This window comes from Brevibacterium sp. H602 (assembly GCF_051172395.1).
Classification (GTDB): domain Bacteria; phylum Actinomycetota; class Actinomycetes; order Actinomycetales; family Brevibacteriaceae; genus Brevibacterium.
This window is the reverse complement of the sequence record NZ_JBPIZD010000001.1, coordinates 1-57,671: the sequence shown is the minus strand read 5'-3', so window position 1 is coordinate 57,671 and position 57,671 is coordinate 1. Positions and strand designations below refer to the sequence as shown.

The 57,671-nt window shown below is 65.8% G+C and carries 46 protein-coding genes (1 of these 46 running past the window's edge); 28 read left to right on the top strand and 18 right to left on the bottom strand.

The genetic code is table 11. From position 1 onward, the window contains the following. On the top strand, positions 1–743 hold the 3' portion of the coding sequence (locus ACSBQT_RS00230; RefSeq protein ID WP_435000769.1) for an NCS1 family nucleobase:cation symporter-1. It extends 733 nt beyond the left edge of the window; the window shows 743 of its 1,476 coding nt (coding positions 734–1,476); its start codon lies off the left edge, out of view; its stop codon occupies positions 741–743. 13 nt (positions 744–756) lie between these two features. Next, positions 757–1,575, top strand: a complete 819-nt coding sequence (locus ACSBQT_RS00225) for an aspartate/glutamate racemase family protein (protein ID WP_410710359.1) — start codon at positions 757–759, stop codon at positions 1,573–1,575. Here the strand turns inward: ACSBQT_RS00225 and ACSBQT_RS00220 are convergent. After that, positions 1,473–2,240, bottom strand: coding sequence for a GntR family transcriptional regulator (locus ACSBQT_RS00220; protein ID WP_410710358.1), 768 nt, complete (start codon positions 2,238–2,240; stop codon positions 1,473–1,475). The two genes, ACSBQT_RS00225 and ACSBQT_RS00220, sit on opposite strands and share 103 nt — an antisense overlap. A 13-nt stretch (positions 2,241–2,253) precedes the next feature. Further along, the gene (locus ACSBQT_RS00215; protein ID WP_410710357.1) at positions 2,254–3,927 is read right to left on the bottom strand and encodes a DUF885 domain-containing protein; all 1,674 of its coding nucleotides are present in this window, start codon (positions 3,925–3,927) and stop codon (positions 2,254–2,256) included. Between the two features lie 118 nt (positions 3,928–4,045). Between ACSBQT_RS00215 and ACSBQT_RS00210 the strand changes: the two genes are divergently transcribed. The 3 genes from ACSBQT_RS00210 to ACSBQT_RS00200 all read left to right on the top strand — a co-directional run bounded on the left by ACSBQT_RS00210 (position 4,046) and on the right by ACSBQT_RS00200 (position 6,909). Next, entirely contained in the window at positions 4,046–5,242 is a 1,197-nt protein-coding gene (locus tag ACSBQT_RS00210; RefSeq protein WP_410710356.1) for an MFS transporter, read from the top strand. Positions 5,243–5,354: 112 nt separating this feature from the next. After that, a complete protein-coding gene (locus tag ACSBQT_RS00205) occupies positions 5,355–6,152 on the top strand; it encodes a carbon-nitrogen hydrolase family protein (protein WP_410710355.1) in 798 nt (265 codons plus the stop codon). 61 nt (positions 6,153–6,213) lie between these two features. Next, positions 6,214–6,909, top strand: a complete 696-nt coding sequence (locus ACSBQT_RS00200) for a TetR/AcrR family transcriptional regulator (protein ID WP_410710354.1) — start codon at positions 6,214–6,216, stop codon at positions 6,907–6,909. A 37-nt stretch (positions 6,910–6,946) separates the two neighbouring features. Here the strand turns inward: ACSBQT_RS00200 and ACSBQT_RS00195 are convergent, their stop codons facing one another. Together ACSBQT_RS00195 and ACSBQT_RS00190 are read right to left on the bottom strand one after the other, a co-directional pair. Further along, positions 6,947–7,327: a hypothetical protein gene (locus tag ACSBQT_RS00195; protein ID WP_410710353.1), complete on the bottom strand. Its 381-nt coding sequence runs from the start codon at positions 7,325–7,327 to the stop codon at positions 6,947–6,949. Further along, entirely contained in the window at positions 7,324–8,904 is a 1,581-nt protein-coding gene (locus ACSBQT_RS00190; protein ID WP_410710352.1) for an acyl-CoA carboxylase subunit beta, read from the bottom strand. The genes ACSBQT_RS00195 and ACSBQT_RS00190 overlap by 4 nt, the downstream gene beginning before the upstream one ends. Before the next feature lie 67 nt (positions 8,905–8,971). Between ACSBQT_RS00190 and ACSBQT_RS00185 the strand changes: the two genes are divergently transcribed. Both ACSBQT_RS00185 and ACSBQT_RS00180 read left to right on the top strand, forming a co-directional pair. Further along, the gene (locus tag ACSBQT_RS00185) at positions 8,972–9,844 is read left to right on the top strand and encodes a biotin--[acetyl-CoA-carboxylase] ligase (RefSeq protein ID WP_410710351.1); all 873 of its coding nucleotides are present in this window, start codon (positions 8,972–8,974) and stop codon (positions 9,842–9,844) included. Then, positions 9,844–11,574: an adenylate/guanylate cyclase domain-containing protein gene (locus ACSBQT_RS00180; RefSeq protein ID WP_410710350.1), complete on the top strand. Its 1,731-nt coding sequence runs from the start codon at positions 9,844–9,846 to the stop codon at positions 11,572–11,574. Before ACSBQT_RS00185 ends, ACSBQT_RS00180 begins: the two co-directional genes overlap by 1 nt. Positions 11,575–11,711: 137 nt before the next feature. Here the strand turns inward: ACSBQT_RS00180 and ACSBQT_RS00175 are convergent, their stop codons facing one another. The 3 genes from ACSBQT_RS00175 to ACSBQT_RS00165 form a co-directional block, all read right to left on the bottom strand. After that, positions 11,712–14,474 carry a DNA gyrase/topoisomerase IV subunit A gene (locus ACSBQT_RS00175; protein WP_410710349.1) on the bottom strand — a complete coding sequence of 921 codons (2,763 nt, stop codon included), beginning with the start codon at positions 14,472–14,474 and terminating at the stop codon, positions 11,712–11,714. A gap of 147 nt (positions 14,475–14,621) precedes the next feature. Then, positions 14,622–15,176 carry a TetR/AcrR family transcriptional regulator gene (locus ACSBQT_RS00170; protein ID WP_410710348.1) on the bottom strand — a complete coding sequence of 185 codons (555 nt, stop codon included), beginning with the start codon at positions 15,174–15,176 and terminating at the stop codon, positions 14,622–14,624. A gap of 277 nt (positions 15,177–15,453) precedes the next feature. After that, entirely contained in the window at positions 15,454–18,126 is a 2,673-nt protein-coding gene (locus ACSBQT_RS00165) for a bifunctional acetate--CoA ligase family protein/GNAT family N-acetyltransferase (RefSeq protein ID WP_410710347.1), read from the bottom strand. Between the two features lie 80 nt (positions 18,127–18,206). Here ACSBQT_RS00165 and ACSBQT_RS00160 point away from each other — a divergent pair, with 80 nt between their 5' ends. From ACSBQT_RS00160 to manA, 9 genes are all read left to right on the top strand, one after another. Continuing rightward, the gene (locus tag ACSBQT_RS00160) at positions 18,207–18,794 is read left to right on the top strand and encodes a DUF5998 family protein (protein ID WP_101546592.1); all 588 of its coding nucleotides are present in this window, start codon (positions 18,207–18,209) and stop codon (positions 18,792–18,794) included. Then, positions 18,794–19,984, top strand: a complete 1,191-nt coding sequence (locus tag ACSBQT_RS00155) for an alkaline phosphatase family protein (RefSeq protein ID WP_410710346.1) — start codon at positions 18,794–18,796, stop codon at positions 19,982–19,984. Before ACSBQT_RS00160 ends, ACSBQT_RS00155 begins: the two co-directional genes overlap by 1 nt. Positions 19,985–20,037: 53 nt before the next feature. Further along, a complete protein-coding gene (locus tag ACSBQT_RS00150) occupies positions 20,038–21,309 on the top strand; it encodes a methyltransferase (protein WP_410710345.1) in 1,272 nt (423 codons plus the stop codon). 66 nt (positions 21,310–21,375) lie between these two features. Then, complete coding sequence (locus tag ACSBQT_RS00145) at positions 21,376–22,578, top strand: 5-(carboxyamino)imidazole ribonucleotide synthase (RefSeq protein ID WP_435000554.1); 1,203 nt, start codon at positions 21,376–21,378, stop codon at positions 22,576–22,578. Between the two features lie 77 nt (positions 22,579–22,655). Continuing rightward, positions 22,656–23,183 (top strand): 5-(carboxyamino)imidazole ribonucleotide mutase, encoded by a 528-nt coding sequence (gene purE, locus ACSBQT_RS00140; RefSeq protein WP_410710343.1) that lies wholly within the window; start codon positions 22,656–22,658, stop codon positions 23,181–23,183. A 38-nt stretch (positions 23,184–23,221) separates the two neighbouring features. Continuing rightward, the gene (locus tag ACSBQT_RS00135; RefSeq protein ID WP_139470308.1) at positions 23,222–24,370 is read left to right on the top strand and encodes an acyl-CoA dehydrogenase family protein; all 1,149 of its coding nucleotides are present in this window, start codon (positions 23,222–23,224) and stop codon (positions 24,368–24,370) included. A gap of 346 nt (positions 24,371–24,716) precedes the next feature. Continuing rightward, on the top strand, positions 24,717–26,237 hold the full coding sequence (locus ACSBQT_RS00130) for an LCP family protein (RefSeq protein WP_435000553.1): 1,521 nt from the start codon (positions 24,717–24,719) through the stop codon (positions 26,235–26,237). 265 nt (positions 26,238–26,502) lie between these two features. Further along, positions 26,503–29,277 (top strand): NlpC/P60 family protein, encoded by a 2,775-nt coding sequence (locus ACSBQT_RS00125; protein ID WP_410710341.1) that lies wholly within the window; start codon positions 26,503–26,505, stop codon positions 29,275–29,277. A 292-nt stretch (positions 29,278–29,569) separates the two neighbouring features. Further along, entirely contained in the window at positions 29,570–30,889 is a 1,320-nt protein-coding gene (gene manA, locus ACSBQT_RS00120; RefSeq protein WP_410710340.1) for a mannose-6-phosphate isomerase, class I, read from the top strand. A gap of 302 nt (positions 30,890–31,191) precedes the next feature. On the opposite strand, the gene ACSBQT_RS00115 is transcribed toward manA, so the two are convergent. From ACSBQT_RS00115 to ACSBQT_RS00100, 4 genes are read right to left on the bottom strand one after another with little or no spacing between them, the layout of a single operon-like run. Then, positions 31,192–31,854 carry a 3-oxoacid CoA-transferase subunit B gene (locus tag ACSBQT_RS00115; RefSeq protein ID WP_410710339.1) on the bottom strand — a complete coding sequence of 221 codons (663 nt, stop codon included), beginning with the start codon at positions 31,852–31,854 and terminating at the stop codon, positions 31,192–31,194. Between the two features lie 12 nt (positions 31,855–31,866). Next, positions 31,867–32,637, bottom strand: a complete 771-nt coding sequence (locus tag ACSBQT_RS00110; protein WP_410710338.1) for a CoA transferase subunit A — start codon at positions 32,635–32,637, stop codon at positions 31,867–31,869. Further along, positions 32,625–33,317 (bottom strand): hypothetical protein, encoded by a 693-nt coding sequence (locus ACSBQT_RS00105; RefSeq protein ID WP_410710337.1) that lies wholly within the window; start codon positions 33,315–33,317, stop codon positions 32,625–32,627. Before ACSBQT_RS00105 ends, ACSBQT_RS00110 begins: the two co-directional genes overlap by 13 nt. Positions 33,318–33,361: 44 nt before the next feature. Then, complete coding sequence (locus ACSBQT_RS00100; RefSeq protein WP_139470278.1) at positions 33,362–34,489, bottom strand: coenzyme F420-0:L-glutamate ligase; 1,128 nt, start codon at positions 34,487–34,489, stop codon at positions 33,362–33,364. Positions 34,490–34,838: 349 nt separating this feature from the next. On the opposite strand from ACSBQT_RS00100, the gene ACSBQT_RS00095 reads away from it, so the two are divergent. From ACSBQT_RS00095 to ACSBQT_RS00085, 3 genes are read left to right on the top strand one after another with little or no spacing between them, the layout of a single operon-like run. Further along, positions 34,839–35,279, top strand: coding sequence for a WhiB family transcriptional regulator (locus tag ACSBQT_RS00095; RefSeq protein WP_276330045.1), 441 nt, complete (start codon positions 34,839–34,841; stop codon positions 35,277–35,279). Next, on the top strand, positions 35,276–38,374 hold the full coding sequence (locus ACSBQT_RS00090) for a glycosyl transferase (protein ID WP_435000552.1): 3,099 nt from the start codon (positions 35,276–35,278) through the stop codon (positions 38,372–38,374). Before ACSBQT_RS00095 ends, ACSBQT_RS00090 begins: the two co-directional genes overlap by 4 nt. Beyond that, positions 38,371–39,828, top strand: a complete 1,458-nt coding sequence (locus ACSBQT_RS00085) for a DUF5719 family protein (RefSeq protein WP_139470282.1) — start codon at positions 38,371–38,373, stop codon at positions 39,826–39,828. The genes ACSBQT_RS00090 and ACSBQT_RS00085 overlap by 4 nt, the downstream gene beginning before the upstream one ends. A gap of 101 nt (positions 39,829–39,929) precedes the next feature. Here the strand turns inward: ACSBQT_RS00085 and ACSBQT_RS00080 are convergent, their stop codons facing one another. Continuing rightward, positions 39,930–40,292, bottom strand: a complete 363-nt coding sequence (locus ACSBQT_RS00080; RefSeq protein ID WP_410710335.1) for a metallopeptidase family protein — start codon at positions 40,290–40,292, stop codon at positions 39,930–39,932. 88 nt (positions 40,293–40,380) lie between these two features. Between ACSBQT_RS00080 and ACSBQT_RS00075 the strand changes: the two genes are divergently transcribed. The 3 genes from ACSBQT_RS00075 (at position 40,381) to ahcY (ending at position 43,866) form a co-directional block, all read left to right on the top strand. After that, positions 40,381–40,737 carry a DUF3499 domain-containing protein gene (locus ACSBQT_RS00075; protein WP_139470312.1) on the top strand — a complete coding sequence of 119 codons (357 nt, stop codon included), beginning with the start codon at positions 40,381–40,383 and terminating at the stop codon, positions 40,735–40,737. Continuing rightward, positions 40,734–42,218, top strand: a complete 1,485-nt coding sequence (gene manB / locus ACSBQT_RS00070; RefSeq protein WP_410710334.1) for a phosphomannomutase/phosphoglucomutase — start codon at positions 40,734–40,736, stop codon at positions 42,216–42,218. Before ACSBQT_RS00075 ends, manB begins: the two co-directional genes overlap by 4 nt. A gap of 187 nt (positions 42,219–42,405) precedes the next feature. Next, positions 42,406–43,866, top strand: coding sequence for an adenosylhomocysteinase (gene ahcY, locus ACSBQT_RS00065; protein WP_410710333.1), 1,461 nt, complete (start codon positions 42,406–42,408; stop codon positions 43,864–43,866). 125 nt (positions 43,867–43,991) lie between these two features. Here ahcY and ACSBQT_RS00060 read toward each other — a convergent pair whose 3' ends face one another. Continuing rightward, complete coding sequence (locus ACSBQT_RS00060) at positions 43,992–44,816, bottom strand: RDD family protein (protein ID WP_435000551.1); 825 nt, start codon at positions 44,814–44,816, stop codon at positions 43,992–43,994. Positions 44,817–44,929: 113 nt separating this feature from the next. Between ACSBQT_RS00060 and ACSBQT_RS00055 the strand changes: the two genes are divergently transcribed. Then, positions 44,930–45,928: a stage II sporulation protein M gene (locus tag ACSBQT_RS00055; protein ID WP_410710332.1), complete on the top strand. Its 999-nt coding sequence runs from the start codon at positions 44,930–44,932 to the stop codon at positions 45,926–45,928. A 41-nt stretch (positions 45,929–45,969) separates the two neighbouring features. Here the strand turns inward: ACSBQT_RS00055 and ACSBQT_RS00050 are convergent, their stop codons facing one another. Genes ACSBQT_RS00050 through ACSBQT_RS00030 form a run of 5 tightly spaced genes read right to left on the bottom strand, consistent with a single transcriptional unit; the run spans position 45,970 to position 51,369 of the window. Further along, positions 45,970–47,256, bottom strand: coding sequence for a DUF58 domain-containing protein (locus ACSBQT_RS00050; RefSeq protein ID WP_435000550.1), 1,287 nt, complete (start codon positions 47,254–47,256; stop codon positions 45,970–45,972). Then, positions 47,257–48,342 carry an AAA family ATPase gene (locus ACSBQT_RS00045; protein ID WP_410710330.1) on the bottom strand — a complete coding sequence of 362 codons (1,086 nt, stop codon included), beginning with the start codon at positions 48,340–48,342 and terminating at the stop codon, positions 47,257–47,259. Further along, the gene (locus ACSBQT_RS00040) at positions 48,339–49,598 is read right to left on the bottom strand and encodes a DUF4350 domain-containing protein (RefSeq protein ID WP_410710329.1); all 1,260 of its coding nucleotides are present in this window, start codon (positions 49,596–49,598) and stop codon (positions 48,339–48,341) included. Before ACSBQT_RS00040 ends, ACSBQT_RS00045 begins: the two co-directional genes overlap by 4 nt. Next, positions 49,595–50,323: a DUF4129 domain-containing protein gene (locus tag ACSBQT_RS00035; RefSeq protein ID WP_410710328.1), complete on the bottom strand. Its 729-nt coding sequence runs from the start codon at positions 50,321–50,323 to the stop codon at positions 49,595–49,597. Before ACSBQT_RS00035 ends, ACSBQT_RS00040 begins: the two co-directional genes overlap by 4 nt. Next, complete coding sequence (locus tag ACSBQT_RS00030) at positions 50,320–51,369, bottom strand: hypothetical protein (protein WP_410710327.1); 1,050 nt, start codon at positions 51,367–51,369, stop codon at positions 50,320–50,322. Before ACSBQT_RS00030 ends, ACSBQT_RS00035 begins: the two co-directional genes overlap by 4 nt. A 332-nt stretch (positions 51,370–51,701) precedes the next feature. On the opposite strand from ACSBQT_RS00030, the gene mtrA reads away from it, so the two are divergent. The 5 genes from mtrA to hpf all read left to right on the top strand — a co-directional run bounded on the left by mtrA (position 51,702) and on the right by hpf (position 57,639). Continuing rightward, positions 51,702–52,382: an MtrAB system response regulator MtrA gene (gene mtrA, locus ACSBQT_RS00025; protein WP_264801242.1), complete on the top strand. Its 681-nt coding sequence runs from the start codon at positions 51,702–51,704 to the stop codon at positions 52,380–52,382. Continuing rightward, positions 52,379–54,322, top strand: a complete 1,944-nt coding sequence (gene mtrB / locus ACSBQT_RS00020; protein ID WP_410710326.1) for an MtrAB system histidine kinase MtrB — start codon at positions 52,379–52,381, stop codon at positions 54,320–54,322. Before mtrA ends, mtrB begins: the two co-directional genes overlap by 4 nt. Beyond that, positions 54,319–56,049: an LpqB family beta-propeller domain-containing protein gene (locus ACSBQT_RS00015; protein WP_410710325.1), complete on the top strand. Its 1,731-nt coding sequence runs from the start codon at positions 54,319–54,321 to the stop codon at positions 56,047–56,049. The genes mtrB and ACSBQT_RS00015 overlap by 4 nt, the downstream gene beginning before the upstream one ends. A gap of 138 nt (positions 56,050–56,187) precedes the next feature. Continuing rightward, the gene (locus ACSBQT_RS00010) at positions 56,188–56,910 is read left to right on the top strand and encodes a ComF family protein (RefSeq protein ID WP_410710324.1); all 723 of its coding nucleotides are present in this window, start codon (positions 56,188–56,190) and stop codon (positions 56,908–56,910) included. A 66-nt stretch (positions 56,911–56,976) separates the two neighbouring features. Beyond that, positions 56,977–57,639 (top strand): ribosome hibernation-promoting factor, HPF/YfiA family, encoded by a 663-nt coding sequence (gene hpf / locus ACSBQT_RS00005; RefSeq protein ID WP_410710323.1) that lies wholly within the window; start codon positions 56,977–56,979, stop codon positions 57,637–57,639. Positions 57,640–57,671 lie beyond the last annotated feature (32 nt).

Sequence of the window (57,671 nt, the reverse complement as noted above, 5' to 3'; positions counted from 1 at the left end):
TCCTCAACTTCTCCGACTTCACGAGGGCCGCGAAGAAACGCGGTTCGATCGTCGTCGGCAACTTCTGGGGCATCCCGGTGAACATGCTCGTCTTCGGACTCGTCGTCATCTCGCTGGCCGGCGCACAGTACAAGATCGACGGCACCGTCATCACCTCACCGGCCGATATCGTCCAGTCGATCGGCAGTCCTGTCCTGCTCGTGCTGGCTTCCCTGTCGCTGCTCCTGCTCACCGTCGCAGTCAACCTCATGGCGAACTTCGTCGCCCCGACCTATGCGCTGACGAACCTGTTCCCTCGCCACCTGAACTTCCGCAGCGCCGCCATCATCTCCGCCGTCATCGGCTTCGTCATCCTGCCCTGGAATCTGTATGACTCACCGGTGGTCATCGTCTACTTCCTCGGCGGACTCGGCGCCCTGCTCGGACCCCTGTTCGGCGTGATCATGGTCGACTACTGGGTGGTGCGCAGAACGAAGGTCAATGTGCCCCAGCTCTACACCGAAGCCGGCGACGGTGAGTACTTCTACCACCGCGGAGTCAACTGGCGAGCCATCGGAGCCTTCATCCCCGCCTCGGCGATCTCACTGGTCTTCGCACTCGTCCCCGCGTTCTCCGGCATCTCCGAGTTCTCCTGGTTCTCCGGGGCCGCAATCGCCGCGCTCATCTACTTCGTCATCGCCCGCCGCGACTTCACCTTCCGTGAGGTCGACGGTGAGGAGATCGCCGTCCCGACCCACCACTGATCGGAGCCGAATCGTGAGAATCCTCGTCGTCAACGTCAATACGACCGAGTCCATGACCGAGGGCATCGCCCGCGTGGCACGGCAGGCCGCCTCGGCGGGAACCGAGATCATCGGGCTGACCCCCGAATTCGGAGCCGAATCCTGCGAAGGCAACGTCGAAAGCCATCTCGCGGCGCTCGGCGTCATGGACGCCGTCCTGAAATATCCCGGCGAATTCGACGCCGTGATCCAGGCCGGGTACGGAGAGCACGGCCGCGAAGGCCTGCAGGAGCTGTTGGACGTGCCCGTCGTCGACATCACCGAGGCGGGGGCGGCCCTGGCGATGTTCCTCGGCCGCCGCTATTCCGTCGTCACCACGCTCGACCGGACCGTCCCGCTCATCGAGGACCGGCTCCTGTTGGCCGGGCTCGACTCGCACTGCGTGTCCGTGCGGGCTTCGGGAATGGCCGTGCTCGAGCTCGAGGAGAATCCGCAGGCCGCGATCGAGGCGATCACCGATCAGGCCGCCGAGGCGGTCGACCGTGACCGTGCCGAGGTCATCGTTCTCGGCTGCGGTGGGATGGCGGAACTCGGGGCGACGATCACGGAGCGCTGTGCCGTGCCCGTCGTCGACGGGGTCGCTGCCGCCGTGCGCGTGGCCGAATCTCTCGGCGGTCTGGGGCTGAGCACCTCGAAGGTGCGCACGTATGCGCCTGCCCGTGAGAAGAAGCTCAGCGGCTGGCCGCTCGGTCAGTCGACGTCGGCCGGATCCGCTGCGTTGGGCTCTGCATCCTCTGCGGCCGGGACCGCGGCGGACTCGGCGTCGGGTTCGGCGGCAGCAGGTTCGGCGTGAGCCTCCTCGGGCTCGGACTCGGCCAACCGCTTCGAATGCTTGTCGTGCTGCTCCTGGCTCGTTCCCAGATGACGACCGGCCAGCGACCCGGCCAGAGTCTGATCCCGGCGGGCGATGGCGTCGAAGAGCTCGGCATGCTCGGTGGCGACGACGGCCAGGTCATCATGCTGACTCAGCTGCCACCGCATCCGTGAATCCAACAGGGCGCCGATCTCGCCGAGGAGCTCATTGCCTGAGAGTTCGGTGACGATGGCATGGAATTCCGCGGCACACCGATGGGCACCGGCGACGTCCCCGGCATCGGCGAGCTCCCGGCCCTTGAGCATCGTGCCCTCCAGTCGGGCCAGGCCCTCGCGGGTATGGCGCTGAGCGGCGAGCTCGAACGAGAGGACGTCGAAGACCGTGCGCACCTCGTTGAGGTCGGCGATGTCGCTGGGGGAGAACTCCCTGACCGTCGACCAGGTGTTGGGACGGTTCGTCACCAGCCCTTCCGAGGCGAGTTTCTTCAGCGCCTCGCGGATGGGCACGCGGGAGACGCCGAGCTCGGTGGCGAGGTTGCGTTCGACGAGCCGTGAACCCGGTCGGCGGTGGCCCTCGATGATCTCATTGCGCAGCGCCTCGGTGACCCGCATGGTCTCCGACTGGGGACTCTCGGCAGACTTCATCCGGTCCCTCACCTCACTGTGAGCGCTTCATGGCACGGCCCAGAGCATCGAGCCCGACCGAGCCGAGACCCAGCGCCCGGGTGTGGAAGTCCTTGAGATCGAAATCGGCACCTGCCGCAGCCTTCGCTTCATCACGGTACCGCTCCCACAGCCGCTGACCGATCTTGTAGCTCGGTGCCTGCCCGGGCCAGCCGAGGTAGCGGTCGAGCTCGAAGGCCAGGAACGACCGGTCCATGGCCACATTGTCGGTGAGGAACTGCCACGCCTTCTCCCGGTTCCAGATCCCGCCGCCGAGGCTCTCAGGTGCCTCGAGGCCGAGGTGGAAGCCGATGTCGAGGACGACACGGGCGGCACGCAGCCGCTGCGAATCGAGCATGCCGAGGTAGTCGCCGGGATCGTCGAGGAACCCGAGATCGGCCATGAGCTTCTCCGCATACAGCGCCCACCCCTCACCGTGGCCGGAGACCCAGCACATGAGGCGGCGCCAGCGGTTGAGGGTGTCGGAGACGTAGGTGGCCTGACCGACTTGGAGATGGTGGCCGGGCACACCCTCGTGGTAGACGGTGGTCTTCTCCTGCCAGGTGGCGAAGTCCGTGACGCCATCGGGCACCGACCACCACATGCGGCCGGGGCGGGAGAAGTCGTCGGTCGGGCCGGTGTAGTAGATTCCGCCGGTGGCCGAAGGCGCGATCATGCATTCGATCGTGCGCACGGGTTCGGGAATGTCGAAATGGGATCTGCAGAGTTCGCGGATCGCCTCATCGGCCACACCCTGCATCCAGTCCCGCAGCGCCTCGGTGCCGTGCAGGGTCCGCTGCGGGTCGTTGTTGAGAGCGTCCATGACCTCGAACAGGTCGGCGCCGGGCATGATCTTCTCTGCCACTTCGCGTTGCTCGGCATCGATGCGCTCGAGTTCTTCGAGGCCCCAGGCGTAGGTCTCGTCGAAGTCCACCTCGGCACCGAGGAAGTCCCGGGAATACAGCGCGTATGCTTCGCGACCGCACGCCTCGTCGTCGCCGGCGGCGGGCAGCACCTGTTCGCCGAGGAATTCGGCCAGGTCCGAGGCGGACTTGCGGGCCGCCTCGGCGTGGGTGTCGAGATCCGAACGCAGAGCGTCGGGAACATCGGCACCGGCGACGAGACGATCGAAGTTGCTGCCGGGCTCGGCCAGGGCACGGGCCTGGTCGATGACCTTCTCGACCTGGATACGGGCGGCGACGCGACCGTTGTCACGCGCCATCGCCAGGGACTCCTGGTATCCGGCCAGCGAGCCGGGCACGGCAGCCAGGGTGGTCGAGATCGTCTCCCAATCGGACACGGTCTCCGTGGGCATGAGGTCGAAGGCGTCGCGGACCTGCTGCAGCGGCGATTCGATGACATTGAGGCTGGCGTGCTTGATCCCGGCGGCGAAGTAGTCCCGGTCGACGCCGAGGCGATCACGCATCGCATCGATGGTCACGAGGTCGACATCGTCGAGGTCGGAAGAGTCCGCGACATCGTCGAGGCGAGCCAGCGTCCGGACGGTGACGTCATTGAGCGCGGAGAGTCCGGCCGGTGAGAAGTCGTCGAAGCCCTGTGCACCGTCGAGTCCGAGGTAGAGGGCGAGGGAGGGGGAGAGGGCGAGCATGTCATCGACGTAGTCTTCAGCGACCGCATCGACGGCGGAAGGGGTTCTCTTCACAGTCATGATCACCACTCTATCGCGAGCTGAGTCACATCCGCGGTGGACCGGACCACGCAATCGCTGAGAACCCGCTAATGTGACACTGTTCCCTGCAGGCAGCAGAAAGTGAGACCGATCTCCAGTGGCACGAGCGAAGCTGTGGACGAAGGACTTCATCGTCGGAATCGGGCTCAACCTCTCGATGTCGATGGTCTTCTATCTGCTCATGACGTCGATGGCCGGATACGCGGTGGCGCGGTTCTCCGCCGGTGAGGCCGCGGCCGGCTTCGCCTCCTCATCGTTCGTCGTCGGTGCCGTGGTCGCTCGCGTGCTGACGGGCAAGTATCTCGACTTCATCGGGCGGCGCAAACTGCTCATCATCACCATGGCAGTCTCCGTGCTCGCCTCCCTGGCCTATATCTTCGCCGGCGACCTCACTCTGCTCCTGACGCTGCGCATCGTCCACGGAATCGCCTTCGGCGCCGGGAACACGGCGATCATGACGGCCATCCAGAGCATCATTCCGGGCTCCCGCAGGGGAGAGGGCACCGGATATTTCGGCACGGCGACGACCCTGTCTACGGCGCTCGGACCGTACCTCGGCGTCATTCTGCCCCGTGAGTTCGACTTCGTCATGCTCTTCGTCGCCTCGGCGTTCATGTCCGTCCTCGCCCTCATCTGCTGTTTCCTCATCCGGCTGCCCGTGCAGGAGATCAGCGACTATCAGCGGCGCACGAAATGGCATCTCAAACTCGGCACCCTCGTCGATCGGGACGGGCTGCGGATCGGCTCGGTCATGCTTCTGGCCGGTATCGCCTACGCAGCGGCGCTGGTGTTCCTCGCCGGCTATGCGGCCGAACACGGCGTCGCCTCCGCCGCATCCCTGTTCTTCGTAGCCTTCGCCGTGGCCTCCCTGTTCGCCCGTCTGTTCGTCGGACGCCTGCAGGACACCTTCGGTGACAATGCGGTGATCTTCCCCGTCTTCATCGCCGATATCGCCGGCAACGTCCTGCTGGCGCTGTGGCCGACGTTGACGGGGATCGTCCTCGCCGGAGTGCTCATCGGTCTCGGCTTCGGCTCCCTTATGCCGTGCATGCAGGCCATCACCGTCAAGTCCGTGCCGATGAGCCGTGTTCCCGTGGCCACCGCGTCGTTCTTCCTCCTCCTCGACGCAGGGTCCGGCATCGGACCAGTCGTCCTCGGATTCCTCTACCCGTTCACCGGCGGAAACGGAATGTTCCTGGTCTGTGCCGGGCTCGTCGTGGTCGCCATCGGCGTGTACGTGTGGGTGCACGGGCGTCGCCGAGGCGGTCGTCCCGGCCGCGAATACCTCACCTGATCCCTCCCCAATTACTACCTGACGGGGGCCCAGCAATCTGGCGCCAGGTTGCTGGGACCCCGTCAGGTAGTAATTGGGGAGATAGGGTGGAGGGAACGACTGGAGGATGAGAATGAAGTTCGCGCTCGCTCAGATCAACACCACCACCGAGGTGGCCGACAACCTTGAGAAGGTCCGTTCCTATTCCCAACGGGCCGCCGCGGCCGGTGCACGGTTCGTCGTCTTCCCCGAGGCAACGATGTCGGCGTTCGGATCCGGCCTACGCGCCATCGCCGAGGCGCACTCCGAGTCGTGGCGGGCCGCGCTGAGCGAGCTCGCCGCCGAGACCGGAATCACCGTCGTCGTCGGCGAATTCGCGGCCACGGACGATAAGGTCATCAACCTGCTCGCCGTCTATTCCCCTGACGGCCAGCGCAGCGACTATGCGAAGATCCACCTCTACGACGCCTTCGGATTCAAGGAGTCCGACACCGTCGAAGCGGGGGAGGAGCCGGTGCTCTTCACCATCGACGGCGAGGACATCGGTCTGGCCCTGTGCTACGACATCCGGTTCCCGAAGCTCTTTGCAGAACTCAGCCGGCGGGGCACACGCCTCACCCTCGTCGCCGCCTCCTGGGGTGCGGGACCGCGCAAGGTCGAACAATGGGAGATCCTCGCCCGCGCCCGTGCCCTGGACTCGAACATGTTCATCGCCGCTCTCGGCCAAGCCGATCCCGAAGTGACCGGCGTCGCGGTTCCGAAGAAAGGGCCGACCGGGGTCGGCCACAGTCTGGTCTCCGACCCGCTCGGGAAGGTGCTGAACTCACTCGACGGCGCCGAACGACTCGAGATCGTCGAGATCGACCTCGACGCTGCCGACACTGCGGCGGAGACGGTCCCGGTGCTCACGAACGCGAAACTCGGGTACTGAGTTTCGAGACGGTCGCTCAGCGCATTTCCGGTGAAAATGCGGCGACTGCAATACTGTTCTCATGAGTTCCGATTCAGAGGTCCAAGCGTCGCCGCCGGTTGAGGGGCTGCGCGAACGCAAGAAGCGTGAGCGCGGGCAGGCTCTGCGTCGCGCCGCCGTCGACCTCGCCCTGGAGAAGGGCTATCACAATGTCACTGTCGAAGACATCTGTGAGCGCTGCGGAGTCTCCCGGCGAACGTTCTTCAACTACTACTCATCGAAGGAAGAGGCGCTGCTCGGCCGCGTCGACACGGTCTTCGACGAAGAAGACCAACCGGCCATCGAGGAGTTCGAAGCTGGGGGACCCTATGGTCGCCTCGTCGCCGATCTCGAACATCTGCTCGCATTTATCGTCGCCACACGGATGAAGAAGCGGGAGGATACGCACCAGTATCACATCATGCTCAAACGGGAACCGTCGCTGATTCCGCTGCAGATGTCTCGGATGGGCACCAGCGAACGGCTCTTCCGGCAGATCATCCAACGTCGACTCGACGGGTCCGCTTCGGCGCCGATGGATGTCATGGCGGCTCACTCCGGTGACAGTTCCGATGACGACACCGACGTCTCACCGCGGGCCGAAGCTGTCGCCGCCTTGGCGATGATGGCGCTCAAGGCGACGTTCACCCGGATGCGGTTGGTCGACGGCGATCCGGGACCCGTGGTCGACAGGCTCTTCGACGAACTGCGCGCACTCTTCCGCGAAGAAGATGACTAGAGAAGAAGCCGAGTAGGAACTGAGGGTCGGCGAGGCCTCAGCGACCCAGGTGCTGGTCCCAGGTCTGGGGGAGGCGCTTGCGCACATTGCGGCGCGGAGCCCGGAAGCCCGCCCGGTCGCCCTTGCGGGTTTCGGACTCGGCTTCCGCGCTGGCTTGCTGGGCCGCATAGGCGATCGCCACCTGACGGATCGCTACGACCGCGGCGACAGCAGCCGCGCTGGCCATCTCGTCGCTGATCGGTTCGCCGTCATCGGCGCGTACCTGTGAACGTCCCTCCACGGAGGGCACCCGCAGGGCTCCGTCTGAGGCTGAGGCACCGCCCTCCTCGGCGGAGGTATCCTCCCCGGGGACGGCCACCTCGGGGTCGACTTCGCCGGGCAGGTTCGCCTCGGCGTCGGTCTGCAGATCATCGCTCATAGGGGGATGTTACCGTGCTTGCGCGCGGGAGCGTCGACGTGCTTGTTCTTCAGCGCGCGCAGGGAACGCACGATCCGGCTGCGGGTCTCGCTCGGCTTGATGACAGCGTCGATGTAGCCTTCCTCGGCGGCCAGGTACGGGTTGAGCAGCGCATCCTCGTAGTCCTGGATGAGTTGGGCACGTGCCGCTTCGACATCCTCACCGGCCTCTTCGACGGCCTTGAGCTTGCGGCGATAGACGATGTTCGCCGCACCCTGGGCACCCATGACCGCGATCTGCGCGCTCGGCCAGGCGAGATTGATGTCGGCACCGAGCTGTTTCGACCCCATCACGCAGTACGCGCCGCCGTAGGCCTTGCGGGTGATGAGGGTGACGAGCGGAACGGTGGCCTCACCGTAGGCGTAGATGAGCTTGGCGCCGCGGCGGATGATGCCGCCGTACTCCTGATCGGTGCCCGGCAGGAACCCGGGCACGTCGACGAAGGTGAGGATCGGCAGGTTGAAGGCATCGCAGAGGCGCACGAAGCGTGCGGCCTTCTCCGAGGCGTCGATGTCGAGGGTGCCGGCCAGCTGCATGGGCTGGTTGGCGATGACGCCGACACTCACACCTTCGACGCGGCCGAAGCCGGTGACGACGTTCGGTGCGAAGAGCTCCGAGACCTGCAGGAAATCGCCGTCGTCGAGGACCGTGGTGACCACGTCGAGGATGTCGTAGGGCTGCGAGGGCGAATCCGGCATGAGCGTATCCAGCGCTTCGTCCTCGGGAGTCACCGACAGATCGGACTCGAACTCGTCGGCATCGGCCGGGTCGAGGTTGTTCTGCGGCAGGAACGAGAGCAGATCGCGCACATAGTTGAGCGCATCGTCCTCGTCGGAGGCCAGGTAGTGGGCGTTTCCGGATACGGTGTTGTTCGTCCGTCCGCCGCCGAGTTCCTCATGGCCGACGGACTCTCCCGTGACGGTCTTGATGACGTCGGGGCCGGTGATGTACATGTGGCTGATCTGATCGACCATGATCGTGACGTCGGTCAGGGCGGGGGAGTACACGGCGCCGCCGGCCGAGGGGCCCATGATGAGTGAGATCTGCGGGATCACTCCGGACGAGGCGACATTGAGGCGGAAGATCTCGGCGAACAGCGCGATCGATCCGACGCCTTCCTGGATCCGGGCGCCTCCCGAGTCGTTGATGCCGATGATCGGGCAGCCGAGCTTGAGAGCGAGCTTCTGCACCTTGACGATCTTGCGGCCGTTGGCTTCGGCCAGGGATCCGCCGAGGACGGTGAAGTCGTGAGCGAAGACCGCGACGGTCTTGCCTTCGACCGTGCCCAGTCCGCAGACGACTCCGTCACCGTCGGGGCGGTTGTCCTGCATCCCGAACTGGTGATTGTGATGGCGGGCGAATTCGTCGATCTCCTGGAAGGAATCGGCGTCGAGGAGGGCGTCGATGCGTTCACGGGCGGTCTGCTTGCCGCGCTTGTGCTGGTTGTCCACCGAGCGCTGATTGCCCGTGTGGGCTGCTTCTCGGCGCTGGGTGAAAGCGTCGATGCGCTCGGCTGTGGTCCGTGGAGTATCCGTCATGTCTCCACAATAACGATGACGTGAGACTTCGTTGTGCACTCTCACCAAAAGAATCTAGAGTGGACTGGTGAACAGCCAACACAATTCCCTCCTCGTCGACGTCGACTCAGTGCGCCGCACCGTTGCGGACCGTGGTCTCTCGCTCCCGCCGCTGATCTGGGACGATATCTGTACGTCGACGAATGACGAACTTGCGCGAATGGTTCGAGAAGGAGCCGACGCCGGTTCGCCCGTGGCCGAATTCACCATCCGCGGCAGCGACTTCCAGAAGGCCGGGCACGGCCGACTGGGCCGGACCTGGACGGTGCCCGCCCGCCGGTCGCTGACGTGGTCGATTCTGCTCACACCCCCGCCCGGGTTCTCCCAGTGGGGATGGATCCCGCTCATCGCCGGTGAGGCCGTGCATTCCGCCGTCACCGAGGCGGGGGTGCCCGCCGCGATCAAATGGCCCAACGATGTGCTCACCGCCGAGGGCAGGAAGCTGTGCGGGATCCTCGCCCGCGTCGAACCCCTGGCCGGCGGACCGCAGATCGTGTTGGGGATGGGGCTCAACACCCGGTTGGAGCCTGCCGATCTGCCGCGCGAGGACGCGAGCTCACTGGCGATCGAAACCGGAGTCGACGGTTCAGAAATTGATCATGAAGCGTTGCTAGTCTCGATTCTCGGCACACTGATCCCCTGCTACAGAGAGCTGATCGACTATGGAGATGAGGATTTCCGCGACAGCCGCACAGCGCGGAGAGTGCGTGATCATATGGTGACGCTCGGATCGAGGGTTCGGGTGGAGAAGCCCGACGGTTCCGACATCATCGGCACCGCCACGGGCCTGGACACCGGAGCCGACCTCATCATCGACGATCGGGTGTGCTTAAGCGCCGGAGACGTCCACCACCTGCGTCCCGCCGCGTCCCCGACTGCTGCGGAGAGGAGCGAAGACTGATGGCGGTTTCGGACTTCACCGCCGGATTCGACATCGTCGAACCGGAGCGGCTGGGCACGCCCGAGGTCGGAGACGCCGCTGGCACCTCCGCGGAGGCTCGGCCGGCCGAAGCCGGCACTCAGTCGCACAGCGACACGCCCCGGTCCGCCGACGCGTCACAGTCGAATGCTCAGTCCCAGGCCGATGTCGCACCCCGATCGGAGACCGATGCCGCATCCTGGTCGGAGTCGGAGAGCCGGTCCGACCATGATTCTTCGCCGAGCCCGGATCCGAAGGACGACGGTGAGACCTCGTCGAGCGCCGAGGCGGACAACCGGTTCCCGGACACCCTCCCCGAGGAGGCAGCCGAGTCGAGTGCGGGAGATCCGTACGATGACGTCGACGGTGACGACGAGCCTGTCGGCGGCCTGACGGGATCCGCTCCTCAGGCAGGAGAGGTCGGCGCACAGCTGGCCGACGAACTGACGGCTGAGCACGGCGCTTCCTCCGCGGTCCCCGCGGAGCCTGCCGATGCTGATGCGGCCGATGCCGACCCGGACATGGATGTCGACGAGGACTTCTTCAGCGGACTGCGCGAGGACCCGCGCACTACAGCGCTGTCGATCATCGACGAGGACGACGCCGATGGAGCTTTCGACGCGGACGGTCCCGACTTCGACGACACGACCTATGAGACCCGAACCGCGGCCGAGCGACTCGAAGAGATCCTGCTCGAGGGCAAGCGCGTCCTCGACCGACGGGAGGCCGCGAAGCTCGGGGGGATCTCCACGGTCTCGGCCCGGAAGATGTGGCGGGCCCTCGGCATGTCCCAGGCGAAGCCGACGGACAAGGCCTACACCGTCAGCGATGCGCACGCCCTGCGGATCTGGGCCAAGCCCGTCGCCGACGGACTCATCGACCAGACCACCGCGCTGTCCCTGGCCCGGGCGATCGGACAGACGACGGACCGCCTCGTCGTCTGGCAGATGGAGACCCTCGTCGAATTCCTCACCGAGGAGAAGGGACTGACCGACCCCGAAGCACGCCGGGATGCCCTGGCCGTCGTCGAAGAGATGATCGACCCGCTGCAGAAGATGCTCACGTACTCCTGGCGGCGCAACCTCGCCGACGTCATGGGCCGTCTCAACGTCAACGTCTCCGACGGGCTGGCCATGGACAACCGGCAGGGCTGGTACGACTCCTCGATGCCGTTGGCCCGTGCCGTCGGATTCATCGACCTCGTCTCCTTCACCCGCCTTTCACAGAAGATGGAGCCACGGCAGCTGGCGGACATGGTCCAGGAGTTCCAGGGCATGGCCTACAACATCGTCGCCACCGGCGGCGGACGGGTCATCAAGACCGTCGGCGATGAAGTGTTCTTCGCCGCCTCGACACCGCTGGCCGGCGCCGAGATCGCCATGACGCTGATGGAGCGCGTCACCGCTGCCGAGGACCTGCCCCAGGCGCGCGTCGGCTTCGTCTGGGGCCGGGTGCTCTCCCGCCTCGGCGATATCTTCGGCTCCAGCGTCAACCTCGCCGCCCGGCTGACGGCGGTGGCCGATCCCGGAACGATCTTCACCGACGAGGAGACCGCGCGAGTGCTCTCGGCATCGGATGACTACGTCTTCGAACCGCGCGATTCGATTTCGCTGCACGGACTCGGCGAGACCGCCATTGGCGAGATGAAGCGCGGCACCGCAGCCAAGATGCGCCTCGACCTCGACGACGATCCCGAGAACTCAGACCAGTGACCGGCTGCACCGGCACCTGACAGCACAGGCGATCGACAGCGCAGCCCAGCACCGAGGTGCTGGGCTCAGCTGTCGATTCGGCCGACGGGCCGAGTGGTTCGCCGAAGCAGGGTCCTCCCTCAGGGCTGGCCCCGCGCTCAGAACAGGGCGGAGTCGTCGTCCTCGTCGTCATCGTCGTGGGAGACGATCACTGCGCCTTCGGTGTCGAACTTCGACCGCGCGATCTCGTCCTTGGCCTCATCGAGGTCGAGATCGAGCTCATCGAAACTCGTCGCCAGTCCCTGCTGCCCCCGCTGCTCCTTGCCTGCGGATCGCTTTCCGCTGGACTTCGGTTTCTTGTCTCCGGTGCCGGACGCAGAATCCGCGTCAGCCTCGGCGTCGGCTGATGCCTCAGCCGATTCGTCGCCGTCGGCCGCCGGGGAACGGTCGTGGGATTCGGCGCCGCCGAGGCGGGGCAGGGTGCCGATGACATCGATCTTCGACTCCAACGGTGATCCCGTCCCGTCGCGACGGGACAGTTCGGCCGGAAGCGTGCGGGCACCGCCGGCGGTGGCCGCAGCCTGCGGAGAGTCGCCGACCCAGGCCAGCGACAGTTCGGTTTCGCCCTTGAGGAACTTGTGGGCGCGCACCCCGGAGGTCGCGCGGCCCTTTGTCGGGAACTCGGAGAATTCGCTGACCTTGATCGACGAAGACGGGGCACCGTAGAAGTTCTCACCGCTGGCGATCGTGACGACCGCGAAGCTGCCGAGCTCGGCATCCGCGGCACCGTCCTCGTCGGTCTTCGCCGCCTTCGGGGTCATACCGAAGAAGATCACCTTCGCCTCGGCGGCCACCTTGATTCCGGCCACGCCCGAGGCGTTCCAGCCCTGTGCGCGCAGACCGGAGGCGTCGAAGGCGAGCAGCTGAGCATTCGAGGTCACGAACACGGAGAGGGAATCGTCGATGTCCTCGGGCTGGGCGACTCCGACGACGGAGTCCTTGCCCTTGAGGGTGATGGCTTCCCATTCGTTCTTGTTCGGCCGACCGGCCACCGACACGCGTTTGACGACGCCGTCGGCGGTGCCGAGAACGAACTCGCGGTCGAGGTCGACGAGACCGATGATCTTCTCGTTCTTCTCCAGCGCCGCATATTCGGCGATCTTCACACCGCCGGCGACATTGGGCCGCGCCGCGGCCGGCGGCAGGGCAGGCAGATCGACGACGTCGACCATGTGCAGTCGACCGGTGGTGGTGATGGCGCCGACCTTGCCCTGAGTGGTGGTGACGATCTCCGAGACCAGCGCGTCGTGGCTGGAGCGGCGACCCTCTCGTGCCAGCGGAGCGGCATCGGAAGTGCGCGCAATGCGTCCGGAGGTCGACAGCAGCACCCGGCAGGGAGAATCGGCGATCTTGAGGTTCGTCGGAGCCTTCTTGCCCTTGGCCGTCAGCTCCTTCATCGAGCCTTCGATGAGGACGGTGCGTCGCGGAGAGCCGATGACCTCGGCAGTGGACTCGAGTTCCGAGGCGACGAGTTCCCGCAGCTTCGCCTCATCGGCGAGCAGAGATTCGAGGTAGTCGATCGTCTTCTTCAGCTCGTCGCGTTCGGCTTCGAGTTCGAGACGCGAGAACTTCGTGAGTCGACGCAGCTGCAGATCGAGGATGTAGGTCGCCTGCAGCTCGGAGAGCTCGAAGACGTCCATGAGGCGGGTGCGGGCAGTGGCCGCATCGTCCGAGGAGCGGATGAGCTGTATGACCTCATCGATGTCGAGGATCGCAATGAGCAGACCTTCGACGAGGTGGAGCCGATCCTTGGCCTTGCGCAGCTGGAAGACCGTGCGCCTGCGCACCACGTCGATGCGATGGGAGAGGTAGACCATGAGCAGCTCGCGCAGTCCCAGGGTCCGCGGCTGTCCCTCGACAAGGCAGACGTTGTTGATGCTGAACGATTCCTCGAGGGGGGTCTGGCGGTAGAGCTCGGCCAGCACGGCCTCGGGGTTGAAGCCGTTCTTCACACCGATGACCAGACGCATGCCGTTCTTGCGATCCGAATAGTCATCGATCGAGGCGATTCCGGACAGCTTCTTCGCCCCGACCGCGTCCTTGACCTTCGATACGACCTTCTCCGGTCCCACGAGGTAGGGCAGCTCGGTGACGACGATTCCCTTGCGGCGGGCACTGATGTTCTCGATGGACACAGTGGCGCGGGTGCGGAACGTGCCGCGACCGATCTCATAGGCTTCGCGCACTCCGTCGAGGCCGATGATCCGCCCGCCGGTGGGCAGATCCGGGCCGGGGATGAAGCGCATGAGCTCCGAGAGTCCGGCATCGGGATTGCGGATGAGGTGGGCGCAGGCGGCGATGACTTCGCCGGGATTGTGCGGGGCCATGTTCGTGGCCATGCCGACGGCGATGCCCGAGGCGCCGTTGATGAGCAGATTCGGGAAGGCGCTGGGCAGGACCTCGGGCTGAGTGAGCGTGTTGTCGTAGTTCGGTACGAAGTCGACGACGTCTTCGTCGAGCCCGGCGATCATGTGCATCGACGCAGTCGTCAGTCGAGCCTCGGTGTAGCGCGGGGCAGCGGGACCATCGTCGAGGGAGCCGAAGTTGCCGTGGCCGTCGACCAGGGGCACACGCATGATGAAGCCCTGACTGAGGCGCACGAGGGCGTCATAGATCGCGGTGTCGCCGTGCGGGTGGAGCTTGCCCATGACATCGCCGACGATGCGGGAGGACTTCACATGTCCGCGGTCGGGGCGCAACCCCATATCGCCCATCTGGTAGACGATGCGACGCTGGACGGGTTTGAGGCCGTCCCTGGCGTCGGGCAGTGCGCGGGAGTGGATGACCGAGACCGCATATTCGAGGAACGAACTCTCCATCTCTGAGGAGACGTCGACTTCGATGACTCTGCCTTCGGGCATGGAACTCCTTTGACGCACGAACTGTTCGATTCGAACACCCGCCCCCGCCGAGGCCTGACCTCAGCGGGGGAGGGCACCCGTCGATTCTAGCGTTCGATTTGCGCTCTCCGGCTCAATCGAGCATTCCCGGAGGGTCCGTGTCGAAGTTCAGGCGCTTTCGCGGCTGCCGCGCAGCCACTGGAAGAACTCCCTCATATAGGCCTCGACATGTGCACGATCAGCCGTGCCGGCGACGAGTTCGCTGACCATCATGCCCGCGACCGAGCTGTTGACCCGCTCCGCGTACTCGGCGTCGATGCCGGCGAAGCGCATAATGAATTCCCTGATCGCACGGAGGTTCTTCTCCTTGGCGATCACTGCCTCCGGCGGCAGCGCCGGATCCAGGCTGAGCATCATCATCGTGTAGAACCGATTGCGATCCGTGGTCAGCCAGTTCATGCAGAAGTCGATGGCGACCTCGATCGCGTCCGCGCCCGGAGCGCGCATCAGCTCCGGCAGACGCTCGAGCTGCTGGGAGTTGAGTTCTCCGATGCGCTCCATGATTCCGGTGACCAGGGCATCGCGGGTGCGGTAGACATTCGAAGTCGACCCCACCGGCAGTTCGGCCAGTGCATCGACTGCCCGATGGGTGAGCCCGCGGACTCCTTGTTCGGCGACTACGGCGATCGCGGAGTCGGTGACGACGTCTCTGCGCGAAATCATGACTGTGAGGCCTCGCTCTCATGGGACACCCGCTGACCGCGAATGCCTGGGACGGTGGATGACCAGTGACTGGTCACAGACAATGGCCGCCGGAGCGGCCACTCATTAAAACACGAATTCATAACATTTCGTGGTGAACGGATACAGACACTACCTGTCAAGTCTGCGAATTGGTATAGGACGCGCCAATATGCCGCTGTGACAGTGAAATTCGAAGACGGCCTGCGGCGGGTGTGGATTCTCCTTTCAGCTGGGAGCGTCTCCGCACCGAACCGTCTCAGCTCAGCAGGCGACGGGTGCTGTCGATGCGGGTGGGGTCGGGCAGCAGATCGACACGGGCGCTGAGCACATGCCCCTCGGTCTCCGTGGCGATCATCGGATGGATGACGAGTTCGAGGATCTGCGGATGACGTTCGACGAGCACCGAGAGCCTTTCGAGGACGTCGATGAGCGGGTCGATGTTCATCGGCGGAAGACCGCGGTAGCCGAACAGGCGCGGGGAGGCCTTGACCGTGCGGATCATGTCTTCGGCCTCCCGATCCGTCAGCGGCGCGACCCGGTGCGAGACGTCGCCGAGCAGCTCGGTCGTGTCCCCGGCCAGAGAGAAGGACAGCAGCGGTCCGAGGAGGGGGTCCTCGCCGGCGCGGATGACACACGGGACACCGTGGGGGGCCATGGCCTGAACGTCGACGAGGGGCTCGTCGTCGCCGATCACCTGCGTGATGATCCGCTGCACGGCAGCGAAGTCCTCGGCCAGTTCTTCGGGCGAATCGATGTTCAGGCGCACCCCGCCGAGCTCCATGCGGTGCCGGAGCACGTTCGTCACCGCCTTCAGCGCCACGGGATAGCCGATCTTCTCGGCGGCGGCGAGCCCCTCGTCGACCGAGGAAGCAGCGATATAAGGCAGGACCTCGATCCCGTAGGCGCGGAGCAGCTCTCTCGTGGCATCGCGTTCGATGCGAACCGGTGTGCCCAGCGGCGCCCCGTCGAGAGCCGAATCGATGATCGAACGCACCGCTTTGTCGTCGATGTCGTCGAGTTCGACGTACCGACCGTGGTCGGCGGCGCGCCAACGCGAGTAGTCTGTCGCCCTGGCCAGCGCCCACACGGCATCCTCCGGGCCGATGTAGCTAGGCACCGTGCGGGAGACGCGGTTGCCGTCCTGGTCCTTGAGGTAGCTGGTCAGTTCGTCGCGGACACCTTGAATGCCGAGGAAGCAGGCCACAGTGGTCTTCTCCGACTGTGCGGCGGCCTCGGACAGCAGCGCGGCGATCTCCGACTCCTCAGCTCCCGCCGACGGGGTGAAGGTGACGATGACCGAGTCGACGTCGTCGCGGGCATACATCGCATCGAGTTCGGTCCGGAAGGTCTCCGCATCGACCTCGGGGTGCAGGGACACGGGCTCGGTGTCGACGCGCAGACCTTCGGAACGGGCGCGCTGCATGATCAGGGTGCTCATCGCCGCGGAGTTGCCGATGACACCGACCCGGCGGCCCGCCGGCAGCTTCTGGGTCGAGAACACCTGGGTGAGGTCGAAGAGCTGGTGGATCGTATCCGCGCGGATCACTCCCGCCTGCTCGAGCACCTGGTCGAGGGTGTTCGGCGCCAGCGACGAGGTGCGCACGATATGCCCGGGCGGCAGCTCCCGCCCCGTGAGGTCGGACTTGATGACGACGACGGGTTTGACGCGGGAGACTCGACGGGCGATGCGCGAGAACTTGCGCGGGTTGCCGATGGATTCGAGGTAGAGGCCGACGGTCTGCGTGGCCGGATCCTCCTCCCAGTACTGGAGGAGGTCGTTGCCTGAGAGGTCGGCACGGTTGCCTGCGGAGACGAAGGTGGAGATTCCCAGTCCGCGGGTCTTCGCTGCCGCGAGCAGGGCGGTGCCGAGGGCTCCGGACTGACTGAAGAGCCCGAGCGTTCCGGAAGCCGGGAGGAACGGGGCCAGAGAGGCGTTGAGCGAGATCTCGGCGGCCTCGTTGACCAGTCCGAAGGAGTTCGGCCCGACCACGCGCATTCCGTAGGCGCGGGAGGTTGCGACCATACGGCGCTGGAGTTCGGCCCCTTCGGGACCGGTCTCGGCGAATCCGGAGGAGATGACGAGCACGGCTTTGACCCCGTGCACGGCACAGTCCTTGACCACCTCGGTGACGGATTCGGCGGGCACGGCGATGACCGCGAGGTCGGCCTTGCCCGGCAGATCGGCGAGGCTCGGATAGGCCTGGACGCCGGCGATCTGATCGGCTTCGGGGTGGACGACCCACAGGTCGCCGGTGAACTTCGCGGCCGTGATGTTGCGGATGAGCAGATGGCCGGTGGAGTTGCGTTTGCGGCTGGCGCCGATCACCGCCACCGAGGCGGGGTGGAGGACCATGCGCACGCTCAGGGCCTCGGCCCTGTGTTCCCTGGAGGCCTGGACTTCGATGGACCGTGCCGTGGGATCGATGTCGAACTTCACGGCCACGACACCGTCATCGAACCCGCGGGAGACCTCGTAGCCGGCGGCCTGGAAGACCTGCAGCATCGACCGGTTCTGGGGCAGCACCTCGGCGGTGAAGCGCTGGATCCCCGATTCGCGCGCGGCCGCGGCCAGGTGCTCCAGCAGGATCGAACCGACGCCGCGACCCTGGTGGGCGTCGGCGATGTTGAACGCCACCTCGGCGTCGGTGTCGCTGATCCGATCGAAGCGGCCGACGCCGATGATGTCGTCGCCGATGAGCATGATCAGCGCAACTCGGTCGTGGTGGTCGACGGTGACGAAGCGGTCGAGGTCGCGTTTGGGAAGCCGGGGCAGCGGAGCGAAGAAGCGCAGATAGACGGACTCCGGCGATTGGGCCTCGTGCATGCGGGCCAGAGCAGCGGAATCGTCAGGGGTGATCGGGCGAAGGTGGGCGGTGCCGCCGTCGCGGAGGACGACATCGGCTTCCCACCCGGCAGGATAGTCTTCCATGGTCCCAGCATATGCGTCGGGCGTCCGGATATGGCCGACCTCGCTGGGACAAGTCAGAGGAGTGGGGCACAATGGTGGGCATGGCATTACCCGAAGTTCTCGTTCACGATCTGCAGTCGGCCGGCTACTATCCCCAGCTCACTCAGGGCATCCTCGCCGACTCGCTCTACGACGAACCGGTCTTGGCCCACTTCGTCCACATCGACACTCATGTCGACATCGAATCCATCCACCGGCATGTCACCGCCTTCGTCCTCACCGAGACCCGCCTCCTGCTGGCTCACGTCGATGACGATCCGAACGCGGAACCCGGCGCCAAACCCCGCGCCGTCACGAGCAGCGAGGACATCGAACTCGATCGCCTGGGCACCGTGATGGTCGGCCGCACCTTCGCCGATCCGGCCGCCTACAAGCCCGGTGACAAGCCCGTCGAAGTTTCGCTGACCATGTCGTGGGGTGCGTCGAAGCGCATCGAGGCCTTCCCCGAGACCTGCGGAGATCCCAACTGCATGGGCGATCACGGATACGGCGGATCGATCTTCGCCGAGGATGTCATGCTCCGGGTCTCGGCCGAGGCCGAAGGGCAGGCCGCCGTCGACAGAATGGCCGACTTCGCCGGGAAGCTGCGCGCCGCAGTCTTCCATGCCCGGCTGCGGTCGCGCCGCTGATGAGCGAGGACTCGACGAGTCAAAAGCAGCAGGACCCATCCGGTGCTGAGCCCTTGGGGCCCCCGGACTATGCGGGTCCCATGCTCTCCGATGTCGTTCCCGCCGCGGCGCTGAGCCTCGGTGCGGCCGACGCCCTCGATGCGCCGATGTCCGATCGTGCACGATCGCTCGGACTCGACCGGGAGTCCCGGGCGACGATCGTCGTGCTCATCGACGGTCTCGGGGAGCAGCAGCTGCGCCGCTACAGCGGATACACTCCCTTCTTCCGCTCGCAGGCCGGAACACGCCGTACCCTGTCCGCCGGATTCCCGTCGACGACGGCGAACTCTCTGTCGTCGTTGGCCACGGGCCGCCTGCCCGGCGCCCACGGCGTGGTCGGCTACCGCGTCCTCGACCCGGAGAAGGACGCGGTGTTCAACCAGCTGACGTGGAACCTCGACGTCGACCCCGTCGCCTGGGTCCCCGATGCGACGCTCTTCGAACGCCTCGCCGATGCCGGAATCGATGTGGTCAGCCTCGGAGAGAAGAAGTTCGCCGGACGCGGCCTCAACCGGGCCTCGCTGCGCGGCGGCAGATTCCGGGACTCGAAGACCCTGGAGGAGCGCTGTGCCCAGGCCCTCGCCGAGGCGAGGGCTCCGGGGCGCCGCCTCGTCTATCTCTATTGGGGCAATCTCGACAAGACCGGTCATGTGCACGGTGCGGATTCCGCCGCCTGGACCGAAGAACTCGAACGCGTCGATCTGGCCCTGTCCCGACTCGCCTCCGACCTGCCGCACGACGCGACCATGCTCATCACCGCCGACCACGGCATGGTCGACGTCGACCACGAACGCCGTTTCGACCTCGCTGAACTCCCTGAGCTCAAGGCCGGCCTGCGCCACGTCGGCGGAGAGCCGCGCGCACTGCATCTCTACGCCGCTGAGGGCGCGGAGGCGGACGTGCTCTCGGTCTGGCACGAGACGCTCGGCGACCGCGGGCTCATCCTGCCGAAGGCCTCGGCGATCGACCGCGGCTATTTCGGTCCAGTCGCCCCGCACGTCTATCCGCGGATCGGGGATTTCCTCGTCATCTGCACCGATGGCTTCGCCGTGGTCGATTCGGACGTGGAATCCGCCTCGGCGCTGGCCCTCATCGGTCACCATGGTTCCACCACGGAGCAGGAGCTGCAGATCCCGCTGCTCGTCGTGTGAGCGGTGCAGACTGCAGCTGAGATGACCCACTACCGACCTTCTGGGAGCACCCGTTGACGACGATCCGCTGGACCGAGGACGGCATCGGCCGCGCAGCCGACTGGCATTCGGAGAACGGGGCGCCGCCTCCCGCGACTGTGCAGATCATCGGAGACGAGACAACCGCCGACGAAGCCTGCCGATCGGCACGCGCCGGAGTGGGACTGCTGTGGCGCGGAGACTTCCACAATGGCCGTCAACTCGTGCAGGCGATGAGCCGTCGGCTCAGGGGCGACCGAGGCGGAAACCGTGAAGCCACCGGGGGTCGACGTTCCGGCGGCCGTCGCGGCGGCCGGGGCCGATCCCGCGACAGACGGGGCAGAGACCAATTCGTGGGATCCGGGGACAGTGATGGCCCTGCTCTCGACCCCGCTCTGGCATTCTTCGCCGAACGTGACGCCATCGAGCAGCGGGCCCGGCTGCTCGGCAGAGTCGTCGTCGAGCTCGGCCCTAACTTCGACCTCGCGCTGCGCCGTGCCCCCGACGTCGCCGCGGCCTGCCGCGCCGCCTACGGCCCGGCCGACGGACCGGTCTGCGTGTCGCTGACCGAACTCGGCGGAGTGCTCAGCGCTTATGAATGGCAGCTGCGAGGAGTCGAGATCCCGGCTCTGGGCGATTCCGTCCATCCGCGCTACGGCGTCTTCTCGCCTGTGCGGGGAGAGTACCTCGATCTCGTCGCGCAGACGCCCCTGCCGTGGGCAAGGAAGGCCGGTTCGGTTTCGCCCGGCACGGATTCCGCGCAGCCGACCGGCACCGCATTCGACCTCGGAACGGGGACCGGAGTCCTCGCCGCGATCCTGCTGCGGCGCGGTGCTGCGACAGTGGTGGCCACCGACATCAACCCGCGCGCCGTCGCCTGCGCCAGTGAGAACCTCGACCGTCTCTGTCCGGGTGCCGATGTGAGCGTGATCGAGGCCGACCTGTTTCCGCCTGGTCGTGCCGACCTCATCGTGTGCAATCCGCCGTGGCTGCCGGCCCAGCCGACCTCGGCACTCGAGATCGGCATCTACGATCCGGACTCCGCTGTCCTCCATCGCTTCATCGAGAGGCTGACCGACCACCTCACACCGGCTGGGGAGGGATGGCTGATCATCTCCGACCTCGCCGAACGATTGGGCCTCCGGCCCTCAGGTGAGCTCCGCGAACGCATCGAGGCGGCAGGACTGCGCGTGCTCGAACGCATCGACACTGTGCCCCGCCATCCCCGCGCCGCTGATACCGCCGACGCGCTCCACGCTGCCCGCAGCGCCGAAGTGACCTCACTGTGGCGGCTGGGACTGAGATGAGCTGCCGACCGCTCGGCCGATCCACGATATGACCGCAGTCGATCCGCGACTGGCGCGGAAGATAGGATGGAGAACGTGACTTTTCCTCGAATCGGTGTCATTGGCGGCGGTCAACTGGCACGCATGCTCGCCCCCGCCGCAGAAGCTCTCGGCGTCCGCTTCTCCGTTCTTGCGGAGACCGCCGACGCCCCCGCCACACAGGTCATCAACGAGGTGACCGTCGGTGACTATACGGACTATCCGACGCTCAAGGCCTTCGCCGAGACCGTCGACGTCATCACCTTCGACCACGAACACGTCCCACCGGAGCACCTGCAGGCCCTCGTCGAGGCCGGACACGCTGTGCGCCCCGGACCCGATGCCCTCATCTTCGCCCAGGACAAGATCCGGATGCGCAGAAGGATGGACGAACTCGGTCTGCCCAACCCCGCATGGGCGGAGATCACCTCGGCAGCCGATGTCGAAGAGTTCGCCGCTCGCGTCGGATACCCCTTCATCCTCAAGACGCCCCGCGGAGGCTATGACGGCAAGGGAGTGCGCGTCATCGACAGCCTCGACGAGGCCGTCGAGTGGCTGAACGAGGTGCCCCAGCTGCTCGCCGAGGAGAAGGTCGACTTCACCCGGGAGCTCGCCGTCATGGTCGGTCGGTCCCCGATGGGGCAGACCGCGGTGTGGCCGGTCGTCGAGACCTGGCAGCAGAACGGCGTGTGCAAGGAGGCCATCGCCCCGGCTCCCGATCTGGCTGATGAGAAGGCGCGGGCCATCACCGAAGCGATCCTCACCGTCGCCGGCACCCTCGAAGTCACCGGCGTCATGGCGATGGAGATGTTCGAGACGGCCGAGGGCTTCCTCATCAACGAATTCGCGATGCGTCCGCACAATACCGGGCACTGGACCCAGGACGGAGCGGTGACGAGCCAATTCGAGCAGCACCTCCGTGCGGTCCTCGACCTTCCGCTCGGCAGCCCCGCGGCACGGGAGGACGTGTCCGTGATGGTCAACATCCTCGGCGCCGATCACGAGGACCTCTATCAGCCGTACCTGCACGTCATGGCTCATGATCCGGCGGTCAAGGTCCACCTCTACGGCAAGGGAGTGCGCCCGGGCCGGAAGGTCGGCCACGTGAATGCCTACGGCGACGATCGGCAGCTTGTGCTCGCCCGTGCGCGGCATGCCGCCGATTTCATCGCCGGCGTCGACGTCGATCCGCATCCGCAGATGCCCACTCCGGAGAACCTCCGGGCCGAGGACGAACCCGGCGCACGCTGAGTCCCGGCCCGACTGCACCCCGGACCCACCCGACACCCATCCGCGGGTGTCAACCGCCTGCAACGAAGGAAGCACAGATGACCACAGCGAATGAAGGCTCCACTGACACGGCGGCTCCGGTCGGCATCGTCATGGGTTCGGACTCGGACTGGCCGACGATGAAAGCCGCCGCCGACGCCCTCGACGAACTCGGCATCGAATCGAGCGCCGAGGTGGTCTCTGCCCACCGCATGCCAGAGGACATGGTCGACTGGGCGAAGTCCGCGGCCGCTCGAGGCGTCCGGGTGATCATCGCCGGAGCCGGGGGAGCGGCCCATCTGCCCGGAATGATCGCGTCGATGACCTCGCTTCCGGTCATCGGAGTCCCCGTGCCCCTGAAGTACCTCGACGGAATGGACTCGCTGCTGTCCATCGTGCAGATGCCCGGAGGGGTTCCCGTGGCCACCGTTTCGATCGGCGGCGCCAAGAACGCCGGCCTGCTGGCGGCGCGCATCCTCGGGGCCGGTCAGGGCGCCGAAGCCGAGGCTGTGCGCACGCGTCTCGACGACTATCGGAGCCAGCTGCGGCAGGTCGCTCTCGACAAAGGCCGGACACTGCAGGAATAATAGGGCTTGCTGAACGTTTGATAAGTCTGAGGAGAATGATGTTCGACCTGTACCAGCCCAGCGAAGAGCACGAAGAGATCCGCGCCGCGGTCCGCAACGTCGTCGAGAAGAAGATCGCGCCGTTCGCGGCCGAGGTCGACGCGGACTCCCGCTACCCGCAGGAGGCGCACGACGCCCTCGTCGAGACGGACTTCTTCGCCGCGCACATCCCCGAAGAGTACGGGGGCATGGGCGCTGATGCGCTGGCAGTGGCGATCATCATCGAAGAGGTCGCACGCGGCTGTGTCTCGTCCTCGCTCATTCCGGCTGTGAACAAACTCGGCAGCATGCCCGTCCAGCTCGGCGGCAGCGAAGAGATCAAGAAGAAGTACTTCCCGTCCGTGGCCGCCGGAGAAGCCGGATTCTCCTACGGGCTGTCCGAGCGCGAAGCCGGATCCGACACCGCATCGATGAAGACCCGCGCCGAACGCGACGGCGACGACTGGATCCTCAATGGTGTCAAGACCTGGATCACCAACGCCGGAGAATCCGAGTACTACACGGTCATGGCCGTGACCGACCCCGACGGAGCCCGTGGACGCAACATCTCCGCCTTCGTCGTCGAGAAGTCCGATGAGGGCTTCACCTTCGGTGAGAAGGAGCGCAAGCTCGGCATCAAGGGCTCGCCCACCCGCGAGCTCCTCTTCGACAATGTCCGCCTGCCCGGCGACCGCATCGTCGGTGAGCCCGGGGAAGGGCTGAAGATCGCCCTGCGCACCCTCGACCACACCCGAGTCACGATCGCAGCGCAGGCCGTCGGCGTCGCCCAGGGCGCGCTCGACTACGCCCTGGCCTACGTCAAGGATCGGCAGCAGTTCGGCAAGTCGATCGCCGATAATCAGGCGATCCAGTTCATGCTCGCCGATATGGGCATGAAGCTCGAGGCCGCACGCCAGCTGACCTACACGGCTGCCGCCAAGAGCGAACGCGGTGATGAGGACCTCACGTACTTCGGCGCCGCGGCGAAGGCCTTCGCCTCCGATGCCGCAATGGAGATCACCACTGACGCCGTGCAGCTGCTCGGCGGTGCCGGCTACGTCGTGGACCACCCGGTCGAGCGGATGATGCGCGATGCGAAGATCACGCAGATCTACGAAGGCACCAATCAGATCCAGCGCATGGTGATGGGACGCAAACTCCTCGCCTGAACCGGGTCCGAGGTCTGAGCTGCCGGCCGCACATGGTCAAGGCCGCTCGGTGTCGGTCGGTCCGCTTCGAACGGGCGCTGCGGATTCCCCAGACGGGAGTCTGCAGCGTCCGTTCTTCTGTCTGTGAAGAATCGCACACGCGACGAATCCGACATGCGCGGCGCGGATGTGCCGGAATCGATGGTTCTCACGCGACACAATAGGTGAACACAGTGGACTCTGAAGTCTCTTTGGCACAGTTGTCTGCTGTGGACATCCGCTGGGGCGATGCGACCTGTGTGTGGCCACCCGCGGACGTCGATGTCGGAAGCAGTCCGTGAGCAGAGCCCGAAGCGAAGGGAAGTCAGTGGCCGAAACGAGATATGTGGACCCGATCCGCCACCCGTCGTATGCTTCGCAGCCGACGCGTGATGTGCGGGCGTGGCTTCTGCTGCTCGTCACGGCTCTCGTGCCCGGGGGAGTGCAGCTGCTCTTCGGTCACCGCCGCTGGGCGAAGATCTCTCTGTCGATCACCGCCATCAGCTGGATCCTGGCCCTGATCGCTGGTGTGATCGTCCTCATCAGCCGGACGTTCCTCTTCACCATCGGCACGAACCCCTTCATCCTCACCTTTCTGACCATCTGGGTGCCCATCATCGCGATCAACTGGGCGGTGTGCCTGTTCGACACCCTGCGCCGCATCCGGATCGTCACGATCTCCCGAAGGGCCCGCAAACGCTTCGTGGCGGCCTTGTGTGCCCTCCTGCTCATCGTCGTGGGCCCCTTGGCCTGGGGGACGACGATCCTCAACTCGCAGCGCGGACTGATGAGCGACCTGTTCGCCTCCGGCAAAGCACTCAAACCCGTCGACGGCCGATACAACATCCTGCTGCTGGGTTCGGACGCCGGAAAAGGGCGGACGGGAATCCGTCCGGACTCGCTGTCGCTGGTCTCGATCGATGCGAAAACCGGCAAATCCGTCATCATCGGCCTGCCTCGAAATATGGAGAACGTGCCGTTCCCCGATGACTCTCCGCTGCACAAGCACTACCCGCAGGGATACAACTGCGGCGACGAATGTCTGCTCAACGCCGTCTTCCAGCAGGGCGAGCAGCACAAGGACGAGTTCGAGGACCCGAACACGGCCGGCGAGCAGGCGACGATGGATGCGGTCTCGGGTGCCACCGGACTCGAGGTCCAGTACTATGCGATGATCAACCTCAAGGGATTCGAGAACCTCATCGACTCCCTCGGCGGAATCACTCTCGTCTCCGGCAAGCGAGTGCCGATCTCGTCGAAGGTCGATCCGAACACGGGCGAGCACGGGCCGGTCAAGGGATGGATCGAACCGGGCAAACAGAAGCTCGACGGCTTCCACGCGCTGTGGTTCGCCCGCTCCCGAGAGTTCTCCAGCGACTACGAGCGGATGGTCCGCCAGCGCTGCGTGCAGACAGCGATGGTCAAACAGCTCGACCCGGCCACCGTGCTCACCCGCTACCAGTCGATCGCGAAAGCCACTCCGGGGGCCGTGTCGACGGACATCCCCTCGTCTCAGGTGGACTCGTTCGTCGACCTCGCGCTCAAGGTGAAGTCGCAGAAGATCGAGTCCGTCGACCTCACCCCGCCGCGCATCACTCCATCACAGCCCGACTTCGATGTGGCACATCAGCTGGTAGCCGATAAGATCGAGGAGTCGTCGAAGTCCTCCGAAGAGGACAAAGGCGCGTTCTCGGTTCCCGGAAGCGACCTGTCAGCCGCTGCCGGAGTCGATGCGGGACTCGATCCGAACCCCGGTTCAGGGCCGCAGCTGCTTGCACAGGGTGCCGGTGACACCTCTGCTGACAACGGCGAAGAAGCCGACGCAAAGGCGATCTGCTACGTGCCGTGAGGCGCCGCTGTGGGGTCGGTCGTGATGAGGCCAATGACCGAATCGGTCGATCCCATGACGATTCCGGGAAAATCTTTTGCTCGGTGTGTCCCTTGCCAGTACTGGGAACCACACTCGTGTAATTAGAATATTCTGCTCTGTGGCTAGTCTGACACGCCGAAAATGTGTAACAATTTTGAGATGTTGGGGTTGCCCACCGTTCTGCCAACGGTGAAGGGGACCTCGAGGCCTGAACTTCCCTGTCTTCCTCGAAAAGGCTGTAACGATGAAATATCTATTGCCCACTGTTGCGGGCTGCGCTTCTATTGCGCTGGTCGGCACCTTAGCGGTCACGGCACCGTCGGCTTCCGCAGCCACGACGTCGCCTGATGTGTCCAAAGAGGCGCTGAACGTCAGCAAAGAGGGACTCAACGTCCCCGGTGCCCGCGATTCCAGTGATTCCACCGCCACTGCCGCCAACCAGAGCGCCACGAGCAATCTGCCGAATATCTTCAAGTCGCAGACTGCCCTGGCCTCGGCCAAGGTGCCCGATATCGTCAACGCTTCGGCGTCGGCATCTGCGGCTTCGGTCAACAACGTCTCCGCCGGACTGACCTCCGGAGCCGACGAGGCCGCGCCGTCCGAGGGATCGGCTCCGTCTGAGACCGAGCAGACTCCTGCCGAGGGCGCAGAGACCGAGACCCCGAAGTCCGAGGACGAGGACGCGAAGGATTCGTCCGACGAGTCGAAGACCGAGGGCGAAGACGACATCTCCGGTTCGGTCCGTCAGAAGACCGAAGACGGAGTGAACATCGCGCTCATCTCCGATGTCCTCGACGTTCCCGCGAACAACCCGAGCCTTGTCGGCTTCACCTTCTCCGAGTCGAAGTCCAATATCCGCATCCAGGTCCGCACCAAGCAGGGTTCTGAATGGGGCAATTGGGACACCCTCGACGAAGAGCAGCAGGAAGAAGCCCAGAACAAGGGTTCGGAACCGATGACGGTGTCGAACGCTTCCGCTGTGCAGATGCGCATCCTCGGTGACTCCGCACCGAGCGAGGCCGAACTCGTCCTCGTCGATCCGAAGCGGGACGCCGGCGACGCTCAGGCCGTCGCCGAGAACGATCCCGTCGAGCTCGACGATCAGGTCAGCGGCGACTCCGCCGGTGCTGAATCCGCGCCGGAGCAGTCGACCGAGGACTCGACCGACGCCGAGGCGGCATCCGCAGAGAATGTCGACGCGGCCGCCGGTGCGACGGTGACCAACCAGAACTACGTACCCGGATCGTCGTCGGTGGACACCGTGGCGAAGAAGGTGTCGAAGCCGAAGATCGGCTCGCGCAGCTCGTGGGGTGCCAAGGCCTACCGCGGCAGCCCCGACTACGCCAGCGGCATCAAGCAGGCCGTGGTCCATCACACCTCCGGCTCGAACAGCTACTCGGCCGCCGACGTTCCCGGAATCATCCGCGGTATCCAGGCCTACCACCAGCAGGGCCGCGGCTGGAACGACATCGGATACAACGTCGTGGCAGACAAGTACGGCCGCCTCTGGCACGCCCGCGGCGGTGACGTCGAGAAGGCCGTCATCGGCGCCCACGTCGCCGGACACAACACCGGAACCTTCGGCATCTCCGTGCTGGGTACCTACAACAGCGCGGCCCCGCCGAAGAAGACACGCGATGCCGTCGCTTCGGCGATCGCCTGGAAGTTCTCGATCAACGGAATCTCCAAGGCGACGAAGTCGAACCTCGTCGGCCACCGCGATCTGGGACAGACCGACTGCCCCGGTGACGCCTTCTACGCCAAGCTGGGTGAGATGCGCTCGACGGTCAATTCGATCCTGAAGACCGGCGAACAGCCCAGCGACAGCAAGGACGACGACAAGTCCAAGGACGACGACAAGAAGACCGAGAAGCCGAAGGCAAAGACCTCGATCGAGAAGTACGCCGAGAAGAACAAGCTCGGCAAGGCTCTCGGCAAGGAATACGACGTCAAGGGCGTTTCTGGTGCCAAGGCACAGAAGTTCGAGAAGGGCACTGTCTACTGGTCCAAGAAGACCGGTGCCTACCACCTGTCCGGAGCGATCGCTTCGGCGTACAAGGGCGATGCAGTCACCGACTTGGGGCTGCCCACCTCTGCGGAGAAGGGCGGCCTCAAGGGCGGGGGCGTCGCACAGCGCTTTGAGAAGGGCTCGTTCTACTGGTCGAAGAACACCGGCGCTCACTACACCTCCGGCACCATCATGAAGTACTGGGGTGACAAGGGGACCGTCAAGGGTCACCTCGGTTACCCCAAGTCGGACGTGGTCTACAAGAAGGGCCGCGGTGAGCAGCTCTTCGAAGGCGCACGTCTGGTCTGGGCCGAAGGCTACGGAACCACCGAGTTCTCTCCCAAGGGTTCGATCGCCGGCGGAGTCAGCGACGACAATGCTCCGGGCGGTACACCGCCGCCGGGAGACGATTCCACCGATGACAAGTCGCCTGCAGACTCCGGGGAAGGTTCTGCAGACGACAAGGACTCGAAGGACGACAAGTCCAAGGATGACTCCAAGAAGGACGATAAGTCCAAGGACGATTCGAAGAAGGACGACAAGTCCAAGGACGATTCCAAGAAGGATGACTCCAAGAAGGACGACAAGTCCAAGGACGATAAGAAGAAGGACGACGACAAGAAGAAGGACAAGCCGTCCAAGGCCGAGAAGATCGCGGCCCAGCGTGCGTCCATCATCAAGGATGCGAAGGCCAACCTCGGCGTCAAGTACGTCTGGGGCGGCACCTCGCCGAAGTCCGGCTGGGACTGCTCGGGTTACACCCAGTACGTCTATGGCAAGAACGGCATCAAGCTGCCGCGCACGACCAGTCAGCAGCGTTACGCCGGCAAGGAGATCTCGCTCAAGGACGCCAAGGCCGGCGACCTGATCTGGATCCCCGGTCATATCGGAATCATCTCCGAGACCAAGGGCCAGATGTACGATGCCGGCTCGACGCGGACGAACACGACGAAGCGCAGCTACAGCTGGATGCTGAACCGTGGAGCCAAGGTCATCCGCGTAGTCGGCTGACACCAGGTATCGAGGACAGGGCGTACAGCGCCTGCCGGCCAGTGCCCCGAGGGCGATCCCATTGTGTGGATCTCCCTCGGGGCACTGTCTGGTTTCCCGGACGATTCCGGAGGCGGCAGAGACCGGGCCATATGTATCTGCGCAGGTGACAAGCGGTGAATAGATTGTGACTTCGGCTGAACAGTCAGTGAAGTGCCAACCCCGGCCACGACAGCCGGGCTAGGCTGGACTGAGCACAACCGGAGAACACCGGATGTGAATCCGACTCGATCCTGTCAAAAGGGGGCCCGCAGTGCATCGTCTGCACAACACGGTCAAGAAGTTCGAATGGGGCAGCACCGACGCGATTCCCGCGATCCTCGGCACAGTCCCGGACGGCACCCCCTGCGCGGAACTCTGGCTCGGAGCCCACCCGGTCAGCCCCTCTCGACTCGACGTCGGGCACACGCCGTCCCAAACTCCGCTGGAACGGCAGAACCGCCTCGGCGGGCAGCAGACGACGGGCGGCGTGGCGACCGAGACCGAGCCTCGGCTCGGACCCAACCTCATCGAGTACCTGGCGGGGGACCCTGAAGGTCTGCTCGGCCATGACTCCCTCGACTCTTTCGGAGCGCGACTGCCGTTCCTGCTCAAGGTGCTCTCGGCGAGCAAGGCTCTGTCGATCCAGGTGCACCCGAACCGCGAACAGGCCCGGGCCGGGTTCGCCGCCGAGGAAGCGGCCGGACCGGCGCTGGACGCTCCCGACCGGAACTTCAAGGACGCCTCGGCGAAACCGGAGCTCATCTACGCACTCACCGACTTCCACGCGCTCACGGGATTCCGCCCGCGCAAGGCCGTGCGAGCCACGTTCGAACGGATGCTCTCCCAGCCGCTGACTCCGCAGTCCCTGGACGTGCTCGGAGCGATCATCGCAGCGCTGAAGTCCTTCAGCGAATCCAAGGCGCTGTCTCGCGTCGTCGAAATCATCCTCAGCGATCCGCGGACGCCCGGGCTCGTCGACGAGGTCGCCGCCCACGGGATCGACGAACTGCCGGTCGGACACATCAGCCGGTCAGGCAGTGCGGTCGACCCAGCGCAGACATTCTGCGAACTCGTCACCGACTATCCCCATGACCCTGGCGCGCTGGTCGGACTCATGCTCAACCGAGTTCACCTGCAGCCGGGAGAAGCGCTGACCATGGACGCCGGAGTGCTGCATGCCTACCTCTTCGGAACCGGCATCGAGATCATGGCCTCGAGCGACAACGTCGTGCGCGGCGGGCTGACCTCGAAGCACGTCGACATCGAACAGCTGTCGAAGATCACGGAGTTCCGCGCCGGTGCACCTCGGATGGTCGAACCCGATCACTCGGGAATGCTGCTGGGACCCACCGATGACTTCGCTCTGCAGGCACTGCGGTGCCCGCGCACGACGACGGTGGAACGGCGCGGTGCGGCGATCGTGCTGTGCACCGCGGGAATTGTCACACTCAGCTCGCTCGGCTCGACGCTCACCCTCGAACGTGGGCAGAGTGCCTTCATCGCGGCCAACGAACCGACGGTGACGGCCGATGGCCACGGCGATGTGTTCGTGGCGACCACCGGACTGAATTCCGGAGCTACCGGCCGCTGAATCTGTCTGCTGTCTCACCCCTGCGAACCGGAGCGCAGGCTCCCTCAAACAAGCTTGTTGGGTCGATCCACGGCGATTTCTTCAACGAAACCACCGTGGGTCGACCCAACAATCTGTGTTTCCAACGGTGTCAAGCAATGTCCGACGCCACTGACGGACGAATCCGGTGTTCGGCGCCCGCGAATACCGGCGCGCTGACGGCAGAACACAGAACAGTGGTCACGGCCGGATGCTTCTGAGTTCTCAGAGAGCATCCGAACGTGACCACTTCTCACGCAGTGCCTCGGCCGATCACCTCGGAATCAGGCGGCGACCTCGATGGTGGGGACGTCGGCGGGGACGAGCACCTCGGCGCCGGTCTTCTCTTTGACTTCGTCGACGGCCACGCCCGGGGCGAGTTCGACGAGGGTGAACGCGTCACCGCTGACGTCGAGCACGGCGATATCGGTGATGATGCGCTCGACGACGCCCTTTCCGGTCAGCGGCAGTTCGCACGACTTCAACAGCTTGTGCGAACCGTCCTTGGCGACATGGTCCATGATGACGATGACGCGCTGGGCACCGTGCACGAGGTCCATTGCGCCGCCCATGCCCTTGACCATCTTGCCCGGGATCATCCAGTTCGCGATGTCGCCGTTCGTGGCCACCTGCATGGCGCCGAGGATCGCGGCGTTGATCTTGCCGCCGCGGATCATCCCGAAGCTCGCCGCCGAATCGAAGTACGCGGCGCCCGGGTTCATCGTGACGATCTCCTTGCCCGCGTTGATGAGGTCGGGGTCGATCTCATCCTCGGTCGGGTACGGGCCGACGCCGAGCAGGCCGTTCTCCGACTGGAGCACGAGGTGGACACCCTCGGGTAGGAAGTTCGGTACCAGGGTCGGCATGCCGATGCCGAGGTTGACGTAGCTGCCGTCTTCGAGTTCCTGGGCGGCACGGGCCGCCATCTGATTGCGTGTCAATGACATTTCTGTGTCTCCTCAGGCTTCTCGTACGGTGCGCTTCTCGATGGGCTTGTCCGCCACCTGTTCGGGCGTCAGCGGCACCACGCGGTGGACGAAGACGCCAGGCACGTGGACCATGTCCGGGTCGATCTCGCCGGGTTCGACGAGCTTTTCGACCTCGGCGATGGTGATGCGAGCCGACTGTGCGGCCGGGGGATTGAAGTTCCGTGCCGAGGAGTGGAAGACGAGGTTGCCGTGCCGGTCACCGATGGCGGCGCGGACAAGTGCGTAGTCGGGAGCCAGTGACTTCTCGAGGACGTATTCCTTCTCTTCTCCGAAGGTGTCGAAGACCTTCGTCTCCTTGGCCGGAGATTCCTTGACGACGTTGCCGTCAGAGTCGTACTTCCAGGGCATGCCGCCCTCGGCGACCTGCGTCCCGGCGCCCGTGATGGTGAAGAAGCCGGGGATGCCGGCGCCGCCTGCGCGCAGCTTCTCCGCCAGGGTGCCCTGCGGAGTGAGTTCGACCTCCAGTTCACCGGAGAGGTACTGACGGGCGAATTCCTTGTTCTCGCCGACGTAGGAGGCGATGATGCGGCGGAGTCGTCCGTCGGCGAGCAGAATGCCCAGTCCGCGGCCGTCGACGCCGGCGTTGTTCGAGATCACCTCGAGGTCTTTGGCTCCCTGGTCCTGGAGAGCCCGAATGAGGAATTCGGGCACGCCCACGACACCGAAGCCGCCCACGGCGATCGATGATCCATCTGCAATGTCGGCCACCGCTGCTGCGGGGGTATCAACTACTTTGTCCATGTGCCCAGTGTGCCATGGACCACTCCCAGCCCGGCGGCCAGGTCCGTGATGCGAGCATCGTCGACTCTGTTGGTGAGCAGGACCTCACCACCGCCGAGGAGGTGCTGCAGAAAGCGCGGCCACTCGCCCGGCAGCGGGGTCGAGTTCGAGGCGAGCAGTCCCTGCGGACGGGCTGCGTCGGTCGACTCGGACTTCGTCCAGTCGATGACCTGACCGTCCACTTCGAGGATTCCCGAAGCGTCGAGGCGGCGCGCAGCGACATCGGGGTAGGCGCGGATGGCGGAATTGACGTCGACGAAGTCGGCATCGACCGGAGTGCTCAGCGCCAGGGCCGGGGGATTGAAGACGAAGACCTCGACGGCGTCGGACACCTGGTCATCATCCTCGTGGCCGAAGGGAACGAGGGCCATGAAGTCCTCGTCCGGTGCCTCGTTCGCGATGACGACGCGGCCCCCGGCCAGCAGGACACTGAGGACAGAGACGAGTTCGCGCCAGTGCAGGCCCTCTGGCAGAGGAGCGAAGAGAGTGAACTCCGGTCCGAGGTCGTAGTCGCCGAAGAGGCCGACTCCCTTATTCACCCAGTTCGAGACGACCGGGCCGGTGAGGTCGAGGCGATCGAAATCGGGTCCGCGCCAGATGAGGACGGGCCCGCCGGTGCGCGCGATGACTGAGAGATCCATATCCGCTTCCATGATTGTGTTCCGAATGCAGCCTGTCGGGAGGGTCAGTGAACGATGAGGCCGATGTCGATCGTCACCCCGCGGGGGAAGGCCCCGAGCTCACCATCGACCCAGTGATAGCGCGTGGAGGCGCTGAGATCCTCGGCGAAGAGGGCTGTATGGAGGCGTTCGACGAGAGATCCGAGCCCGACCATCGCCTCGAGCAGGGGCGGGCCGCCCGATTGGGCGGTCGCCGGCGAGTCAGAGGGGCTGAGCGTGATCCGCGATCCCGACCCCTCGATCCGCATCCGCCACGCCGCATGGCCGGGAGTCCGCGACTGCCCGGCGCGGACGACGCGGATCGCTCGAGACACCCTTTCGAGGATGTCGTCGCTGTCGTCGCCGGCAGGGGCGCTGCCGGGCAGGTCGGTGACTCCCAGACCGCGCTGAATGGCTTCGACATGGCCGTGTCGGAACCAGTCCTCGCCGAGGTCGCGGGAGAGCGCACGGGCGCCTTCGTCGCCGTTGTCGAGGTATCCGCCGGCTCCGCGGACCAACGCCATGGGCAGTCCGCGGGAGGAGCCCTTGACCAAGTCGGCTGCCGCTGCGATCTCATCGGCGATCGCGCGCACGGTCACCGTCTGGACGCGCCCGTCGTCGTCGGGGCGACCGCGCTGGTCGTCGAGGCCGGAGAACCCGGACAGGCCGATGGCGATATCGCCGACCCCGACCCGCCACGGCCGTGAGCTCGTATCCGAGATGACCAGACCGATGCGCACCTCGAAGGCCTGTTCGACCCGTCGGCGCAGGCCGTCGGCGGACCGGTCGCTGTCGAGTGGGTGGAGGATGACGGCACCGCCGGAGTTCGACTGGTCGAGGCCCGCTGCGGCCTGGACGGTGCCTGCCGGGGTGCGCACGATCTGGACGGTGGTGCCGGAGCGATAGGAGCGTTCAGCGACCAAGTGGGTGCCGGTCTCCGCGACGAGTTCCTCGAACTCGGCGCGATCTGAGACCGTGCGCAGGCGTCCCTCGGCCTTGGAGACGACTTTCGAGGCGACGACGAGGATATCGCCGTCCTTGAGGTCGATGCGGTTGCGCCGGAGGGCGTTGATGAGGATCGCGGAGAGGTCGGAGCCCGACGCGATCTCTTCCTCGACGGGAGGCGCGTAGACGGTGAGCAGACGGTCATTCATGCCGGGCCACCGGTGATTCCACTCTCATCTCTCCATAATCCCATTGTGGGTGCCCACTTTCTAAATTCTCCAGGTTTGCTCAGGCGAATCCCACAGGTTGTGCCTTATGACTGGGCCGTGACCTATATATGGGGTTACGGGCGCGTGTGCATGTGAACGCATGTTCGAATAGCGTCTCACGGGGTGTCTCGATACTCCATAAGGGCTTGACGGGGCGGTAATGACACGCGTGTAATTTATACCTAAGGGGAACGCGCCGAGCAGGGATCCTTCAGGATTCGACCGTACATCGGACTGATCGCCTCAGTCACGGTACTGGACCTGCTCGAGCGTGAGAAAGGGGAAAACCGTGCAAAGTGCACAGAGAGAATGGCGGGAGAGAGAAGACTTCACCGCCGCACCGGGAGTCACCTCCCGCCGTGCCGAAGACTGGTTCATCGAACCGGGAGCACGTACACCCGAGACGCTGCCGGATCCGCTGGCCGTCGATCCGAGTGATCTGACGCCGCTGCCGCCGGACAACTCCGCCGTCTCTCCGCTGTCCCTGCTGCTGGGAGCCGCAGACGACGGCGAACTGTCCTGGCAGGACCAGGCCCTCTGCGCTCAGACCGACCCCGAGGCGTTCTTCCCGGAGAAGGGCGGATCGACTCGTGAAGCCAAGCGGGTCTGCGCCTCCTGCGACGTCCGTTCCGAATGCCTCGAATATGCGCTCGCCAACGATGAGCGCTTCGGCATCTGGGGCGGAATGTCCGAACGCGAACGCCGCCGGCTCAAGAAAAAGGTCGTGTGAGGCAAGCCGTCACCATCGTCGTCTCCGGCGACGATGCCAGCAAGGTCGAGCTCGAAACAGCTCTGCGTCCGCACTACCCCGAGATCCCCGTGGTGGATCTCGGGGGGCGGACGGTCCGCGAAGCCGGTGAGATGCCGGAGATCGCGGAATCGGATTTCCTGTGGTTCCTCACCCCTGACTCCCGTCCCGAACCAGACTGCCTCGATGAGCTGCTCGACGCCATCGGGGAGACGGAATCCATCGCCGCCGTCGGACCGAAGCTCATATGCTCCGGGCGCATCGTCTCCGCCGGAGTGAGCACCACCTCGGCGGGGGAGCGCTTCAACCCCGTCGGCTCCGGGGAGATCGACCAGGGGCAGCGCGACAGTCAGATCGAAACACTGGGTCTCGACCTGCCGGGCCTGCTCATGGCCACCACCGAACTCGAGCGCATCGGCGCACCGTCCCGAGTTCTCGGCCCCGCCTATTCCGGTCTCGAATACTCCCGTCGTCTGCGCGACCTCGGCGCCCGCGTGCTGCTGGCCCCGCGCGCGCGGATGGAGATCTCGGCTGCGTCCGCTGCCCGACTCGGCTCCTCGCCCCACCCACCGAGGTCGAAGACTCAGATCCGGACTGAGCAGCGCTACCGCCTCAGCCTCGCCGGTCAGGGGCTGGTCTCACTGTTCTGCTTTCTGGCGCTCGGCCACCTCGGCCGCATCGTCGGCGGGCTGCTGTCGAACAACTTCCGACCTGCCGGGTGGCACTTCGGTGCGCTCATCGGTCTTCCCGCGGATGTGTCGACGACCGCCCCGCTGAGACGCGCCAACGCCCGTCGCAACCGTGTGGCCAGACGATCGAACACCGGACATGTCGCCGCGCTCTACGCCGATGACGAAGAACTCGCCGTCCAACGCCGGACGATGAGCGGTGAGAGCTATGACTCTCGCCCGGCCGAGGTTCCCACCGGCGGTCCCGACACCGATGCCGAACTCAACCCGGTCGGCGACACCGAAGAGGCCATCGACTCCTTCTCCCGTCTGGAGATCTCCGGCGGTTCCAGTCTGCTGCGGGCACCCCTGACCTATGTGATCCTCGCCGCCGTGGTGATGAGCGGGGTCATCAGCTTCCGACTCTTCGGCCCCGGCCACCTCGCCGGCGGCGCCCTGGGTTCGACCGGCATCGGCTTCGGCGAGATCGTCGACCGTCTCCTCGGGCGTCACCTCGACGTCTCGACCGGTGCGGCGGTGCCGGCCGACCCCTACCACCTCGTCCTCGGCGTGCTCTCCCTCCTCTTCTTCGGCCATGTCGATGTCATGGTCCGCTCCCTGCTGCTGGCCGCGCCGATCCTGGCTGCCATCACCGCGTACGCGGGCGCGGGGAGTGTGCTGGCGCGGCGGTGGGTGCGCGGCTTCGCCGCACTGCTGTGGATCGCGTCTCCGCTGTTCACGGCCGCGCTGTCGGACGGCCGCCTCGGTGTGATCCTCGTCTGGATCTGTGCACCGCTGGCGGTGCTGACTCTGCGCCGCAGCCTGACGACCGGATCGATCGCCGCGGCAGCCGGCACCGGCCTGCTGCTGTTCGTCATCACCGCAGGCATTCCACTGCTCCTGCTGGCCACGGTCCTCGGCACCGCGGTGCTTCTGGTGGCAGGTCGCGGTCTCCGCCATCTGTGGCTGCTCGCCCCGACCGTGTTCCTGGGCTGGGCGTGGCTGTGGGCCGTCGTCCGCGAGCCGGGAACTCTTCTCACGATGCCCGGGCAGACCACGGCCACCGAGTCCGCCCCGACCTATCTGCTCGCCGTCGGGTTCCCCGCTCCGCTCGACATGTCCTGGCTGACGAAGCTGATCTCAGATCTCGGCTTCGGCGGGGTCTCTGCCGGCACCCTCGAGCTCTGGGCTCCGGTCCTGATGCTGCCGATGCTCATCCTGGCCTTCTTCACCCTCATCGAGGCCCGGCTCGAACTCTCTCGCCTGACCTGGGCGGTCGGACTCTACGTCGGCGGTCTCATCCTCGCCGCGATCCAGGTGCATCTGCCCGCGGAGACGGGACCGTTCCACCTCATCGCCTCATACCCCGCAGCGGGACTGACCCTGGTCAGCCTGGGATCGATCCTGCTGCTGTCCCTCGGCGCCGACCGCACCGTCGGTCGCCGCCCCGGGCGCAGCCGAGACACCGGTTCGTCCTCTGCGAAGAGTTCGGCCAAGGGAGCCTCCGCGGCATCCGGCCGGCTGCCGATGCGCGGCCTTGTCGGACTCGTGACCGTAGCGGCCATCGGGCTCATCGCCATCGGCGCCGGACGGGCCACATCCTCGCCCGAAGCGGTCACCGCGACCTCAGACAGCAACGTCCCCGCACTGGCCGCTGACCGCGCCGCGGGGGAGACCCAAGCTCGCACCCTCCGCCTGGACAATGTCGACGGAGAAGTTCTGGCCACCCTCATCGCCTCCGCCGACGGCACGGTGCTGGGCACATCGACGGTGACCTCGGCAGAAACCGTGGGAGGGTGGCCGTGGCAGCGCCGCCCGCTGCCGATCACCCCCGACCAGGTGCTCGTGGCTCAGGCCGCGTCCGCGCTCTCGGCCGATGACTCCGGTGACCTCGGCAGCATCCTCGGTGAACTCGGAGTCGATTTCGTCCTCGTCGGCCCCGATGCCGGCAGCCTGACCAACTCGGTATCCGTCTCCGAGGGCCTCCTGCCGGTCGGACCGACCTCGTCCGGACAGCTGTGGCGCGTCGACAAACCCTACAGCGGCCGATTCCTCATCCGCGACGCCGAAGGGAAGGTGTCAACGGCGGCGATGAAAGGCACCACCGCAACGGTGCCGTCCGGTCAGGAGGGGCGCACCTTGACCATCGCCGATGCAGCGCACGGCATCACCGCAAGCATCGACGGTGAGCCGCTGCCGCAGCCGAAGCCCGGCGAAGAGGCGTGGGCAAGCGAATTCGACCTCCCCGCAGCCGGGGGAACGGTCGAGATCTCGCTGAACTCACCGCTCTACCCGATCGGCGTCATCGTCGGATGGGTGCTCGGACTGCTCAGCCTCATCGTCGCCATCCCCTTCGGCCGGGCGGGGAATGTGACGCGGAAGCCCGGCCGTGAGGAGCAGAAGGCATGAAGCACCAGCGCAGCATCGTCACCTTCGCGGCCATTGCCGTGCCCGGGGTGCTCGTGGCCATGACCTCGTTCCTCACCCCGCTGACCCCCGGCACGCTGGACCGCAGTCCGGAACAGGTGCGCATGCCCACCGCGGATACCCGCGTCGTCTGTCCCGGCCCCCTGCTCACAGCCGGAGAAGCCGAAGGCACCGATGCCGAATTCGTCGACGACTCGAAGGTCTCAACCCGTGTCGTCTCCGCCTCCGCACCGATCGGAGCCGCAGACGGTTCGACCTCCTCGGCTCGTCTCCAGGTCGCCGATCTCGGCGGTTCGATCGACTTCGACAATCCCTCCGGCCAGGGTTTCGTCTCCGGAGACGACAGCATCGACTCGACGAAGCTCGTCACCGGTTTCGCCCGCCCCGGGGCTCCTGCCCTGACGACCGGTCTCGAAACCGTCGAAGGCAGCTCCGGTGACCTCACGGGCCTCGCCACCCTCACCTGTGCCCAGGCATCGAGCAGCTTCCGGATCGTCGCGGGATCCGGAGCCACAGGTTCGAACTCGCAGCTGCTGCTGAGCAACCCGGGAGACGTTCCCGTCCAGGCGAAGGTTGCCCTCATGACCCCGGGCGGCGAATCCGCCGAACCGACTGAACTGAGCATCAAGGCAGGTCAGCAGCGTGCCGTCCCGCTGGGTGGTCTGGCTGGAGGGGCAGAGGCTCTTGCCGTCGACGTCACCGTCGACGGTGGAGTCCTGGCCGGTTCCGTCCAGGAGACCGTCCTCGACGGACTCAAGCCGCAGGGCATCGACCTCGCGGCCGGTGGGGCAGGAGCCGATCGCCAGCAGGTGCTCACCGGGCTCAGCGGCAAAGATGTGCGAGTCCGGGTCGCGAACCCGAGCGGTGACCTCGCCGAGGTGTCCCTGAAGGCGTACGGGCCGGACGGAGAGATCGACATTCCCCGTTCCTCGATGACCGTCGTCGGTCGCGGGGTCGCCGAGGCCGACCTCGGGGATCTCGACGCCACGAGTCTCGTCGTCGAATCCTCTCAGCGCGTCCAGGCCGGAGCCTTCATCGGCAAAGACGGTGGGAAGGGAGCCGCCGACTTCGGCAGCATCCCGTCGACCGACTCCCTCGCCGAGACCCAGATTCTGGCGCTTCCTCGCACCGGTGAGTCCTCCCTGAACCTCTCTCCCGGTCAGGGACATGTGCAGGTGCAGGGAATGCTCGACGACGGAACGCTGACCGATCCTCAATCGATCGACCTCAACCCGACGGGAACGACCGTGCTCAATCCGAGCGACGTCTCCGAGGAGTCGGTGCGCGCACTCGTCCTCAAGGGATCCCAAGCCTCGGGCTCACAGTCCGATGGGGTGCATGCGACCCTCGTCGTGACCACCGAGGACGGAATCTCCACGGTCGTCCCGGCGCCTGCCCCGGCAGGCGTGGCCTACCGGGATATCCGGCTCGGCTGAGGTCTCGTGCTCGGAGCACACGTGAACGGGAGTCCCGCGAACCGAGCACCTGTGAGCTGAGCTTCTGCGGTGTTGGCGGATCTCAGTTGGAACAGTCGATCTCAGGTGCGACGGAGGATATCGACCTGATCCGCCACCACCTCGGCGATGAGTGCATCCCGGGCCTCAGCACCGGCATGATCTTCGATCACCCGTCGATAGAGGACGATATGGGTGGGACGGTCCCCGGCCGCCGGGAACACACGGCCGAAGCTCGGTTCGGTCGAACTCGCCGGCGGCACGGAATCGACGGCCAGCACCACCTCGGCGAGGAGAACGGGTTCGTGCCTGCGCATGCGGGCGAATTCGGCGGCCGCGACCTTCGCAAAACTCTCCGCCCGACTCAGCCGCGCGGGCACCTCGGCCCGGTGCAGCGGAGACCGCAGACCCCGCCCATGTCGGTCGCGATGTCGCCTTGGTCTCATAGCACTTCATTCTACGGGCGGCGCCGCCGTGCCTGAGCGAATCGGCAGGGCGCGGCGTGTAGAGTGTGGGACTGTGTCAGCCGTGAGAATGTGTTCAAAAGTCAGCTGTTCGCGCCCCGCCGCCGCCACCATGACGTACGTGCACGCCGATGCGACCGTCGTCATCGGACCTCTGGGCAGGCGCGCCGAACCGGGCGCTCATGACCTGTGCGCCGAACATGCGGCGAAGCTGACCCCGCCCGTGGATTGGCAGCTCATCCGGATCGACTCCGGGCAGGCCCCGCCCGAACGCAGCCATGACGACCTGCTGGCGATCGCCGACGCCGTCCGCGAAGCCGCCGATCGTGCCGATCAGACCCCGGCCCGGACCGCACCGGGACCGGCCGACGATCCGGCCGCCTCGGGACGTCGACACGGTCACCTGCGCATCATCGGCGACTCATGAGCCACCGAGAGCCGAGCTCGACCCGAATCGAACCCGCACAGCAGATCCTGATCGACTCCGAACTCGGACAGGCCCGGACGGCCGCCCTCGACGCCGCCGTCGGAGCCTATGACATCCGCGGTCGGATTCCCGACCAGCTCGACGACGACATCCTGTTCGCCCTCGGTTGGGCCACGGCCCGAGCCATGGCAGAGATCCACACCGCCACCGAGGTGGTCATCGGCCACGATATGCGCCCGAGCTCCCCCGGATTCGCCCACTCCTTCGCCGCGGGAGTCGACGCTGCCGGCTCGACAGCCGTCCTGCTCGGCCTGTGCTCGACCGATCAGCTCTACTTCGCCTCGGGCATCTTCGATCTGCCCGGAGCCATGATCACGGCCAGCCACAATCCCGCCGACTACAACGGAATCAAGATCTGCGGACCCCGCGCCGCCGGAGTCAGCCTGGCCTCCGGACTCTCACGAGTCAGAGAACTCGCGATCACCGCACCGCAGACCGACGGCCGGACCATCGCCGAAGACGAGACTGCCGCATCCCGGATGCGGGAACAGTACGCGGCACGGATCCGCGAACTCACCCACGTCGATAAGGTCACGGGACTGTCGATCGTGCTCGACGCGGGAAACGGAATGGCCGGGCGCCTCCTCGGGGAGGTCTTCGGCACGGACGCGGGAGCTGCCTCGGTGCCCTTCGACGTCATCGGCCTCTTCACCGAGCTCGACGGGACCTTCCCCAACCACGAGGCGAACCCGCTCAAACCCGAGAACCTCGTCGACGCGGCACGCGCTGTCGTCGACAACGGCGCCGATCTCGGTCTCGTCTTCGACGGGGACGCCGACCGCTGCTTCTTCATCGACGAGACCGGCGCGACGATGTCGGCCTCGGCCGTCGGCGCACTCGTCGCCGAACGCGAGATCGCACGGGCCCGGGCACTCGGCGACGACCGACCCACAGTCATCCACAACCTCATCACCTCCCGCAGCGTGGCCGAGACGATCACCGCCGCCGGCGGACACGCACTGCGGTCGAAGGTCGGCCATTCGGGAATCAAGACGCTCATGCGCGAAACCGGAGCCGTCTTCGCCTGCGAACACTCGGCTCACTTCTACTTCGATGAGTTCTTCGGGGCGGACTCGGGGATGCTCGCCGCCTGTCACCTCATCGCCGCCCTCGCCGAGTCGCGCGCCCCCGCCTCCCGGCTGGTTGCCGACTATGACCGGTTCGTGCAGTCGGGGGAGATCAACTTCACCGTCGCCGATCCCGACGCTGTGCTCGCCGACTTCGCCGCGCATGCCGGCGAGTTCCCCGAGAACACCGTCGACGACCTCGACGGAATCGGCCTGCAGGGTGCGGATTGGTGGGTGAACCTGCGCAAGTCCAACACCGAACCCCTTGTCCGGCTCAACGTCGAAGCGGCCGATTCGCCGCAGGTGGACGCGCTCACCCGCCAGGTCACGGACTTCCTCAACGCTCGGGCCTGAAGCTGGATCGACGGCAGCCGGTTCTCTGCTTCCGTTTCTCGGCAGTAGTGCGGTAGGGCAATAGGGCGGTAGGGATATGACCGTTCGCTGACGGTCTTCGCTGTCCGCAGAACGAGCATGACGCGACAAGCCGCCTGCCCGGCAATAGACTCGAAGCCGATCAGACAGCCCGCCGTATGGAGGTACCGTGCTCGATTCCACTGACTTCAAGGTCGCCGACCTCAGCTTGGCCGAGGCCGGCCGACACCAGATCCGCCTCGCCGAAAGGGAGATGCCGGGCCTCATGGCGCTGCGGGAGGAATACGCCTCGACGGCTCCGCTGGCCGGGGCCCGCATCGCCGGCAGCCTGCACATGACCGTGCAGACCGCTGTCCTCATCGAAACCCTCGTCGCACTCGGTGCAGACGTCCGGTGGGCCAGCTGCAATATCTTCTCCACGCAGGACGAGGCCGCCGCGGCCGTCGTCGTCGGATCCGGCACCCCTGAGGCCCCGGCCGGCGTCCCCGTCTTCGCATGGAAGGGCGAGACCCTCGAAGAGTACTGGTGGGCCGCGGACAAGATCTTCGACTTCGCGGACGGACCGAACCTCATCCTCGACGACGGCGGCGACGCCACCATGTACGTGCTCAAGGGCACCGAATTCGAAGCCGCTGGGGGAGTGCCGACCGCCGGCGCCGAGGACTCGGAGGAGTTCAAGGTCCTGCTCAAGCAGATCGCCGCGTCCATCGAGGCGGCCCCCGGACGCTTCGCCCGTCTGGCCGCCGGAATCAAGGGCGTGAGCGAGGAGACGACGACCGGAGTCAACCGCCTCTACCGCCTCGCCGAACAGGGAACTCTGCCGTTCCCCGCCATCAACGTCAACGACTCGGTGACGAAGTCGAAGTTCGACAACCGCTACGGCATCCGCCATTCGCTGCCCGACGGACTCAACCGCGCCACCGATGTCCTCATCGGTGGAAAGATCGCCGCCGTCATCGGCTACGGCGACGTGGGCAAGGGTGCCGCCGAGGCGCTGCGCGGGCAGGGTGCGCGCGTCATCGTCACCGAGATCGATCCGATCTGTGCGCTGCAGGCCACGATGGACGGCTACCAGGTCGACCTCCTCGCCGAGGTGGCTCCCCACGCCGACATCATCATCACCACGACCGGAAACACCCGGGTCCTCGACGTCGATGTGCTGCAGACTCTCAAACCCGGGGCCATCGTCGGCAACGTCGGCCACTTCGATGAGGAGATCGACCTGGCAGGGCTGTCCCGCCTGCCCGGAGTGGAGAAGATCGAGATCAAACCGCAGGTCCACGAATGGAGTGTGCCCGTGCCCGCCGAGGCGGGACTCGGCCGCGACCGCACGGACTTCCTCGTCCTCTCCGAAGGGCGCCTGCTCAACCTGGGCAACGCCACCGGTCATCCGTCGTTCGTGATGAGTGCGTCATTCAGCAATCAGGTGCTCGCCCAGATCGAGCTGTGGAACGCCCATGATGACTACGGCAACTCGGTGCACCGGCTGGCGAAGGAGCTCGACGAGAAGGTGGCGCGCCTGCACCTGCCGGCTCTCGGGGCGAAGCTGTCGGAACTGAGCAAGGAACAGGCCGAATACATCGGCGTCGACGTGGCAGGACCGTTCAAACCCGAGCACTACCGGTACTGATCGAGCACTGCCGGAACTCTTCGGCCCGGCGGCGGAGTGGGCGAACCCGGTCGAGGTCGAGGTCCGCTCCGCCGACCGGTGGCAGTCGAGCCGCCTCGTCAGCGGCGGGCAGTCAGCCTGAGGCGTCAGCGGCGGGTGAGGCTGAGACCGTGGGGGAGCGTGTCGACCCCGGACCGGAATGCGTTTGCACGGTCGGTCCTTCGGCGCTGCTTCTCGACTTCGGCGATGCGCTGCCGATGGATGACCGCGGACAGGAACTGTTCGGGAAACGTTCCCTCCGGCGGGGCCGGAGCCACATAGGGATTGAGCTCGGTGGCGAGCTCGATCGCTCGCTGCCACCTCGACTCCGCACCGAGCTGGGGCGCCATGGCGAGGAACGCGACGATGCGCCGATGCAGACCATCGGGGATCGCGGTCACGTCGGTGCTGTTCAGCCACTCGTGCAGATGAGGGGCCACATGGGTGTGCATGGGCGGCAGAGGTCGGCTGCGTTCGCTGACGGCGATGGTTCCGGCCAGATAGTCGCCGAGGCGCTTGGCCTGCGGTGAGAGGAGACCGGACAGCGCCGCGATGCCGCCGCCGCTGGAGACGATCTCGAACGGAAACAGCAGAGCGCGGATGAAGGAATGGCGCAGCCGGACCGCGCCGCCGTCGTCGCGGACCACACGCAGCCCGAGGATGAGCTTGCCCAGCGAGCGACCATGGCTGAGCACTTCGACGAGCATCGGCAGCAGCACGAACACGAAGATCGTCATGACAGTCATGAGCGAACCGAGGAGCAGCCCGTTGAGATCGAGCACCTTGAGCATGAGCCAGAACATGGCGATGAGCAGACCGATATTCACCAGCGAATAGACGATGTAGTCGATGAGACAGCTCAATGCCCGCGCCGCGAGAGCGGCCGGTTGGACATTGAGTTCGACGGCTTCACCGGTGATCAGACTACTCACCCGGCCATCGTGTCATATCGCCGCGTTCCGAGGCAGTCGTTTCGCCGAGAGCATGCCGTGAGCCTCTCGCCGCGTCGGAGGTGCTCATGCGTCGTCTCCGATAGGGTGGAGGGATGGATCCGAACCTGCTGGCCCAGCTGCATGGTGATGACTGGCTGGAGCTCTCGGCACTGGCGAAGAAGAACACGCTGAGACCCGAGCAGACGACCCGTTTCCTCGAGCTCTACCGGACCGCGTCGAAGGATCTGTCGCGGATCACGACGGTGGCCCCAGACTCTCTCGAAGCCGCTCGGCTCTCGGCGATCGTCCACCGCTCCCGCAACCATCTTTCGTCCGTGCCCAGCGGAGGACTGTCCGGGTTCGCACGGTTCTTCGTCATCAGTCTGCCGCTGTCGCTGTACCGGCTGCGGTGGGACTTCGTCATCGTGGCCGCCGGATTCCTCGCCGTCGCCGTCCTGTCGGGCATCTGGGCGGGAACGCACCCGGAAGTGCTCGAGACCTTCGGGGATCGAGAGTTCCGACGTCAGTTCGCCGAACATGATTTCGTCGACTACTACAAAGAGAACCCGAACGGCTTCTTCGCCGTCGGCGTGTGGACGAACAACGCGTGGATCGCCGTCCAGTTCGTCCTCCTCGGCATCACCGGCGGCTATGTCATCGTCGGACTGTTCTCGAATGCCGTCAACGTCGGCTTCTCCGGGGCGATGATGTTCGAGTTCGACCGGGCCTCCGACTTCTTCCTCTACATCCTTCCGCACGGGATCCCGGAGATCAGCTGCATCATCCTCGCCGCTGCCGCAGGTCTGCGTCTCTTCTTCGCCTGGGTGGTGCCGGGCTCCAGGCCGCGTCGCGACAAGCTCGCCTCCGAAGCTCGGTCACTGCTCGTCGTCGCCGGCGGTCTCGTGCTGCTGCTGTTCGGTTCGGGACTCATCGAGGGCTTCGTGACCCCGAACCCGATTCCGCCGGCGGTCAAGATCGCGATCGGCGTGGCCTATACCGCCGCGGTCGTCGTCTACGCGTGGCACTTCGGCAAGCGCGCCGCCGCAGCCGGACTCAGCGCCGATCTCGACGAGCATCTGGCCGGATACTCGGTCATCTCCACCGATCGCTGATCAAGTTGTCGCTGACAGTTCGCCGCTGAGCGGGGTCGCGGTCACAGGCCGCCGGTGACCTTGAGTCGGATGTAGAGATCGGCCAACGCTCCGGGAAGCTTCTCCGGCAGAGCCTGGACGCAAGCGACACCGAGTCCGCGCAGCCGAGACTGCAGCGACGCCGCTGCGAGCATCTCGGCCTCGGCGGCCGCCGCCGTATAGACGTCGTCGACGTCGCCGCGCCGGGCAGCCAGAACCGCAAGCGCGGGATCTTCGACTCCGGCGACGACGACCCGGTGGTGAGTCGTGAGAGTCGGCAGCACGGGCAGGATGTCCTCGGCGATTGTCGCCTCATCGAGCTGAGTGACCAAGACGACGAGCGCCTGCTGCCGGGAGGTCTGCAGAACCGCCGCGGCGATCGACTCCCAGTTCGCCTCGTAGAGCTCCGGGTACACAGGCGTCAGCGCCACCGACAGGTCATGGACCGGATCATGAGCCCGATGGCTCGACGCGACGGCCCGCACCCGGGCATCGGCGACGATGACATCGACCCGATCGCCGGCACCCGTGGCCAGAGCCGTCAGCAGCAGCGAAGCCTCGAGCGCGGCGTCGAAGACCGTTCCCTCGCCACAGCGACGGGCGGCGAACCGGGAAGAATCGACGACGATGACGACGCGACGATCCTTCTCCGGCCGCCAGGTCTTGACCACGAGGTTCTGCGCGCGGGCGCTGGCCCGCCAGTCGATCGACCGGACATCGTCACCGTCGACATAGTCGCGCAGCGAATCGAATTCCGTGCCCATCCCGCGGATCATCACCGCCGACCGTCCCTCGAGCTCCCGCAGCTTCTGCTTCTTCGACGGCAGCTCACGCCGGGACACGAAAGGAGGCAGAACACGCACAGAGGCGGGAACATCGATGCTCTTCTGCCGCTGGACGAGCCCGAGCATGCTGCGACTGCGCACGGTCACCAGATCGCCGGGCAGCGCGCCTCGTCGAGTCGGCTCCAGCTCGGTGATCACCTCTGTCTGCTCACCCGGTTCCAGCACGTGACGAGAACGAGTCTCGACCGCCCCGGCACTCGGTGCCCAGGCGTCGCGGACGTGGAGGCGCAGCCGGCGGCCGGTCCCATTGATGAGAGTCAGCGTGCTGTGGGTGCTGTCGCCGAGGCGGACCATCGGTCCCGGTGTGCGCTGGACTTCCAACCCGTGGATCCGGGGGACGAAGAAGAAATCGAGAACCGCTGCCAGGACGATCACCCCGGCCACGATCATGGCAGTCGGCCATGAGGGCACCAGCATGATCGGCACGAGACCGAGAAAGGTGAGCAGGAACAGTCGGGTGGTCATTCAGCGGGGCACTTCGGTGGTGGCGATGATCGAATCGAGGACCTGACCGACGTCCAGACCGTCCATCTGCGCCTCGGGGCGCAGGATGACCCGGTGCGACAGAGACATATGGGCCAGAGCTTTGACGTCATCGGGGGTGACATAGTGCCGACCGCTCAGCCACGCATGAGCGCGGGCGGCTCCGAGCATCCTCGTCGCTCCGCGAGGTGAGACGCCCAAGGCCAGGGACGGGGTCTGGCGGGTGGCTCGGGCGAGGTCGACGATATAGGTGATGATCTGCGGGGCGATGTAGATCTTGGCGATGGCTTCGCGGGCCCGGCCGATGAGTTCGGCATCGGCGACCGGACGCAGACCTGCCGCGGCCAGGGACCCGGCGTCGAAGCCCCGGGCATGGCGGTCGAGGATCTCGAATTCGTGATCCCGCTCGGGCAGGTCGAGGACGAGCTTGAAGAGGAACCGGTCGAGCTGAGCCTCCGGGAGCGGATAGGTGCCTTCGTATTCGACGGGGTTCTGGGTTGCTGCGACGAGGAACGGTTCAGGCAGCTTGCGTGAGTGTCCACCGACGGACACCTGATGCTCCTCCATCGCTTCGAGGAGGGCCGACTGGGTCTTCGGCGGGGTGCGGTTGATCTCATCGGCGATGAGGATGTTCGTGAAAACCGGGCCGGGACGGAATGAGAAGTCCGAGGCGGAAGCATCGTAGACCAGCGAACCGGTGACATCGCTGGGCATGAGGTCGGGAGTGAACTGCACGCGGGAGCTGTCCAGGCTGACCGCGGCGGCGAAGCTGCGCACGAGCAGAGTCTTCGCCACTCCGGGAACCCCTTCGAGAAGCACGTGACCTCGGCACAGCAGTGCGATGAGCAATCCCGTCACTGCCTGGTCCTGGCCGACGACGGCCTTGGCGATCTCGGTGCGCACACCGGTGAACGCCTCCCGGACCGGGTCCGGCTCAGCCTGCGGCGTCTGCACGCTGCCCGCGGCGGAGGTCTGCGGCGCGACCGGCTCCTGGGGCCGTGGTGCGGCCGGCGGCTGAGGGGCAACCGGTTCCTGAGGGTTCGTGGGGCCCTGGGGCGGCTGGGTCATGGGATCTCACTTTCGATCTGGGTGAGCTGATGGACGAGTTCGGTGAGTTCGGCGTCGGTGTGAGCCGACGCGGAGACGAAGACATGGTGGAGACGGCCCGGATCGGCTCCTGTGACGGTCGCGATGCGAGCGATGATGTCGGGGGTGCGGGCATCGGAGCTGAGGCCCAGTCGTTGGGCGATGCGCAGCAGTGCTCCGGCCCGCAGAGTGTGCAGCGCGCCGTCGCGATCGTGGCTGCGCGAGCTCAGGGCGGCCCGGCCGTACACGGTCTCCACTGCCGGCACGATGACCGGCAGACGTTCGAGAGCCAGCGGCCCGAACCGGCGCCCGATGACGAGCAGCAGGACGAGCAGGCAGGGGACCAGCCACAGGACTCCGGCGAGGAACCAGCCGGGCACGAAATCGATCGTCGACGGAGGCGACTGCTCCTGCCCAGAACCGTCGATGGTCGGATAGTAGACGACGAGGTTCTGCGTCTGGGACAGCTGCGAGAGCACGAGGGAGGCATTGCCCTCTTCATCGATGTTCTCGTTGGTCACCCAGTCGGGGTTGCCGAGCACGGTCAGCGGAACGGAACCGCCCGAATCGGTGACGAACTGTCCGCGCGCAGACCCAGGGGCCACCTCGGTGCCGTCGATCTCAGCGACCCCGGGGCCGGCGAACGGGTAGCAGGCGGTGATCCCCTCGGTGCCCTTCGTCGTCTCCGCGTATTCGACCTCGCCGGTGGACACGGCACCGGCGCTGCGGGCGATCGGGGAGTCGCAGGACGGCGCGGACATGGCCTCCGGATCGGCCAACGGGCTGAGATTGTCGTTGACGGTGATCCGGTCGGTGAACTCCGACACCGTCGGACCGGGATCGATGAGGACGAGGCGGTTGCCGTGGGTGCGCAGAGCATATTCGAGGCCGGCGATGTCTCCGCGTGACAGCGCCGCGGCGTTCGCGGGAATGAGCAGGGTGGTGTCGGGCCGGGCGGCGGCCGAGCGGGCCTGCTCCTGATCCTCGGTGGTGGTGACATCGACGTCATGGTCGCGCAGGGTTTCGACGAGCGCCTTCGTGCCGGTGCGCTCAGTCGAGTCATAGTGCAGGGGCTCTGCGGACTCCTCGTCACCGGTCAGCAGCACGAGCACGATCACCGTGAGGAGGATGACGAAGGCCGCGACGATCCACACCGCAGCCGACCGCAGACGAGCGCGCAGCGGAATCCGCGAGGTCGACCGGGTGCCGCGGGCGGCGACATCCAACTGTGCGCTCATACGGCTGCCTCCCGGCGGACCGGCACTGCGCTCAGCGTCCGGTCGAGCGTGCACAGATCCGCATAGACCTCGCCGAGGCTGCGGTCGGCACGTGCCTTCGCCGCGGTCTCCTCCCCGTAGCGGAGGTCGTTGAAGACCTCGGCCACATCGTGGACGGCGGGTCCGTGCTCGGGCAGGGCCGCCTCGGCGGAACGAGCGATCTCACTCGCCGTAGCCGAGGACTCGAGCGAGACGATCTGCTTGACGGACAGGACCGCGAAGATCGCTCGGGATTCGTCGATGACCGCGGTCTCGAAGTCCCCGGCTCGGGCGGCCCGGGCCGCGCTCTCGCGCCACGGGCCCGGTTCCGGCTGGGAGACGACGGGATCGAATGCGGACAGCGGGACGCCGACGCGGCGGAATCCGGCCCGACGCACGCGCCAGACGATGAGGGCGACGATCGCGGCGAGGCCGAGGACGACGACGATGAGCAGCCAAGGGGAGTTCGCGCCCAGGGCGGCGCTGACGAGCGAATCCCACAGGGAGGACAGCCACCGGCCGATCCGTTCCAAGGGGGTGAGGTCGTTGGCGGCGTATTCCGGTTTCGAGAGTTCGTGCTCGACCCATTCGCGGCCGGTGTCCCGGTCGATGTTCGCCGCGGCGGCGCGAAGCTGTGCCGCGCCCGGCTGGGATGACGCGGCGGTGTGGAGGTGGCCGGCCGCCTCGGTGATGGGGGAGAGGATCATCGGTCCTCCTCGGCGCGGATGAGGACGAGGTCGAGCCCCTCCGAGCGCATCTGCTGATCGAAGAAGCAGACCGTGACCAGGCAGGCGAAATAGGCGAAGAGGACGGCGGAGGAGATGAGCGTGAGTGCGAGCAGCAGACCCACGGAGACGATGGCGATGCCCGCCTGCGCCGTCGTCGACTCGGCGGTCGTCGTCATGCCGACGCCCAGGAGAACCGAGATGACGAACACGATCGGGGTGATGACGAGCTGGACGAGCTGATTGGACAGGAAGTAACCGAGCGCCAGCTGGCCGAGCATGCGCCAGAAGCCGCGCCCGGTCAGTTTCCAAGAACGTCGGATTCCGGCGCGGATGCTCAGGTCCTCGACCGCGATCGCCGAACCGAGGAACGCTAAGCGCAGGTTGACCCAGATGAGCGCGACGAACCACAGCAGGGCGGCCAATGCGGCCCAGACGAAGGCGAGGATCGCCGAATCGGCGCCGAGGAACAGCAGCGTCGGGGCGGTGAGGGCCAACAGCAGTCCGAGGTTGATTCCGCTCATCAGCAGGGTGGCCAGGATGAGGCGCAGGCGGCGACCGGACAGGGACTTCCACGCCATCGACAGTGTGGTCCTGCGGGCGCCGAAGGAGGCGCGGGTTCCGGTGGCGATGATGCCGGAGAGCAGATGGGCCAAACCGAGGCTGAGCAGGCTCAGAGCGACCGATCCCAGCTGGGCCAGGGCGATGAAACCGGAGGCGGCATCTTCGTTGCCGCTGAGGTCGTTGAAGAACGGCAGGAACTGCACTGCGATGAGGGCGCCGATCGCGGTGAGCAGCAGGCTCCAGAGGGAGAAGACGATGAGAGAGGAGCCGATGGACAGAGCCGGGACGAAACGCAGCAGGCGGAATCCCGAATCCAGCGCCTCGATGAAAGTCAGCGGACGTTTGGGCAGGAGACCGTGTGGGGGAGGCGGCTGCCACCCGCGGGAGGGCGGGGACGGTGAACGCCGCTGCCACCGGCCGGTGTGCCAGTCGACCTCCGAGGTCCATGCATTCGTCTGTCCCATCACGCCAATCCTGCCATGATTCGCCGGCGAGTGCCGAGAGGCCTCCCTGTCGGATCAGGTGCGCGTCGGCCCTGTCGATCCTTGGCGTTCGGGGGCGGTCCGGGGACGGACTGCAGGACGGTCTGAGGGGCGGCCTGCAGTGAGGTCGGGAGGCTGGTTCCGGCGGTCGGTCGCGGGTCGTTATCGATTCTCTGCAGGGGGCGGTGCGGGGCAGCGGCAGAAGCGTCGGCCGCTGCTGTCGCCGGATCCGGTGCATGAGGCAGTCGACAACGCCCGATAGGCTAGGAGTGTCGAGAACCGAAGAACACGCGAACATAAGGGACAATGGGAGCATGAACGCTCGAATCCTCGTAGTTGATGATGACACGGCTTTGGCCGAAATGATCGGAATTGTGCTCAAAAGCGAAGGCTTCGAGCCCTTCTTCTGCGCCACCGGAGACCAGGCCTTCGAAGAGTTCCAGAAGGTCAATCCGGACCTCGTGCTCCTCGACCTCATGCTGCCCGGCAAGGACGGACTCGAAGTGTGCCGGGAGATCCGTGAGATCTCCACGGTGCCGATCATCATGCTCACGGCGAAGTCCGACACCGTCGATGTGGTCCTCGGCCTCGAATCCGGTGCCGATGACTATGTGCCGAAGCCGTTCAAGCCCAAGGAGCTCATCGCCCGTGTCCGCGCTCGGCTGCGGATCTCCGAACCGCAGGCTCCCGAGCTGCTGACAGTCGGCGACGTCGTCGTCGACGTCGCCGGCCACACGGTGACCAAGGGCGGATCCCCGGTGTCGCTGACCCCTCTCGAATTCGATCTCCTCGTTGCGTTGGCCCGCAAGCCGTGGCAGGTGTTCTCCCGCGAGACCCTGCTCGAAGAGGTGTGGGGCTACCGTCATGCCGCCGACACCCGACTGGTCAATGTCCATGTGCAGCGTCTGCGGTCGAAGATCGAACGCGATCCGGAGAAGCCGGACATCATCGTCACCGTCCGCGGCGTCGGCTATAAGGCCGGCCGAGCCGCGTGACTTCCGAGTCAGCCGCGGGCGGACCCGTCCGCACCGCAGCCTCGGCACTGAAGACGTTCTGGAACTTCATACTCCGATCGTTCAGCCACTCCCTGCAAGTCCGCATCGTCGTGCTCACGATCGTGCTCACCTCGGTGGCGATCTTCGGCGTCGGAACCTATATGTCCCAGCAGATCGCCCGCGGTCTCTTCGACACCCGCCTGGATTCCCTGTCCTCTCAGACCCGGTCGATCCTGGCCGAACTGCGCTCTCTGGCCCCCGTCGACGGGCAGGCGGTCACCCAGGACACGCTGAGTTCGCAGCTGTCATCGATCTACAACCGTTCGGCCGGGTCGGTGTATTCGCTGACCCTGCAGCCGAAGGACCCGAACTCCTCTTTCTCGACGATCACCGCCGGCGGGTCGAACGAGGACGGTGAGGCCCCTCAGGTGCCCGTCTCCGATGAGCTCCGCGACGCCATCCGCAAGGCCCCGACCGACGACAAGCTCTACCAGTCGGTGAGCCTGCCCGACGGGACCGGACCCGGTCTGCTCATCACTCAGGAGCTGCAGATCCCGGGTGCCGGCCAGTTCCAGCTTTACTACCTCGGTGACCTCAGCGAACAGCAGGACACGCTCAACTTCGTGCAGCGGTCGATGTTCGTCGCAGCCCTCGTCCTCGTCGTCCTCGTCGGTGCCGTCGCCTGGATCGTCACCCGACTCGTCGTCACCCCGGTGCGCACCGGTGCTGAGGTGGCCAGGCTCATCGCCGATGGTGACCTCGACGAACGCATGCCGGTCCACGGCAACGATGAGATCGCCGTCCTCGGTGAGAGCTTCAACGATATGGCCGACACCCTCCAGCACCAGATCGAGCAGATGGAACGGCTGTCGGTGCTGCAGCGGCAGTTCGTCTCCGACGTCTCCCACGAACTGCGGACGCCCCTGACGACGATCCGTGCCGCCGCGGACCTCATCTACGATTCCCGCGACGATCTCGATCCCGTCACCGCGCGCAGCGCTGAGCTGTTGAACTCGCAGGCTGAGCGGTTCGACAATCTGCTCTCCGACCTGCTGGAGATCTCCCGCTACGATGCTGGTGCGGCGGCGCTGGTGCCCAAACCCGTCGATATCGGCGCGATCGTGACTTCGGTGATCGAAACCGTGTCGATGGTGGCCGAACAGATGGACACAGCCATCGTCGTCCACGCCCCGTCCTCCCCGGTCATGGCCGAGGTCGACCGGGTGCGGATCACCCGGATCGTGCGCAATCTCGTCGTCAACGCCATCGAACACGGTGAGAACAACCCCGTCGACGTCTATGTCGCCTCCAACGCCGAGGCAGTGGCCGTGAGCGTGCGCGACCACGGAGTCGGCATGAACGAAGAGCAGGTCGAGCACGTCTTCGACCGGTTCTGGCGTGCCGATCCGGCACGCAAGCGCACCCTCGGCGGGTCGGGTCTGGGCCTGGCGATCTCGCTCGAGGACGCGCACCTGCACAACGGCTGGCTGCAGGTCTGGGGCAAACTCGGCGAGGGGTCGTGCTTCCGGCTGACGATTCCCCGGCGCCCCGATCAGGAGATCACCTCCTCGCCTCTGCCCCTGCCGCCTCGCGATGCGCAGATCCGCGGTTCCGCGCTCGTGGCGGGACCGCTGTCCTCGGACGGCTCCGTCCGCATCCAGACCGGGTCGATCCCGATCGTCGTCGAAACCGAGCCGGAGATGCTCGGAGACAGCCACGAAACCGTCGCCGAGGCGGCCACGCGGTCGTCATCGTCCGAGACGAGCACAACGGTCGCCTCGTCAGCGTCGGCCGATGAGCCGGACGCCGAGGAAGCGGACATCGCCGCGGTCAACGGCTCCGAGACAGACGCGGGCGAAACAGGGGAGCGATCCACCGACCCGCGTGATCCGGACCTGGACGGTGACGGCATAGACGACGGTGAAGGAGGGCGGTCATGATGCGCACGAAGCACAGAGGGCTGCAAGTGAAGACCATGCTGATCTCCGTGTTCACGGCCTTGACCCTCGTCGGCTGCTCGTCGATCCCGACGTCATCACCTGTCGGCCATATCGAAGACGACTCAGGGGATGCGAGTGCGAACAACGCGCGGATCCCTGACGGTCCCGAACCCGGCGACAGCCCATCGGACATCGTGCGCGGATTCCTCCGGGCAGGAGCGGGCACCGGCAACAACTTCTCCGTGGCTCGGTCATTCCTCACCGAAGGCGAGGCACAGGAATGGAGCCCGCAGGAATCGGTGTCGGTGCTGTCCAATGACACAGACCTCGACTCCCTGAACGTCGGGACGACCTCCGATCAGAAGACGATGAGCATCTCGCCTCCGGTCGTCGGTCTCGTCGATTCCTCCGGAGTGTACACCTCAACCGAACCGGGCACTCGCTCCTCCCTTGAATTCTCGCTGCGGCAGGAGAACGGGGAGTGGAGGATCTCCTCGGCGCCGGACGGCCTGCTCATCAGCCAGACCGATTTCCGCACGATCTTCCTCAACTATTCGCTGCAGTTCTTCACCTCCGACTATTCATACCTCGTCCCCGACTCCCGCTGGTTCCTCAGGTCCTCCTCGACTCCGACAGTGCTGATGAACGAGCTGCTCAGCGGACCCGCCCCCTACCTCTCGGGAGCGGTGATCACGTCGATCCCCGATGGTGCAAAGCTCAGCGATTCGGATTCGAACGTGGTGACGATCGAGAACGGCGTCGCACATGTGGCCTTGGGGCCGCAGAACCCGGCCCCGTCCGACCGCGAAAAGGGACTGATCCGTCAGCAGATCGCGACCACCCTGCAGGTCATTCCCTCGATCTCGGCAATCGATCTGAGCATCGGCGGACAGACGGTTCCGGCCAGCCTGCAGCCGAAGACCGACACGTCTGTCCAGGTGGACGGGCCTCCCGTGGTCCTCGCCGACGACCACCTCTCCCGGGTCTCGGGCACGACCGTGGCCAAGGTCGAGAACAGTCCGAATCTGAAGAAGGCGAAAGCGAGCGATCCCGCGGTGTCTTTGGACGACTCGCTCTACGTCTATCTGGCCGACGACGGCAAGCAGCTCATGCGGTTGAAGTCCGACGCCGTCGACGCCACTCCGATCCTTAAGGGCAAGAAGCTCGTGCGACCCAGCATCGACCGCTTCAACACGACGTGGACGGGTGAGGCCGAGAACAAGGGCGAGCTCAAGGCTGTCGGGCGTGACGGCAAATCCTCCACCGTCGCCGCCGATTTCCTCAATGGTCGGCAGCTCATCGATATCGAGGTCTCCCGAGACGGCACTCGTGTCGCTCTGCTCAGTCGGAACAAAGGGGAGCCGGATCGCGTCGATGTGGTCGGCATCCCCAGGGACAAGGCGGGCAATCCGTCCGGACATGTCTCCGAAACGCCGATCGAAGTGGGTGCGAACTTCGACGAGATCAAGGACGTCTCATGGGCTGGTTCGACGTCTCTCGTGGCTCTGGCCGCTGAAGAAGGCCCAACTGCGCAGCCGTTCCGCATGGGAGTCACCGGACCTGCCGAACAGCTCGGCGAGGTCTCGGACGGAAGCCGCATCGCCGGCGGAGTCGACGGACGCTCGATCCTGGTGACCGGTTCCGATGGCGCACTGTACAGCTACAACTCGAACGCGTGGCAGAAACTCGTCGACGTCGAAGCGAAGGATCCCTCCTATCCCGGCTGACCCACGCAGCAGTGCCTGTCCCTGCTGAGCCACGGAGACATTCCGTTCCGTGCTGAACCGTCGGTCGGCGGTGCGTGGCTGCTTCGGAGGGCAGCAACGTGCCGTCGCACTGGTGTGGGCATGGAGTAGATTGCTCCCATGGGGTTGCTCGGGGAGTTCGGCGAACTGCTCCTGCCTCGTCGGTGTGCCGGGTGCGGGCGGGAGAACGTGTCCCTGTGCACCCGCTGCCTGCAGCTGCTCGGTGGGATCCCACGGGCGATGGAACCACGCTACGGCACGATTCCGATCGTCGGGGTCTGCGAATACAACTCGCAGATCTCGAAGATGGTCGTCGGCTTTAAGGACGACGGGCGCCGGGACATCCTCGATCCCTTGGCCCTGGCGCTGACCCGGTCGATCGTCGCCGCCCTCGATCTCATCGCCTACGCGGGTGGGGCGATCCGGCTCTTTCCGGCGCCAAGTTCGGATCGGGCCAGACGTCGTCGAGGCGGATCGCATACGGCGGCCCTGGCGAATCGGGCGAAGGAACTGTCGCCGGAGCTGCCTCTGGAAGTCCACGATGTGCTCGCGGCGAAACGATCGCGTGACCAGGTCGGACTCGGGGCGATCGAGCGGGCACAGAATGCGCAGCGGACCCAATATCTGGACCGGAGGAGAATCGCTGAGATCTCGGAAGCCGGTCCCGTGTCGGGCACCGAATCCGCGCCGACGGACCTGCTCATCGATGACTTCTCCACCACCGGCGCAACCTTGGCAGAAAGCGCACGTCTGCTAGCATCGGTGCAGATCAGACCCGCTGTAGGAGCTGTTCTCGGTCTCGGTCGCGGGGGCACTCGATTTGTCTCTCCCTTTACTGTATAACGGTGTTTACCCATCCAAGGGCATGGGATCGGATGAATCCGACAAGCGAGTCGCTAAGGACACATCATGGATATTGTTGTCAACGGCCGTCAACTGACCATCTCCGACAGCTTTCGAGCCCACATCGAGGACAAGATCGCCAAGGTCGAGCAGCTTGCCCCTCGCGCTCAGCGTGTCGAAGTGCATGTCACACACGAGAAGAACTCCCGCCAGCCCGAGACGAGCGAGCGAGTTGAGCTCACGGTAGTGGCGAAAGGGCCGGCAATTCGGGCAGAGGCCATGGCAAGCGACAAATATGCGGCACTCGATCTGGCATGGGCGAAGCTCGTCGAACGACTGAGGCGAGCGAGGGACCGGCACAAGGTGCCGCGGTCGGGACACCACCGCAAGGAATCCACCGCCGAGGTGCTGGCGAAGATGCCGGTGGCCGAACCGATGGTTCCCGATGCGGACGCAGACGATTCGAAGTCTGCAGCTGACCAGAGCGTCGATCAGACGAACGGTCGCATCAAGGCCGAAGGCGATTCGCCGGTGGTGCTGCGAGAGAAGACCTTCACCGCCTCGCCCATCGGCATCGAAGAGGCGCTGAACAGAATGGAACTCGTCGGACACGACTTCTACCTGTTCATCGACGAAGAGTCGAGCAAGCCGTCCGTCGTCTATCGCCGTAAGGGCTGGAGCTACGGAGTCATCGCCCTCGACCACGACCTCGAAGAGGCCATCGACTGACCAATTACTACCTGACGGCGGCCCAGCAACCT

What these genes read in the sequence shown, in the direction of transcription:
- ACSBQT_RS00110 (WP_410710338.1), bottom strand. Translation starts at nt 32,637, where the DNA reads ATGGACAAAGTAGTTGATACCCCCGCAGCAGCGGTGGCCGACATTGCA.
- hpf (WP_410710323.1), top strand. Translation starts at nt 56,977, where the DNA reads ATGGATATTGTTGTCAACGGCCGTCAACTGACCATCTCCGACAGCTTT.
- ACSBQT_RS00200 (WP_410710354.1), top strand. Translation starts at nt 6,214, where the DNA reads ATGAGTTCCGATTCAGAGGTCCAAGCGTCGCCGCCGGTTGAGGGGCTG.
- ACSBQT_RS00190 (WP_410710352.1), bottom strand. Translation starts at nt 8,904, where the DNA reads ATGACGGATACTCCACGGACCACAGCCGAGCGCATCGACGCTTTCACC.
- ACSBQT_RS00135 (WP_139470308.1), top strand. Translation starts at nt 23,222, where the DNA reads ATGTTCGACCTGTACCAGCCCAGCGAAGAGCACGAAGAGATCCGCGCC.
- ACSBQT_RS00010 (WP_410710324.1), top strand. Translation starts at nt 56,188, where the DNA reads ATGGGGTTGCTCGGGGAGTTCGGCGAACTGCTCCTGCCTCGTCGGTGT.
- ACSBQT_RS00205 (WP_410710355.1), top strand. Translation starts at nt 5,355, where the DNA reads ATGAAGTTCGCGCTCGCTCAGATCAACACCACCACCGAGGTGGCCGAC.
- ACSBQT_RS00040 (WP_410710329.1), bottom strand. Translation starts at nt 49,598, where the DNA reads ATGAGCGCACAGTTGGATGTCGCCGCCCGCGGCACCCGGTCGACCTCG.
- ACSBQT_RS00045 (WP_410710330.1), bottom strand. Translation starts at nt 48,342, where the DNA reads ATGACCCAGCCGCCCCAGGGCCCCACGAACCCTCAGGAACCGGTTGCC.
- ACSBQT_RS00195 (WP_410710353.1), bottom strand. Translation starts at nt 7,327, where the DNA reads ATGAGCGATGATCTGCAGACCGACGCCGAGGCGAACCTGCCCGGCGAA.
- ACSBQT_RS00015 (WP_410710325.1), top strand. Translation starts at nt 54,319, where the DNA reads ATGATGCGCACGAAGCACAGAGGGCTGCAAGTGAAGACCATGCTGATC.
- ACSBQT_RS00050 (WP_435000550.1), bottom strand. Translation starts at nt 47,256, where the DNA reads ATGACCACCCGACTGTTCCTGCTCACCTTTCTCGGTCTCGTGCCGATC.
- ACSBQT_RS00155 (WP_410710346.1), top strand. Translation starts at nt 18,794, where the DNA reads ATGAGCGAGGACTCGACGAGTCAAAAGCAGCAGGACCCATCCGGTGCT.
- ACSBQT_RS00145 (WP_435000554.1), top strand. Translation starts at nt 21,376, where the DNA reads ATGGAGAACGTGACTTTTCCTCGAATCGGTGTCATTGGCGGCGGTCAA.
- purE (WP_410710343.1), top strand. Translation starts at nt 22,656, where the DNA reads ATGACCACAGCGAATGAAGGCTCCACTGACACGGCGGCTCCGGTCGGC.
- ACSBQT_RS00105 (WP_410710337.1), bottom strand. Translation starts at nt 33,317, where the DNA reads ATGGATCTCTCAGTCATCGCGCGCACCGGCGGGCCCGTCCTCATCTGG.
- ACSBQT_RS00035 (WP_410710328.1), bottom strand. Translation starts at nt 50,323, where the DNA reads ATGATCCTCTCCCCCATCACCGAGGCGGCCGGCCACCTCCACACCGCC.
- ACSBQT_RS00175 (WP_410710349.1), bottom strand. Translation starts at nt 14,474, where the DNA reads ATGCCCGAAGGCAGAGTCATCGAAGTCGACGTCTCCTCAGAGATGGAG.
- ACSBQT_RS00160 (WP_101546592.1), top strand. Translation starts at nt 18,207, where the DNA reads ATGGCATTACCCGAAGTTCTCGTTCACGATCTGCAGTCGGCCGGCTAC.
- ACSBQT_RS00165 (WP_410710347.1), bottom strand. Translation starts at nt 18,126, where the DNA reads ATGGAAGACTATCCTGCCGGGTGGGAAGCCGATGTCGTCCTCCGCGAC.
- ACSBQT_RS00125 (WP_410710341.1), top strand. Translation starts at nt 26,503, where the DNA reads ATGAAATATCTATTGCCCACTGTTGCGGGCTGCGCTTCTATTGCGCTG.
- ACSBQT_RS00055 (WP_410710332.1), top strand. Translation starts at nt 44,930, where the DNA reads ATGGATCCGAACCTGCTGGCCCAGCTGCATGGTGATGACTGGCTGGAG.
- ACSBQT_RS00075 (WP_139470312.1), top strand. Translation starts at nt 40,381, where the DNA reads ATGTGTTCAAAAGTCAGCTGTTCGCGCCCCGCCGCCGCCACCATGACG.
- ACSBQT_RS00100 (WP_139470278.1), bottom strand. Translation starts at nt 34,489, where the DNA reads ATGAATGACCGTCTGCTCACCGTCTACGCGCCTCCCGTCGAGGAAGAG.
- ACSBQT_RS00085 (WP_139470282.1), top strand. Translation starts at nt 38,371, where the DNA reads ATGAAGCACCAGCGCAGCATCGTCACCTTCGCGGCCATTGCCGTGCCC.
- ACSBQT_RS00180 (WP_410710350.1), top strand. Translation starts at nt 9,844, where the DNA reads ATGGCGGTTTCGGACTTCACCGCCGGATTCGACATCGTCGAACCGGAG.
- ACSBQT_RS00030 (WP_410710327.1), bottom strand. Translation starts at nt 51,369, where the DNA reads ATGGGACAGACGAATGCATGGACCTCGGAGGTCGACTGGCACACCGGC.
- ACSBQT_RS00215 (WP_410710357.1), bottom strand. Translation starts at nt 3,927, where the DNA reads ATGACTGTGAAGAGAACCCCTTCCGCCGTCGATGCGGTCGCTGAAGAC.
- ACSBQT_RS00220 (WP_410710358.1), bottom strand. Translation starts at nt 2,240, where the DNA reads ATGAAGTCTGCCGAGAGTCCCCAGTCGGAGACCATGCGGGTCACCGAG.
- ACSBQT_RS00170 (WP_410710348.1), bottom strand. Translation starts at nt 15,176, where the DNA reads ATGATTTCGCGCAGAGACGTCGTCACCGACTCCGCGATCGCCGTAGTC.
- ACSBQT_RS00080 (WP_410710335.1), bottom strand. Translation starts at nt 40,292, where the DNA reads ATGAGACCAAGGCGACATCGCGACCGACATGGGCGGGGTCTGCGGTCT.
- mtrA (WP_264801242.1), top strand. Translation starts at nt 51,702, where the DNA reads ATGAACGCTCGAATCCTCGTAGTTGATGATGACACGGCTTTGGCCGAA.
- ACSBQT_RS00115 (WP_410710339.1), bottom strand. Translation starts at nt 31,854, where the DNA reads ATGTCATTGACACGCAATCAGATGGCGGCCCGTGCCGCCCAGGAACTC.
- manB (WP_410710334.1), top strand. Translation starts at nt 40,734, where the DNA reads ATGAGCCACCGAGAGCCGAGCTCGACCCGAATCGAACCCGCACAGCAG.